Raw genomic sequence first — 57,054 nt, 5'->3', positions numbered from 1 at the left:
CCTGATTGGCGTCCATGAATCAAGTCTCCCAGCGGGCTATGACATTTATGGCCCTCCGCAGCCGCTCCACCGCTTCGGAGACCATCGGGGAGCCGCCGGGTCCGGGCGTAGGCCTCATCCCGTCAAGCCGCCGGTACTGTTTGCTGATCCCGGCAAGGTCCCCGGCCTGACGCAGGTCCCGGAGCGTGCGGGCGCGAACCGCGAGCAGGTCCCGGAGTTCGAAGTCACCCCGCCCTCCTACTGATGAAGCCGCCTCGGGCCCCTGCTTGCCGTCCATGAGTCCAGTCTCCCCGTAGGGTCTGACAGCAAAGGGAAAGTCAGAATCGGGAGATGCACCGGTGCGCCGCCGCGCGGTCCGGCGGGCCGGTCCGGGCCCCAAGTGGCATAGGGGCCCTACCCGGGGGTAGCGTCGAGGCATGACTCCTGGACGCCCCGTACCGCCGCCCCTTGCCAAGCCGATCCCCACATCCGTGACCACGGACAGCGCAGCCCGGGCTCCCCGCCTGGCCGCAGCCTACGGTGCAACGGCCCCTGACAGCGGGCTGGTTCCGCTGACGATTTCCCGACGCGCTCCGAAGGAAGACGACGTCGAGATCGCCGTCGAGTTCTGTGGACTGTGCCACTCGGACGTCCACGCGACACGCGGGGAATGGGGAACCCAGAACTACCCGCTCGTCCCCGGGCACGAAATCGTGGGCCGCGTCAGCAGCGTCGGCTCCGCCGTCGACGAGTTCAGTGTTGGTGAGCGCGTCGGCGTCGGCTGCATGGTGGATTCCTGCCGCGAGTGCGAGGCGTGCCTCGACGGGCTCGAGCAGTACTGCGAAAACGGCATGACCGGAACCTACGGTGCTAAGGACGCCCGGAACGGCAACTCGATCACCCAGGGAGGCTACGCCACGTCCATCGTGGTGGACCGGAACTACGTGCTGCGGATTCCCGAGAGCCTCGACCCGGCAGCCGCGGCGCCTTTGCTGTGCGCGGGCATCACGACGTACTCGCCCCTGAACCACTTCGAGGTTGAAGAAGGCGACGTCGTCGGCGTGGTCGGGCTCGGCGGACTGGGCCACATGGCTGTCAAGATCGCCAAGGCCATGGGCGCCGAGGTCAAGGTCTTCACCACCTCGGAGACAAAGTTCGCCGCGGCCCGCGAGCTCGGTGCGGACGACGTCATCCTGTCAACGGACCCGGATGCGATGGCAGCCGCGAACCGCAGCATCGATGTCATCATCGACACCGTCGCCGCACCGCACGACCTTAACCCCTACTTCCATACGCTGCGCCAGGACGGAGCCCTGTTCCAGCTGGGACTTCCCTCCGGGCCGATGCCCCCCGTCAACCCGGGCGCACTGATCCGGCGCCGGATCGCGTATGCAGGATCGCTGATCGGGAGCATCGCCGAGACCCAGGAGATGCTGGACTTCTGCGCCGAGCACGGCGTCGTATCCGACGTCGAGGTGGTCCGCGCGGACCAGCTCAACGAGTCCTATGACCGCATGGTGGCCGGCGACGTGAAGTACCGTTTTGTCCTGGACGCCAGCACCCTGGGGTCCCCTTCGGAAAAGGCGGACGCATGAGCACACTCTTCACCAAGATCATCAACGGCGAGATTCCCGGACGCTTCGTCTGGCGGGAGGACGACGTTGTTGCCTTCCTGACAATGGGCCCGCTTGCCGACGGGCACACGCTCGTCGTGCCCACGGAGGAAGTGGACAAGTGGACGGATGCCGCACCGGAACTGCTGGGCCGCGTCATGGAGGTAGCCCGCAGGATTGGCGCCGTCCAGGTCGACGTGTTTGACGCCGCCCGGGCAGGCCTGATCGTGGCAGGCTACGAGATCAACCACATGCATGTCCACGTGTGGCCCTCGAATTCCATGGCAGACTTCGACTTCGGCTCCGTGGACCAGCACCCGGATCCGGCCCGGCTCGACGCGAACGCAGAGAAGCTGCGCGCCGGACTCCGGAACGCCGGCCATGCGGAGCACGTGCCGGACGCCTGAGCACCCTAGACTGTTCGACTGCACGAAGCGCTGGCGCCTGCCGGTGTCCCCGCGGGGGCGCTACGCGGGCGCCAGCACTTTATTAAGCGCCGCGCGGATCCGTTTCTCCGAGACCGAATAGGCGGTCCCGAGTTCGACGGCGAACAAGCTGACCCGGAGCTCTTCGATCATCCAGCGGACGTGTGTTAACTCGGCCCCGGCGCGACGGCCGGGCAACAGTGCCGACACGGCGTCATCGTACTCGTCTTCCATGGCCTGGACCGCAGCCATGTGCTGGGCGTCGCGCTGGACGTTGCCGGGGAGCTTCTCCAGGCGCTTCTCGATGGCAGCGAGGTAGCGGGGCAGCTGGCTGAGCTGGGCGTAGCCCGTGCGTGCCACGAACCCCGGATAGACGAGTTGCTCCAGCTGGCTCTTGACGTCGTTGAGCGCGCTGATGAGGGCCAGGCTCGTGGTTCCCCGGAGCTGCTTTTCGATCCGGCGCGTGCTCGCCAGGATGCGTTCAACGACGGCGGTGACCGTGAAGACGGTGTCGATCAGCTCGGCCCGGACGGTCTCGTAGAGAGCTTTGAATGAGGCCTCATCCCACGGCAGTGCGGAGGGTGTCAGCTTGTCGATGGCGGCAAGCGCGCAGTCCGCGATCAGGGCCGAGACCGAGCCATGCGGGTTCTGGCTGAACGTCAGCTTCTCGGTGTTGTTCAGGTGCTCCAGGACGTAGCGGTCCGGCGGCGGCACTTTGAGGGCGAGTAGCCGGATGACGCCGCCGCGCATAGCCTGTTCCTGCTCGGACGCGGTCTGGAACAGGCGCAGGGCCACGGAGCCGCCCTCGTCGACGAGCGCGGGGTAGCCGGTGACGGTGTGGCCCTTGACGGTTCCCTGGACCTGGCGCTGCACTGTCCCGAAGTTCCACTCGGTGAGTCCGGACTTCTCCGTGAACCCGGTTGAGGCCGCCGCCGGCGAGGCTGCGGCGCGGGTGCGCGCCGCACCGCCGGAAGGCCCTCCGGCGGACGTGCCGTTGGCCCTGCCGTTGGCCGTCGGCGCCGTCGTCCCCGGCGTGGCGCCGAGGGACTCCGCGATGGCCCGGCGCGTCGCCGGCGCCAGGAGTTCCTGCAGCCGGCCCAGATCCTTGCCCTCGTCCAGGATCTTGCCGCGGGAATCCACCACGCGGAAGCTCACCCGCAGGTGCGGGGGCACGGCGTCCCAGTTCCACGAACCCGGGGGGATGACCTGGCCGCGGATCCGGCGCAGGACCAGTTCCAGCGAGGGCTCAAGGTCATCGGTGGCGGGGTCGAAGCCGGCCCCGAGGGCCGCCACGGCCTGGCGTGCCACATCCGGGGCGGGGACGAAGTTCTTGCGGATCTGTTTGGGCAGCGACTTGATCAGGGCGGTGACGAGTTCCACCCGCTGGCCCGGGATCAGCCAGCGGAATGCGGCGTCGTCGAGCTGGTTCAGGAACAGCACCGGGACCTCGGCGGTGACGCCGTCGGACGGGTTCGGCGGCGACCCCGGCGCCACCGGATGGAACTCGTAGCTCAGCGGCAGCTCGAACCCCTTGTGCAGCCAGGTCTTGGGGTAGGCCGAATCGTCCAGCGCGTCCGCGTCTTCGCTGATCAGCAGTGACTGGTCGAAGTCCAGGAGCGTGGGATCCTGCTGCCGGGCTTCCTTCCACCATTTGTCGAAGTGCCGTTCGGAGACGACCTCCTGGCCGATCCGCGCGTCGTAGAACTCGAAGAGGGTCTCGTCATCGACCAGGATGTCCCGGCGCCGCATGCGGGCCTCGAGCTCCTCGATCTCCTGGAGCAGGGCACGGTTGCGGTGGAAGAACTTGTGGTGGGTCTGCCAGTCGCCCTCCACCAGGGCGTGCCGGATGAACAGCTCGCGGCACAGCTCCGGATCGACCTTGCCGTAATTAATGCGACGGCTGGGGATGATGGGAACGCCGTAGAGGGTGACCTTTTCATGGGCCATCACCGAGCCCATCTTCTTGGACCAGTGCGGCTCGCTGTAGCTGCGCTTGACCAGGTCCGGGGCCACCTGCTCGGCCCAGAGGGGATCGAACTTCGCGGCCACGCGCGCCCAGAGGCGGCTGGTCTCTACGAGCTCCGCGGCCATCACGAAGGTCGGCGACTTCTTGAACAGGGCCGAGCCGGGGAAAATCGCGAAACGGCTGCCGCGGGCCCCGGCGTACTCGCGCTTGCGCTCGTCGAGGATGCCGATGTGGCTCAGCAGGCCCGAAAGCAGGCTGATGTGGATGCCGTCATGTTTGCCCACGGGATCGGCGAGCCGGACGTTGTCCAGGCTGATGCCCAGCGGCCGGGCGAGCTGGCGCAGCTGGGCGAAGAGGTCCTGCCACTCCCGGACGCGCAGGTAGTTGATGAACTCGTTGCGGCAGAGCCGGCGGAACGCGGTGGAGGAGAGCTCCTGCTGCTTTTCCTGGAGGTAGTTCCACAGGTTCAGGAAGCCCGTGAAGTCCGAGTTCTCGTCCCGGAACCGCGCGTGCTTCTCGGCGGCGAGCTGCTGCTTGCCGGAGCCGTCCCCCTGGGGACGCTCGCGCGGGTCCTGGATGGTCAGTGCGGCGGCAAGGATCATGACTTCGCGGACGCAGCCGCGCTTTCCGGACTCCACGATCATCCTGCCGAGCCTCGGGTCCACCGGCAGCTGGGCAAGCTGCTGCCCGACGGCGGTCAGCCCGCCGCCGTTCCTTCCGCCGGAACCGCCGGACGGCCGGCGGCCGGGGCGTCCGTCGCCGTCGTCCGTTGGTTCCTGCCGTGCCGGGCTGAGGGCGCCGAGCTCGCGGAGGAGGCTGACGCCGTCGTTGATGGCGCGTGAGTCCGGCGGTTCCACGAACGGGAAGTTTTCCACGTCCTTGGGGCCGCGGGCCACGCCCATGGCGGTCATCTGCAGGATGACGGCTGCAAGGTTGGTGCGCAGGATTTCGGGGTCGGTGAACGGCGGCCTGGACTCGAAATCCTCCTCCGAGTAGAGCCTGATGGCGATGCCGTCGGAGACACGGCCGCAGCGCCCGGAGCGCTGGTTGGCGGAGGCCTGCGAGACCCGTTCGATCGGCAGGCGCTGGACCTTGGTGCGGTGGGAATAGCGCGAGATGCGCGCTGTGCCGGTGTCGACGACGTACTTGATGCCCGGGACCGTGAGGGAGGTTTCGGCGACGTTCGTGGCAAGCACGATCCGCCGCTTGCTGCCCGGATGGAAGACCTTGTGCTGTTCCTCCAGGCTTAGCCGGGCAAACAGCGGCAGCACCTCGGTCCCGGCAAGCCTGCGGTTGGACTGGATCCTGGCGTTGAGGGCCTCCGCGGCGTCCCGGATCTCGCGCTCGCCGGAGAAGAAGATCAGGATGTCGCCGGGGGCCTCCAGCGCGAGTTCGTCGACGGCGTCGCACACGGCATCGAGCGGATCCCGGTCCTCCTCGAGCTCGTCGTCGGAGGAAGCAACGTCGCCCTCGTCGCCGGCGGCACCGCCGGCCGGCTGGGAAAGCGGCCGGTAGCGGATCTCGACCGGATAGGTCCGGCCCGAAACTTCGATGATGGGGGAGGGCTCGTCCTCGCTGCCGAAGTGCTTGGCGAAGCGCTCCGGGTCGATCGTGGCCGAGGTGATGATGATCTTCAGGTCCGGGCGCTGCGGCAGGATCCGTTTGAGGTAGCCGAGGATGAAGTCGATGTTCAGGCTGCGCTCGTGGGCTTCATCGATGATGATGGCGTTGTACTTGCGCAGCAGCTTGTCGCGCTGGATTTCCGCCAGCAGGATGCCGTCGGTCATGAGCTTGACCTTGGTGGAGCGGCTGACCTCGCCGGTGAAGCGGACCTGGAAGCCCACTTCCTGGCCGATCTCAACCTGAAGTTCCTCCGCGATGCGCTCGGCGACAGTGCGGGCGGCTAGCCGGCGTGGCTGCGTGTGGCCGATCAGGCCGTTCTCGCCCAGTCCGAGTTCGAGACACATCTTGGGGATCTGGGTGGTCTTTCCCGAGCCGGTCTCGCCGGCGATGATGGTCACCTGGTTGGCCGCGATGGCGGCCATCAGGTCTTCGCGGCGCTCGGAGACCGGCAGCTCGGCGGGGTAGGAAATGTGCAGTGTCATGGCTGGACACAGTCTACTGGGCCTGCTGCCGGCGGAGTTCCGGTGGCAGGCCCAGCGGGCGGATGGCGGGAGTGTGCGGGCCGCTTCAGGCTGTGCAGCTTAGAAGATCCGCAGGGTGTAGTTGACGCTGGGCAGATTCTGGGCGGTCCAGTACTCATGGGAGCGGACGGGCGGGTTGTGGCCTAGGCCATCTTTCCGCAGGCCACGCACGGTGGCTGCGATCGCGACGATGATCAGGACAATGAGTGCGATTCCGAGGAGTTCCATAACTCCATGGTTCTCCGGTGCGGGGAACAAAAGAAGTGGCAGAAATGCCCAAAAAGCTATAATTTCTGCCACAATGGATTCATGATCACATCAGTGGCAATGATCGTCGTTCCCAACTTCTCAATCTTCGAGTTCGGGACCGCATTTGAGGTGTTCGGCATCGACCGCTCGGCGCGCGGCGACGGCGTTCCCGCCTTCGATTTCCGCGTGTGCACTCCCGAACCGGGAGACGTGCCGATGAAGTCGGGGCTGTCCATGCATGTCGGCCTGGGCCTGGAAGCGGCCGCGGACGCGGATCTGGTCATCATGGCCCCGTACGGTGGGGATAAGGACGTGTCCGAGGCCGTCCTGGATGTTCTGCGGGCGGCGCATGCGCGCGGGGCCTGGGTGATGTCCATCTGCTCGGGTGCCTTCGCCCTCGCCCGGGCGGGCCTCCTCGATGGACGGCGCTGCACGACGCACTGGCACTACTCGCAGGAGCTGGCGGCCAGGTACCCCACGGCGCTCGTGGACGAGAACGTCCTCTACGTGGAAGACGGCCGGATCATCACGAGTGCGGGAACGGCTGCCGGAATCGATGCCTGCCTGCACCTGATCCGGACGGAGTTCGGCGCCAAAGTTGCCGCCGGCATTGCCCGGGACATGGTGGTTCCCCCGCACCGGGACGGCGGCCAGGCCCAGTACATCGACCGGCCGATTCCCCCGTGCGGCTCCGAACCCATGGAGCAGCTGCTGCAATGGATGGTCCGGCACCTGGACGAGGAGCACTCCGTCAACGAGCTTGCGGCCCGGGTCCACATGTCACCGCGGACGTTCGCGCGGCGCTTCCGGTCCGAGACGGGGGCAACCCCGGCGGCGTGGCTGAACTCCCAGCGGGTGCTGCGGGCGCAGGAGCTGCTGGAGACCACGGAACTGAATATTGACGAAGTCGCCCGGGAATCCGGCTTCGGGCACTCGGTGCTGCTGCGGCACCACTTCACGAGGGCCCTGGACACCAGCCCGCAGTCCTACCGGCGCACGTTCCGGGGCCACCTGGCCGCCGTTTAGGGACCTTCCGGGGACCCCATCGACTCGGCAGCGGCTTTGGCGAACTCGACCAGGTCCCGCCACGGCCCGGTCAGCGCGTGCTCGGGCAAGGTCGCATGGCGTTGGCCGGCCCGGATGTCGTAGATGAACCGGTCCGGCTGGCCTTCCGGGATGCGCCGGCCGGTTTCCGGGAGCGTGTCCCACGGGCATGCCTCAACAAGGGGCTGCCAGCGGTCTTGCTCGTCCGGCGACGCCGCCTGGACTGTCCAGATCCGCTTCATGCCGGTGATGCCGCCACTGCGTTCGATGATGATCTTCATGGCCTGGTTCCTGTATTCGGCCCGGGGTGCTCGGCCTGGGTGCCCGGCCTAGGTGCTCGGCCGGGCGGCCTGCCGGGGGGCTGGCCGTCCCGGCACGGTTACAGCTTGACCTTCACAGTCTCCCACGCGGTCCGCACGGCGTCATGCTCCGGGGACCCGGCCCCGAAGAGTTCCTTAGCGGACGCCGCGGTCGCCTTGGCAAAGGAACCGAAGGTGGCGTTCGGGGCCAGCGTGCCGCCGGTGAGGGTCTCGTACCAGATCCTCGCCGGGGCGTCCCAGGCGTTGCCGCCCAAGGCTGTGGCAACCAGGCAGAACGCACGGTTGGGGATGCCGGAGTTGATGTGCACGCCACCGTTGTCCGCGCTCGTGTGGACATAGGATTCCATCGAGTCCGGCTGCGGATCCTTGCCGAGGACGTCGTCGTCGTAGGCGGTCCCCGGCGCCTTCATGGACCGCAGGGCAGCGCCCTGGACCTGGTCTGTGAACAGGCCCTCTCCGATCAGCCAACTGGCCTCCGCGGTGGACTGCTGCTTCGCGTACTGCTCGACGAGGGCACCGAAGACATCGGAGAGGGACTCGTTGAGGGCACCTGCCTGGTTCCGGTAGGCGAGCCCCGCCGAGTACTGGGTGACGCCATGGGTGAGTTCGTGGCCGATCACGCTCAGGGATTTCGTGAACCGGTCGAAAACCTGGCCGTCGCCGTCGCCGAACACCATCTGGCGTCCGTCCCAGAATGCGTTGTCGTAGCGCCGGCCGTAATGGACCGTGGCGTCGAGGGGGAGGCCCTTCCCGTCGATGGAATTCCGGCCGAAGGCGTCCGCATAGAGCCGGTGGGTGTGCCCCAGCCCGTCGTAGGCCTCGTCCGCCGCCGGATCGCCGGTGGACGCTGCCCCTTCCTTCCGGACCAGGCTGCCCGGCAGCTTCTCCAACGACTTGGCGTCGTAGATAGTCCGCTCCGGGGGGCCGGGCTTGGCCTCGAGCATTCCCGGGGGAGTCGCCGGGGATGCCAGCGCCCGCGATGCCTGGAAGGTCTTGACGTGCAGCAGCGCTTGCCTGGCAGCCTGGGCCGCCTCGGAAAGCCGCGGTTCCTGCTGTGCTGCCAGGCGGCGGAGCAGGTACGGAGGAACGATGGAACAGAACATATGGGACCCCTTACGCTTCTGCGGGACCGGCCGGCGGCAGCTGACGCGTTTGCCGGCCGGTTGCCGGTACCGGCAACCCCGCTGCCGATGGGAACAGCCTACGAGCGGTCACCGACAATTGGCAGGGCCATGCGCACACTGCAGGAAACCGCGTGGACGTGCCGGTACGCAGAAAACCCCGCCGTTTCGCTGAAACGGCGGGGTTTTGCTTGTGCCCTCGATTGGAATCGAACCAACGACCTTCTGCTCCGGAGGCAGACGCTCTATCCCCTGAGCTACGAGGGCAGTCAGGGTTCCTGCCGTTTCCGGCGGGACGTCCTAGAGCTTAGCAGGAATGAAGCCTCCAACGGAAAAGCGGCGCGCCCGCGGGCCGTGTTCGATGGCTGGCCGGGAGCAGCCGGCGGAACCGCCGGCGTCCCCGAAGAGGGCCGCGGGCGCCGCCTCACGTCATGCCGGCCGCCAGATTCCGCCACATTGCAGGCCCACCGGTAGGCTGGAACTGTGACCCCAGAAGAACTCTCCCTTGCCATATCCGCCTGCCTGAAGGACGCCGTCGCGGCCGGTGAAATCGCACTGGCCGCAGCCGACGTCCCGGACCAGGTGCGCGTTGATCGCCCGAAGAACAGGGACCACGGTGACTGGGCCACCAACATCGCCCTCCAGCTGGCCAAGGCGGCGGGCACCAACCCGCGGGAGTTCGCCTCCGTCCTCAGCGCCCGGCTCAAGTCCATCGAGGGTGTGTCCGCCGTCGACATCGCCGGCCCGGGCTTCCTCAACATCACAGTCGACGCCGCGGCTGCGGGCACCCTGGCCAGGGCCATCGTCGAAGCGGGTCCGGACTACGGCACCAACTCAGCGCTCGCCGGACACGTGGTCAACATGGAATTTGTTTCGGCCAACCCCACCGGGCCGCTGCACATCGGCCACACCCGCTGGGCCGCGCTCGGTGACTCGATCGCCCGGGTGCTCCGGGCCTCCGGCGCCGACGTCACGGCCGAGTACTACATCAACGACGCCGGATCCCAGATGAACGTCTTCGCACACTCGGTGCTGTCCCGGCTGCACGGCCGCGGCGTTCCTGAAGGCGGCTACCCGGGCGAATACATTGCCGATCTCGGACACGAGGTGCTGACCCAGCATCCCGGCATCCGCGAACTCACCGACGTGGCAGCCCTGCCGGTCATCCGCGGGGCGGCCTACAAGGCGCAGATGCACGACATCAAGCAGACCCTGGCCGAGTTCGGCGTCGACTTCGACGTCTTCTTCTCCGAACAGGAACTCCACGACGCCGGCGCGATCGAAGACGCTGTCGCACGCCTCCGGGAGCAGGGGCACGTGTACGACGACGGCGGCGCCGTCTGGCTGCGCACGACGGATTTCGGCGACGACAAGGACCGCGTCATGATCCGGGCGAACGGCGAACCGACGTACTTCGCCGCCGACGCCGCGTACTACCTTTCCAAGAAGGACCGCGGCTACACGGAGAAGATCTATCTCCTCGGCGCGGACCACCACGGCTACATCAACCGGCTCAAAGCCATTGCGGCCGCGGCCGGGGACGACCCCGAAGCCAACATCGAGGTCCTGATCGGCCAGCTGGTCTCGGTCAACGGCGCCAAGCTGTCCAAGCGCGCCGGCAACATCATCGAGCTCAAGGACCTCATCTCCTGGCTGGGCAAGGACGCCGTCCGCTATTCCCTGGCGCGCTTCCCGGCCGATTCGCCCCTGACCCTGGACCCCGAGCTGCTCAAGAAGCACAGCAACGAGAACCCGGTCTTCTACGTCCAGTACGCCCACGCCCGCTCCCGCGGCACGGCACGGAACGCCGTGGCCGCCGGCGTGGAGCGCCGGGTGGACGGCAAAGACAGCTTCGATGCCTCCCTGCTGGAGCACGCGACGGAGAACGAACTCCTGTCCTACCTGGGCAGCTACCCCTCGATCGTGGCGAAGGCCGCCGAGCTGCGCGAGCCGCACCGCGTCGCGCGCCATCTGGAAGTCATCGCCGGCGCGTACCACCGCTGGTACGACGCCTGCCGCGTGGCACCCCTGGGCGAGGAGGCCATTACCGACCTCAACCGCACCCGCTTGTGGCTCAACGATGCCACAAGCCAGGTGCTCGCCAATGGACTGGAACTGCTGGGCGTCTCGGCGCCGGAACGGATGTGACCGCCATGACCGCAACCTCAGGACCGTCAGCCAGTGCGGGGAAGCCCGCGAGCGCGTCCTCCCCGCTCGCCCCGGACTGGCTTGAGGTCCCCGCGGACCTGAACGCCCTCCATGCGCCCCTGTGGGCGGCCGGTGTCGGGCGCAATGACGCCGGCGAACTCAGCATCGAGGGTCTGGCGGTCAGCGAGCTGCAGGCCCGGTACGGTACCCCGCTGTTCGTTCTGAGCGAGACCGATTTCCGGGCCCGTGCGCGGGCGTTCAGCGACGCGTTCAATAACGCCTTCGCTGATATCTGCGGGGGAGTGGACGTCTACTACGCGGGGAAATCCTTCCTGTGCACCTCCGTGGTCCGCTGGGTCGAAGAGGAGGGGCTGCGGCTGGACACTGCCTCCGGCGGGGAACTCGCCGTCGCGGCCAGGGCAGGCATCCCCGGCGCTGACGTCGCGCTGCACGGGAACAACAAGTCCGACGCCGAGATCCACCGCGCCCTGGACATGCAGTTGGGACGGATCGTAGTGGACAGCCTGGCCGAGCTCGACCGGGTCGCCGCCATCGCCGCCAACCGGGGCGAAACCGCAAGGGTCATGCTCCGGCTGACCCCCGGAGTGCACGCCCACACCCACGAATTCATCGCCACCGCGCACGAGGACCAGAAATTCGGCCTCTCCATGGCCGGGGACTCCACCGACCAGGCCGGGCTGTCCGCAGCCGAGGAAGCCGTGGCCGCGGCTTCGGGCTACCCCGGCATTGAACTGCTGGGACTGCACTGCCACATCGGGTCCCAGATCTTCGAACCGGACGGGTTCGCGCTCGCCGCGGAGAAGCTGCTGGACTTCCTGGCGGCCATGCAGGCCAAGTATTCCATCGTCCTGCCGGAACTCGACCTGGGCGGCGGCTACGGCATCGCCTACACGCCCGTGGACACTCCGCGCCCGGCCGCCGAAATCGCCCAGGCGATGGCCGCCGTCGTCCGGTCCAAATGTGCGGAACTGGGCATTTCCGCCCCCCGGATTTCGATCGAACCGGGCAGGGCGATCGTCGGCAGCTCCACGTTCACGCTGTACGAAGTGGGCACGCTCAAGACCGTCCGGGTCGACGCGCCCGCCGTGGACGCACAGGAAACAGCTGAAACGGCCGCGGAAAACGTTACGTACCCGCGCCGGTATGTGTCAGTGGACGGCGGCATGAGCGATAACCCCCGTCCGGTGCTGTACGACGCGGATTATTCGGCCATTCTGGCGTCACGGACCTCGGAGGCCGCTGCGCAGCTGTCCCGAGTGGTGGGCAAACATTGCGAGAGCGGCGACATAGTTGTTAGAGATGTATATCTGCCCGAGGACGTGGCAGCCGGTGATCTGCTCGCTGTACCGGGGACCGGCGCCTACTGCTGGGCCCTGTCAAGCAACTACAACTATCTGGCCCGGCCGGGCGTTGTCGCTGTGCGCGATGGATCTGCCCGGCTCATTGTCCGCGGGGAAACCGAAGAAGATCTGCTGAACCGCGACATGGGAGTCTGAATGACCGAATTGCGAACCCTGAAAGTAGCCCTGCTGGGCTGTGGCAACGTCGGAGCCCAGGTTGCGCGGATTCTCATTGACGACGCCGAAGCGCTTGCCTCCCGGACCGGTGCCCGCCTCGAATTGAGCGGCATCGCCGTGCGGAACATCGACGCTCCCCGCGATGTCGAGCTGCCGCACGGGCTGTTCACCACCGACGCCGAATCCCTGGTCAAGGACGCAGACCTCGTCATCGAACTGATGGGCGGGATCGAACCGGCCCGCACCCTGATCCTGATCGCCATGCGCAACGGGGCCTGCGTGGTCACCGGCAACAAGGCCCTGCTGGCCCAGGACGGCCCGACCCTCTACGAGGAAGCCGACAAGGCCGGCGTCCAGCTCTCCTACGAGGCTGCCGTGGCCGGCGCGATCCCCATCCTGCGGCCCATCCGGGACAGCCTGTCCGGCGACCGGATCACGCGGGTGCTCGGCATCGTTAACGGCACCACCAACTTCATCCTCGACCAGATGGACTCCACCGGCGCGCAGTTCGCCGACGCCCTGGCCGAGGCCCAGCGCCTGGGCTACGCGGAAGCCGATCCCACGGCCGACGTCGAGGGCCATGATGCCGCCGCCAAGGCCGCGATCCTCGCCTCTCTGTCCTTCCACACCAGGTTCGCGCTCGAAGACGTCTACTGCGAGGGCATCAGCTCCGTCAGCGCGGCGGACATCGCGGCCGCGAAGGACGCCGGATTCGTGATCAAACTGCTGGCGATCGCCGAAAAACTCCCCGCCGAAGGCACGGAAACAGACGGGGACACCGGCGTCTCCGTCCGCGTGCATCCCACACTGCTGCCGCGCGAACACCCCCTCGCCGCCGTCCGCGGCGCGTTCAACGCAGTCTTCATCGAAGCCGAGAACGCCGGCGAGCTGATGTTCTACGGCCAGGGCGCCGGCGGTACCCCGACGGCGTCGGCCGTCCTGGGCGACCTCGTGTCCGCCGCCCGCCGGATCGTCCTGGGCGGCCCGGGCCGGACGGAGACGACCACCGGTCATGTCCGCGCACTGCCCATCGACGCGGTCATGACGAGCTACTACATCGGCCTCGACGTGGCGGACCAGCCCGGCGTCCTGGCCAGGATCGCCCAGCTCTTCGCAGAGCACGGCGTCTCCATCGAAATCATGCGCCAGACCATCCACCGCGACGCCGACTCCAAGGTGGAGTCGGCGGAACTGCGGATCGTGACACACCGTGCACGCGAGGCCGCCCTGGCTGCAACCGTCGAGGCCGTCAAGGGCCTGGACGTCATCAATTCCGTCACATCCGTACTGCGGGTAGAAGGGGTCTAAATGGCTCACCAATGGCGCGGGGTCATCCGCGAATACGCTGAACGCCTGCCTGTCACGGAGTCCACGAAGGTCATCACCCTCGGGGAGGGCGGCACCCCGCTCGTGTATGCCCGGCACCTCTCCGAGCTGACCGGCAGCGACGTCTACCTCAAGGTCGAGGGCATGAACCCGACCGGGTCCTTCAAGGACCGCGGCATGACCATGGCCATGACGGCCGCTGTCGCCGCCGGCGCCAAGGCCGTGGTGTGCGCGTCCACCGGAAACACCTCGGCTTCGGCCGCGGCCTACGCGACGGCAGCCGGGCTCCAGTGCGCCGTCCTCGTGCCCGAAGGCAAGATCTCGATGGGCAAGCTGAGCCAGGCGATCGCACACGGCGCCACGCTGCTGCAGGTCGACGGCAACTTCGACGACTGCCTGGACATCGCCCGCAAGCTGGGGGAGTCCTACCCCGTCTTCCTGGTCAACTCGGTCAACCCTGCGCGGATCGAGGGCCAGAAGACCGGCGCTTTCGAAGTGGTCGACTCCCTCGGGGACGCCCCCGACTTCCACGTGCTCCCGGTGGGCAACGCGGGCAACATCAGCGCGTACTGGAAGGGCTATAAGGAGTACTCCGCGCCGTTTGAGTCCGCTACGGCCGGAACCTTGGCCGCCGTTGCCACGAAGACGCCGGTGATGTGGGGCTTCCAGGCCGCAGGCGCTGCGCCTTTCGTCGCCGGACATCCCATCACCGACCCGGACACCATCGCGACGGCCATCCGGATCGGCAACCCTGCTTCATGGGACACCGCTGTTGCCGCCCGGGACGAGTCCGGCGGCGTCATCGAAGCAGTGACCGACGAGGAAATCCTGTCCGCCCACCGCTGGCTCTCTGCCCGCGAAGGCGTGTTCGTGGAACCGGGCTCCGCCGCGGGCGTCGCCGGCCTGATCAAGAAGCACGCGGCAGGGGAGGTGCCCGCCGGGAAGACCATCGTCATCACGGTGACGGGCCACGGCCTGAAGGACCCGCAGTGGGCGCTGCGCACCGAGGACGGCAGCGACGTGGAACCCGTCAAGGTCTCCAACGACGTCGTCACCGTCGCCGCAGCACTGGGCCTGGAAGAAAAATAGCCGTGGAAACCACCCTTACCGTCCCGGCCGAGTCCGCCGCGGGTTCGCCCGCTGTCCCGGCCGGGATGCTGGTGACCGTCCGGGTCCCGGCGACCAGCGCCAACCTCGGGCCCGGCTACGACAGCCTGGGGCTGGCCCTCTCGCTCCATGACACGTTGACGGTGGAAACCCTGGCCGGCGGTGAGCTGGAGTTCGAACTCAGCGGCGAGGGTGCCGAATCGCTGCCGCGCGACGCGAGCCACCTGGTGGTCAGGGCCATCACCGAGGCGCTGCACCGCCTCGGCTTCCGGCATGACGGCCTGCGGATCACGGCGGACAACGTCAACCCGCACGGCCGCGGACTCGGGTCCTCCGCCTCCGCCGTGGTCGCGGCCGTCTCAGCCGCGAACGCCCTCGTTCCGGAAGCGGCGCGCCGCGGCAAGGACTGGATCCTGCAGCTCACGAGCGAAATGGAGGGCCACCCGGACAACGTCGCACCCGCGATTTTCGGCGGACTGGCGCTGTCATGGCAGGACAGTGACCGGTACAGCAGCACCTGCGCGACCGTCGCGGAATCGGTCATCCCGGTCGTCGCCGTCCCAGACTTCGAACTGTCCACGGAGGCCGCGCGAGCTCTCCTGCCCGCCTCGGTGGGGCACCATGCCGCGGCGATGAATACCGGCCGGGCCGCCCTGCTGATCCACGCATTGACGACAAAGCCCGAGTTCCTGTTCCCCGGCACCGAGGACTACCTGCACCAGAGCTACCGGGCCCAGGCCATGCGGCCCAGCGCGGAGCTCATCGCGGCACTGCGCCGCGAGGGCTACGCCGCCGTCGTCTCCGGTGCCGGGCCGACGGTCCTGGTCCTTGCCAACGGCGAAGCGGAAGCCGACGCCGTGGTCAGCTTCATTGGCGCGCACACCATCCGCAACACGCCGGAAGTGGGCTGGCGTGTGATGAAGCTGGCCGTGGACGTTGAAGGTGCTAAAGTGGAAGTGCACCGGCGGTAATCACGCAGGCGGTAAATCAGTAACCGTTATAAGACCGCGATGTTGGCCACGTAGCCTCTCTCATCTCCCACTGCGCAATATTTTCCGGTGCCACCTGCTTTCGGTCTGACGCAGGAACCCGCAGAGTTGCTCTGCACCCCTGTAGCGTCAGCCCGCCGTTCCTTCTGTTCGGAGCGTGCCAGGTGTAGCTGTATCCGGCCCTGCTGGCCAAAATCCATCCGGCAAGGCCGAAATCCCGGCTGCGGATCTGAACCGCAGCCCAGATCAAATCATCGCGTCCAGCTCCTAGTCTGGACGCCGTCGAGGGGGAAGGATCCTTCGTGACCGAAACCACTGAGCTGTCTCCAGCTGTGGAAACATCTTCTGCTGCCGGATCGTCAACGGCAGCACCCGCCAAGAGCAGCGGCCTTGCAGGCCTCAAGCTCGCCCAGCTGCAGGCTCTCGCCAGCCAGCTCGGTATTTCCGGCGGTTCCCGCATGCGCAAGGGAGATCTGGTCTCGGCCATTTCCGCACATCGTGCAGGCACCCCAGTGAGCAAGGCCCCGGCCCGCGCTGCTGAAAAGGCAACCGACAACGGCACCGTGGCGCACGCCGCGGCTCCGGCAGCAGCCGGCGACGCCGAGGCACCGGCCCAGGAGAACCCGCGGGCCCGTGGCCGTGGCCGCAGCCGCCGCGCAGGCAGCGACGGCATCATCACGGCGCCTGCTGCAGAGGCTCCCGCCGCTGCTCCGGCCGCGGAAACTGCGCCCGCCGCGGAAGCAGCCGCCGAGACCGGTCCGGCCGGTACCGAAGCCGGCGAACGCCGCCAGCCGCGCACCCGCAACCGCCGCCGCGGCGAAGCTGCCGCGCAGGGCGGATCGGCGGAAGCTGCCGAAGCCCCCGCCGAGCAGCGCCAGCCCGAAGAGCGCGCCGCCGAGCAGCGCCAGCCGGAGCAGCGCACGGAACAGCGCCAGACCGAGCAGCGCACAGAACAGCGTGCGGAACAGCGCACAGAACAGCGTGCCGAGCAGAGCAGCGAAGACGGCCAGCGCCGTGACCGCACCCGCGGAGGCCGCGACAACGCCGAAGCCCGTGAGAACACCCGTGAAACCCGCGACAATGACGACAACGACGGCGGCAGCCGCCGGAACCGCCGCAACCGTCGTGACCGCAACGACCGCGGTGACCGCCAGGGCCAGCAGGAGAGCCGCGACAACACCTCGCGGAACGACCGCTTCCGCGACCGTAACGACCGCCGTCGGGGCCGCGTCCAGGGACCGGACGTCGACGACGTCGAGGTCACCGAGGACGATGTCCTGCTGCCCGTCGCCGGTATTCTCGACGTGCTCGAGAACTACGCGTTCATCCGCACCTCCGGCTACCTGCCGGGTCCGAATGACGTGTACGTCTCCCTCGCCCAGGTCAAGAAGTACAACCTGCGCAAGGGCGACGCCGTCGTCGGTGCCATCCGTGCACCGCGTGAAGGCGAGGCCCAGCAGGGGGGTCAGCAGCAGTCTGCCCGCCAGAAGTTCAACGCCCTGGTCCGCGTCACGTCCGTCAACGGCAAGACGCCCGAGGAGCTCAAGGACCGCGTCGAGTTCGCGAAGCTCGTCCCGCTGTACCCCTCCGAGCGCCTGCGCCTGGAAACGGATCCCAAGAAGATCGGCCCCCGCGTCATCGACCTGGTGGCGCCGATCGGCAAGGGCCAGCGCGGACTGATCGTTTCGCCCCCGAAGGCCGGCAAGACCCTGATCCTGCAGTCCATCGCCAACGCCATCACCACCAACAATCCTGAGGTCCACCTCATGATGGTGCTCGTTGACGAACGTCCCGAAGAAGTCACGGACATGCAGCGCACCGTCAAGGGCGAGGTCATTGCCTCCACCTTCGACCGTCCCGCCGACGACCACACCACCGTGGCCGAACTTTCCATCGAGCGCGCCAAGCGCCTCGTGGAAATGGGCATGGACGTCGTGGTCCTCCTGGACTCCATGACCCGCCTGGGCCGTGCCTACAACCTGGCAGCACCGGCCTCCGGCCGCATCCTGTCCGGTGGTGTGGACTCTGCAGCGCTGTACCCGCCGAAGCGTTTCTTCGGTGCCGCCCGCAACATCGAAAACGGCGGCTCGCTGACCATCCTGGCGACCGCGCTTGTCGAGACCGGTTCCAAGATGGACGAGGTCATCTTCGAAGAGTTCAAGGGCACCGGCAACATGGAACTGCGCCTGTCCCGCCAGCTTGCGGACAAGCGCATCTTCCCGGCCGTTGACGTCAACGCGTCCGGTACGCGCCGTGAGGAAAACCTGCTTTCCCCCGAGGAAGTCAAGATCATGTGGAAGCTGCGCCGCGTCCTTTCCGGGCTCGAGACGCAGCAGAGCCTTGAGCTGCTGACCAACAAGATCCGGGAGACCCAGAGCAACGTCGAGTTCCTCATGCAGGTGCAGAAGACGACGCTTGGTGCGAAGTCCGATAACGACAAGTAGCTGTTCCAACCGCTAGATTCTGGCGGTCCCGCGCGCTAACGCCGCACGGATTTTCCGCCCCCGCCCCTCCGCCGGGTGGCTTACGATCTACGATCGCAAGCCACCCGGCGTCGGCAGGCCCGAAGCCACTCCCGGGGCGGAAAAATCCGTGCGGCTTCGTCGTTAAGTCACCAGCCGCGGCCCAGTTTTGTTGTCGTTACTAGACTTGTAAGAGTCGAAAGAGGTTTTGAAAATGTTTGAGTCCGTACAGGGCCTGCTGGATGAGCATGATGCCATCCAGGCGCAGCTTGGGGATCCTGCTGTCTATGCTGACCAGCGGCTGGCCCGGAAATTGGGGCGGCGTTCGGCCCAGCTCAACGGCATCGTGGAGGCCTACCACGCGTGGCACGGGATCCAGGACGACCTGGCCGCTGCCAAGGAGATGGCCGGCGAGGACCCCGAGTTTGCTGCCGAGGTTCCTGAGCTGGAGGCGGCGCTGGAGACCGCGGCCGCGAAGCTGCGCCGGCTGCTGATCCCGCGCGATCCGGACGATGCCCGCAACGTCATCCTCGAAGTCAAGGGCGGCGAAGGCGGGGACGAAGCGGCCCTGTTCGCCGCCGACCTGCTGCGCATGTACTCCCGGTACGCTGAATCCCGCGGCTGGAAGACCGAAATCATCTCGGCCAATGAGTCCGACCTTGGCGGTTACAAGGACGTCCAGATGGCCATCAAGGGCAGCTCCAACGACCCCGCCGAGGGCGTCTTTGCCCGTCTCAAGTTCGAAGGCGGCGTGCACCGCGTCCAGCGCGTTCCCGTGACGGAATCCCAGGGCCGCATCCACACCTCGGCCGCCGGCGTGCTGGTGCTCCCCGAAGTCGATGAGCCCGAAGAGCTCGAGATCAACCAGAACGATCTCAAGATCGACGTCTACCGCTCCTCCGGGCCGGGCGGGCAGTCCGTGAACACCACCGACTCGGCCGTCCGCATCACCCACCTTCCCACCGGCATCGTCGTGGCCATGCAGAACGAGAAGTCGCAGCTGCAGAACCGCGAAGCCGGCATGCGCGTGCTGCGGGCCCGCATCCTGGCCCACCAGCAGGAGCAGATCGACGCCGAGAACTCGGCCCAGCGTAAGTCGCAGATCCGCACCATGGACCGCTCCGAGCGCATCCGCACCTACAACTATCCGGAAAACCGCATCGCGGACCACCGCACGGGCTACAAGGCCTACAACCTGGACCAGGTCATGAACGGGGACCTGGAGCCGGTAATCCAGTCAGCCATCGAGTTGGACGAACAGGCCCGCCTCGACGCCATCGGCGACTAGGCGCGGGTCACCGGTGATGACAGCACGCAATGGATTGAGCCTCGCGGCAGCCGTCCGCGATGCCGCCACCGTCCTGGCCGCCGCCGGCGTGCCGAGCCCGAGGGTCGACGCCGAACTCCTGGCCGAGCACCTGCTCGGCGTGGGCCTCGGCCGGCTCCGGGCGATGATGCTGGGTGATTCGCCGGCACCGGAGGGCTACGCGGAACTCGTCGCCGAACGGGCGCAACGGATCCCGCTGCAGCACATCACCGGCGTCGCGCATTTCCGGCGCCTGGAATTGGCGGTCGGTCCCGGCGTGTTCATTCCCCGGCCGGAAACCGAGTCCGTGGTCCAGCTCGTGGTCGACCGCCTTCAGGGCATGGCGCACCCCAAAGTGGTGGACCTGGGCACGGGATCCGGCGCGATCGCCGGTTCGATCGCGCACGAGGTCCCCGGTGCCGAGGTCCACGCCGTCGAGTTCAGCGAGTTTGCGCACGCCTGGGCGGCGAAAAACCTCCTGCCCCTCGGCGTCGTCCTGATCCGGGGCGATCTCCGCGACGCCTTGCCGGAGCACAACGGAACGTTCGACGTCGTCGTGTCCAACCCGCCCTACATCCCTGCCGAGGCCATCCCGAACGAACCCGAAGTGGCACTCCACGATCCGCCGGAGGCGCTGTACGGCGGGGGAGCGGACGGCATGGAACTTCCGACGGCGGCTGCCTCCTCCGCGGCCCGGCTGCTGGTTCCCGGCGGCTACTTCGTCATGGAACACGCCGAGGTCCAGTCGGGCTGGATCGCGGCCATGCTGAACCGCAGCGGGCTGTGGACCGAGGTGGCCACGCACCGGGACCTCAACGGCAGGGACAGGGCCACCAGTGCCGTCCTGGCCGGCCCCGGCATAAAGTCAAGCGACAAGTGATGAAAGAATGGGCCAGTGACGACTAGCTACGATTGCACGGCAGCTGACCAGCGCGCCGCAGGACTTGAACACGCCCAGCGGGCCATCCGCGAGAACAAGTGCGTGGTTTTCCCGACGGATACCGTGTACGGGATCGCCGCGGACGCCTTTTCACCCCTGGCAGTGACCCTGCTGCTCGCGTCCAAGGGCCGCAGCCGGAAGATGCCGCCGCCCGTCCTCATTCCGCGGCTCAACGCCCTCGACGGCCTCGCCACCGACGTTCCGGCGGAGGCGCGGCGGCTCGCCGAGGCCTTCTGGCCCGGGGGACTCACGCTCATCCTGCACGCCCAGCCCTCCCTGGACTGGGATCTCGGCGAGACGAAGGGCACCGTGGCCCTGCGGATCCCGGCCGACGACGTCGCCCAGGACCTGCTGACCCTCACCGGGCCGCTGGCCGTTTCCTCCGCGAACCGCACGGGCCACGCCGCGGCCCAGACCGCCGCCGACGCTGAGGCGCAGCTGGCGGAATCGGTGGAGGTGTACCTCGAAGGCGGACACCGGCCCGTCGAAGGAGCCGATGCCCTGCCGTCCACGATCGTCGACGCCACCGCCCTTCCGCTGCGGGTGGTCCGCCAGGGCGCCATCAGCCTTGGGCGGCTGCGCGGGGTGGTCCCCGACCTGGTGGACGTGGATGGCAACGCACCCGCCGCGAGCGATCCCAGCCCCGCCGGCTCGGGCGCAGACTCGGGCGTGGAATGACCCTGGACCGGCAGCGCGTCCCCGTCCTTGACGTGGAAGCGACACCCCTGACTGTCTCCGAGCTGACGGACGTCCTCAACCGGTACATTGCCGAAGGCGGGACCCGGACCGTTCTGGGCCACAACCTGCACAGCGTCACGCTCCTGCATTCCGATCCCGGATTCCGGAACTTCTACGAGCGAAGCGACGTGGTCCTGATCGACGGCGCGCCGGTGCTGTGGCTATGGGCCAAGGCAGCGGAGAGCGAAGAGCGCAACGGCCCCGTCATGGACTACCGGCTCGGATCGACCGACTGGATCCCGGCCCTGGCCCGTGTCGCGGGGCTCAAGAGGATCGCGGTGATCGGGGCCGGAGCCGTGGCCAACGCAGGCGCGGTCGCGCGGCTCAAGGACATCGTCCCGGGTTCGCAGGTCGACGGAATGCCCGGCGAAGGCTGGAATGAGCAGGTTGAGGACGCCGCCGTCGCCTGGCTCGGGGAACTGCGCCCGCAGCTGGTGCTGATCGGACTCGGCATGCCCCTTCAGGAAGAGGTCCTGCAGCGCAGGCTGGCGGCGTTGCCCCCTGCCGTCTACTGTGCCGTCGGCGGGGCGATCGAACAGATTGCGGGCGTCCAGAAACTGGCACCCCGATGGATCGGCCGCCTCGGGCTGGAATGGGCATGGCGGCTCATGCTCCACCCGAAACGGGTGGCTTACCGGGTATTCGGCGAACCGTGGGTGCTGCTGGGACTGCTGGCGCGGCGGCGGCTGCGCCGGACGCAATAGGGACAGCGCCTAGAACTTCTGGTCCTTCAGCGGACCGAAACCTTTGCCGCGCAGCCCGGTGGAAAATGCCCGGAACCAGTCCGCCAGGCCCCGGACATCGCCACGGCGCAGGAAGTAGCCGAGGTAGCCGCCCACGTCCGCGACCAACGACTTCACCCGGAAGTGGCGGCGGATCATGTACCCGCGGTTCCGGTAGTAGAAGTGGCGTTTGAATGCCGAGTCCGGCACGATCACGTGCCATCTGGCGCCATAGACGTGCTTTGTCTCGGCAAAGGCATGCGGGTGGGTGATGGCGGCCGTAGTCACTGTGCCAAAGCGGATGCCGGCCTTCCGGAGCCGGAGCGTGAAGTCGACCTCGTCGCCGCGGATGAACATCCGCATGTCCGGCAGCCCGACCTTGAAGAAGACATCGGACCGGATGAGGGCGCCGTTGAAGAAGTGTCCGTCGTCCGGCAGGAACCCGACCTTCTCCACTGCGGTGCGATCGTGGGTGACCTTTCCGTCCAGGCGGAAGAAGAACGACAGCTGGTCAGGATGGCCCGGGGCCACCACCAGTGGAACGACGGCGTCGAGGCCGCGCGCCTCGGCCTCACGGAGCAATGTGGCCAGACAGTCCGGTTCGGCGGGCTCGGCGTCGTCGTCCATCATCCAGACCCAGTCCGCGCCGCTGGCCACCGCCTTGAGGATCGCCAGCGAAAAGCCGCCGGCACCGCCCAGGTTCGCCTCGGACCGGATGTAATCCACGTTGGAGTGCCGGCCGGCGACGTCCTTTGAGGCGACGGTGCCGCTGTCGACGAGGCAGATGGAGCGGACCGGCGCGGTCTGGTTGTTGATGGCGTCCAGCAGAACGGCCAGCTCTCGGGGACGGTCAAACGTCACGGCAGCAACTGCAACCGACAGGGTCATCGCGGGGTCCTTTCAGCACGGCCGTCAGTGGTTTTCCCGGCTGCAATGGGCCGTGTGACGCGAAGACAGGTGGCCGTTGGCATTAGTATCTTGACTAGAGTCCACTGTAATACAGCCCTGTCAGGCACTACGCACTGCCTGCCCTGAGCACGGCGACGGAGAAGTTTCATTTATCGAAAGACAGTTCCACGGCCATTGAATTCTGCCTGCTCTGAGGCCTCCGCCGGGCAGGTGGCCTTCCCATGATCATGTACCTGCTCATGATGCTGACCGCGGCGGTCGTGAGCTACGCGGCCACCTGGGGTGCCCGGCTAGTGGGCAACAAGCTGGAGCTCTTTTCCCCGATCCGCAGCCGCGACATGCACTCCACCCCGGTCTCCAGGCTTGGCGGGCTTGGCATCTTTGCCGGCGTCCTCGTGGCGCTGGTCGTGGCGAGTGAGTCGTTCTTCGTCAAGGACATCTTCCGGAACAACGCCGCGCCGTGGGGAATCCTGGCAGGTGCCGGCGTGATCGTGCTGGTGGGTGTGGCCGATGACCTGCTCGATCTGCGGTGGTGGGTCAAACTGATCGGCCAGAGCGCCGCTGCCCTCGTGGTCGCCCTCTGGGGAGTCCGGATAGCGGTCATTCCCTTCATACCGGAACCGATAGTCGTCCAGTCCCCGACGCTGAACATCATTCTGACCGCCGGACTGATTGTGACCACGATGAATGCGTTCAATTTCATTGACGGGCTGGACGGCCTCGCCGCGGGAGTGGCGATCATCGGGGGAGTGGCATTCTTCCTCACGGCATACTGGGTCCACCGGAACGCGCCGTTGACCGATTTCTCGGACCTCGCCACGCTGCTGACTGCCGTTCTCGTGGGCAGCTGCGTCGGGTTCCTGCCGCATAACTGGTTTCCGTCCAAGATCTTCATGGGCGATTCCGGCGCCATGCTCATCGGGCTCCTGATGGCATCGGCCGGCGTCGTGTCCACCGGGCAGATCACGTCCGGACTGTATGACAGGGCCAACGGTATTCCGACGATCATCCCGATCCTGTTGCCGTTCGCCGTATTGTTCCTGCCCCTGCTCGACCTGTGCCTGGCGGTGGTGCGGCGGACCGCGCTCGGCCGGTCGCCCTGGTCGGCAGACCGCGGGCACCTCCACCACAAACTCCTGGACATCGGCTACTCGCACCGCGGAGCGGTGGTGCTGATGTACCTGTGGACGTGCATTCTAGCGTTCGGCGGACTGGCCTTCGCCATCTTCCCGTGGCAGATTGTCCTTGCCGTCGATGTTGCCGCCACGGCCGTGATGACCGTGGTGACGGCGTGGCCGTACCTCCGCCAGCGCACTCCGTGACCGATGTCCGGAACGCGCGCGTGAACCGCATGTTTATCCACTTTTCCGAATAATTTCTATCTACTGTAGAATTCAGGTGCGCGGCCATCCGCCGCGCCTGTTGACCAGCACCCACCCCACGACGATTGGGATCTCATGACCTCCAACGCCGATCCCGGACCCGCGTCCGGCACCGGGCCCGTTGGTGTCTCCGGTCCCACGACATCGCTCTGGCTGCGTCTGCTGGCCATCAGTTCGGCGGCTGCCGCAATCGCCCTGGCGCTGACGGGAATTGCCGCGTACGCCTACAACGGCGCAACGGGGCTATGGTCCTGCCTCTTCGGGGGAGTCCTGGTCATGGCGTTCTTCGCCATCAGCCTGGCTGTCGGCCACTTCGTCGGCCGGAACAACCCGTCCGGAGCCATTGGCCTCTTTGTCGCCACGTATTTCGTCAAGGTCGTGGGTTTCGCTGTCGTGCTGTTCGCCATCGGCGCGCCCGGCTGGCTGCATGGCCGCTGGTTCCTGATCGGAGCCGTCGTGGCAGTCGTGTTCTGGCAGGCGGCCGAGATCTATGGCTTCAGCAAGGCGCGGCTCCAGATTTACGACGACCCCAAACCCCGCGAAGGCGGCACCGATGTTTAGCCGCAAAGCCGGACGCAAAACGGCACCTGAAACCCCCAAAAGCACCGCCGGCGCCCCCGGTGTCTCCGAGGATGGCGGGGACGGCGGATACAACGCCGGAATCGCCGTATTCAGCTACATTGTTGGCGGAATCATCGTCTGGAGTTTGATAGGGTGGGGTCTGGATAATCTGTGGGGAACCCGCTGGATTGTGCTCGCAGGCGCCCTGCTTGGAGCTGCGGGAGGGTTCTATCTTTCTCATATGCACGGCCTCACCAGCTCCAGAACACCAGCTGGCGGGGATACTACTGCACGTGGCCCGTCCAAGGACGAGGAACAGTAATGCCAAATAATTTCACAGGGGGAGAAGCTGACAGGAATGTCGCCAATCCCCGACCAACGCCCAATGATGGACACTGCAGAGAGGAAACGCGTTGATCGCGCTTGCGCTCCCGGCCCAAGATTCAGGACAGTTCACCCCGCCTGGAATTGAAGAATTGCACCTGCCGGCAATCCTGCCCTGGGGTGCGGCAGAAGGATTCTCCAAGCAGATGCTGCTGGTAATCCTGTCGGTCGTTATTATCGCTACATTCTTTCTGCTAGCTGCGCGGAAGCAGCAGCTTGTTCCCGGCAAACTGCAGTTCGCAGGCGAGATGGCCTATGGCTTCGTCCGCAACGGCATCGCCAAGGACATCATCGGCGGCAAAGACTTCATGAAGTATGTCCCGCTGTTGTTCAGCCTGTTCTTCTTCATTCTCGTGAACAACATCTACGGCGCAATCCCCGTGATCCAGCTCCCGAGCTTCTCGCACGTCGGCGGGGCCTATGTGCTCGCCGCGATCGTGTACATCACCTGGATCGCCATCGGCGTCAAGAAGAACGGCCTGAAGTACTTCAAGCTGGCCACCGTTCCTTCCGGTGTCCCGTTCTACATCCTGCCGATCGTGATCCCGATCGAGATCATCTCCAACTTCCTGGTCCGTCCTGTCACGCACAGCCTCCGTCTGTTCGCCACCATGCTGGCCGGCCACCTCATCGTCATGATCGCGGGATCCGGAATCGAATTCCTCGTCATGCAGGAGAACGTCCTCCTGAAGGGCGCCTCGGTCCTCGTCCTGGCCGGCTCCGTGGCCATGTACATGCTGGAAGCGCTGATCATGGCCCTGCAGGCCTACGTCTTCACGCTGCTGACCGCCATCTACATCGAAGGCGCCCTGCACGCGGACAGCCACTAGGCACCCACAGTCTTCCCCTCGCGGGGATGAAGTACACCAAACAACCTGCCACATAGATGGCATCTTGAAAGGAAAAAAATGGAAGGCTCCATCAACGGCTCCCTCAACCTCATCGGCTACGGCCTCTCCGCCATCGGCGGTGGTATCGGTGTTGGTCTCGTGTTCGCTGCCTACATCAACGGTGTGGCACGCCAGCCGGAAGCGCAGCGCGTCCTGCAGCCGATCGCATTCCTCGGCCTTGCGCTGACTGAAGCCCTCGCCATCCTTGGCCTGGTCTTCGCATTCGTTCTCAAGTAAACCTTCAGAACTAAGCGAACATCCAGAACCGAGTAGATAAGGACGGGTGAATTATGCATCAGATGATCATCTCAGCCGCCACTGAACCGGCGGCTAACCCGCTCGTTCCCAACCCTTGGGAAATGGGCGTAGTCCTCGTCGGCTTTGCTGTCCTCTTTTACATCGTGGTCAAGTTTGTTGTCCCGATGTTCGAGAAGACCTTTGCGGAGCGCGCCGAGGCCATCGAGGGCGGCATTGCCAAGGCCGAAAAGGCCCAGGCAGAGGCTTCCGCCGCACTCGAAGAATACAAGCAGCAGCTCACTGATGCCCGTGCCGAAGCCAATCGCATCCGCGAGGAAGCCCGGGCCGAAGGCGCTCAGATCCTCGCGGATCTGAAGGAGAAGGCAGCTGCAGAGTCTGCCCGCATCACGGCCCAGGCCCACGCGGCGATCGAATCCGAGCGTCAGGCGGCCGTTGTGTCGCTCCGCTCGGAGGTCGGCACGCTGGCCACGACGCTGGCGAGCCGCATCGTTGGCGAGTCGCTGAGCGATGATGCACGGTCGGCCCGCGTGGTGGACCGCTTCCTGGCAGATCTGGAGAACCAGAACGCAGGTGTAGCTAAGTAATGGCAGGTGTATCGAGCGAATCGCTGGCCGCGGCGTTGATGGCGCTGGAAGCCAAGCTTCCGAACGCCTCGCTGCAGTTGGCTAAGGAACTCTTCGGGATCCTGGGAACGGTGGACAGCTCGGCTGGCTTGCGCCGCGCCTTGACTGACCCGTCCCGCAGCGGTGACGAAAAGTCGGCGCTGGTCAAGCAGCTCTTCGGCGGCAAGGTCTCCGCTGATGCTGTGGAGATCGCGGGCGGACTGGCCAGCTCACGCTGGGCATCGGCCCGGGATATCGGCGATGCACTCGAGACTCTTGCCGCTTCGGTGGTAATTGCCGTTGCCGAGAACAAGTCGGCCGTCTCTGCCTCCGGACTCAGCGGACTGGAACTGCTGGAGAACGATTTGTTCTCCTTCAACCACGCCGTGGAGTCCAGCCATGAGGTCCAGCGTGCTTTGTCCGAGCCGCAGGCGAGCTCCGCGGCTAAGACTGCACTGGCCGAAAAGCTCGTACCCAGTGCCAGCGAGGAAGCGAAAGTCCTCGTCGGACAGGCTGTTACCGCTCCCCGCGGGCTCAAGGCAACCAAGCTCGTCGGCCGTTTCGCCGAGCTTGCAGCCAAGCGCCAGCAGCGCTGGATTGCGACGGTCAGCGTCACCCGTCCGCTGACGGAGACACAGAACAGCCGCCTGCAGGCAGGGCTGAACGCCCTGTACGGGCGCGAGCTCAAGATCAACATGAACGTTGACCCGGCACTGATCGGTGGCATCCGGATCCAGGTTGGCGACGAAGTGGTTGACGCTTCCGTCCTGGCCCGCCTGGGCCAGCTTCACCGCCAGCTTGCTTAGCCAAGCCGGACAAGCACAACTTAACTGATAGCAACCCCGGTCATCGTGAGCAACGATGATCACGAAAACAGGAGAGCAGGGACTGCAGATGGCCGAATTGACCATCAACGCCGACGACGTCCGTATTGCGTTGAACGAGTTCGCGGCGTCCTACGAACCCGGAAACGCAGAGCGCGTAGAGGTCGGCCGTGTAACAACCGCAGGTGACGGCATCGCCCGTGTTGAGGGCCTTCCCTCGGTCATGGCGAACGAGCTGCTTCGCTTCGAAGACGGCACGCTGGGCCTGGCCCAGAACCTCGACGTCCGCGAGATCGGCGTCATCATCCTCGGTGACTTCACCGGAATCGAAGAGGGCCAGGAAGTCCACCGCACTGGACAGGTTCTGTCCGTCCCGGTCGGCGACGCCTTCCTGGGCCGCGTGGTTGACCCGCTGGGCATGCCCATCGATGACCTCGGCGAGATCAAGGCCGAGACCACCCGTGCACTGGAACTCCAGGCGCCCGGCGTGACCCAGCGCAAGTCGGTCCACGAACCGATGCAGACCGGGCTCAAGGCTATCGACGCCATGATCCCGATCGGCCGCGGCCAGCGTCAGCTGATCATCGGTGACCGACAGACCGGCAAGTCGGCTATCGCGATCGACACGATCATCAACCAGAAGGCCAACTGGGCTTCCGGCGATGTCAAGAAGCAGGTGCGCTGCATCTATGTAGCCATCGGCCAGAAGGCCTCCACGATCGCGGCTGTCCGTCAGACCCTTGAGGACAACGGCGCACTGGAGTACACGACCATCGTGGCTTCCCCCGCGTCCGACCCCGCAGGCTTCAAGTACTTGGCACCTTACGCCGGTTCGGCTATCGGGCAGCACTGGATGTATGGCGGCAAGCACGTCCTCATCGTGTTCGATGACCTCTCCAAGCAGGCTGAGGCTTACCGTGCAGTGTCGCTGCTGCTCCGCCGCCCGCCGGGACGCGAAGCCTACCCGGGCGACGTCTTCTACTTGCACTCCCGTCTGCTTGAGCGTTGTGCCAAGCTCTCCGACGAGCTCGGTGCAGGTTCGATGACCGGCCTGCCGCTCATCGAGACCAAGGCAAACGACGTTTCCGCCTACATCCCGACCAACGTGATCTCCATTACCGATGGCCAGATCTTCCTGCAGTCGGACCTCTTCAACGCCAACCAGCGTCCCGCCGTTGACGTGGGTGTGTCTGTCTCCCGCGTTGGTGGCGCCGCCCAGGTCAAGTCCATGAAGAAGGTCTCCGGTACCTTGAAGCTGGAACTGGCCCAGTACCGCGACATGCAGGCTTTCGCAATGTTCGCGTCGGACCTCGACGCCGCATCGCGCCAGCAGCTGACCCGCGGCGCACGCCTGATGGAACTGCTGAAGCAGGGCCAGTACTCGCCGTTCCCGATCGAGAACCAGGTTGTCTCCATCTGGGCCGGCACCAACGGCTACCTCGACGACGTTCCGGTTGAGGACATCAACCGCTTCGAGACCGAGTTCCTGGAGCACCTCAAGCACAAGTCCTCCATCCTGACGACGCTGGCGCAGACCAACGTCATGGACGATGACACCGCAGAAGCACTGAAGACCGCGATCGTGGACTTCAAGAAGGGCTTCTTCGGCGAGGGCGACAGCTACCTGGTTGGTGCCGGGCATGAGGAATACGCCCCCATCGACGAGGACAAAGTCGACCAGGAAAAAATCGTCAAGCAGAAGCGCTAGTTTCGCTGGCAGGCACTGCCGGGACCCGCACAGGTTCCGGCAGTCCCTGCCATCGGGATCTTAGGAAAGGATAAGTATGGGAGCCCAGATTCGGGTCTACCGCCAGAAGATCAGCTCGACGACGTCGATGCGCAAGATCTTCAAGGCGATGGAACTGATCGCTACCTCGCGCATCGGCAAGGCCCGAGCACGCGTAGCAGCTTCACTGCCTTACGCAAACGCAATCACGCGTGCCGTTTCTGCTGTCGCAAGCCAGAGCGAAATCGACCACCCGCTCGTCACCGAGCCGGCTCAGATCCGCCGTGCCGCCGTCCTGGTCATCACTTCGGACCGTGGCCTGGCAGGCTCGTACTCGGCAAGCGTGCTCAAGCAGGCTGAAGGTCTCATGGAGCTACTCCATGAGGAAGGCAAGGAAGTCAAGACGTTCCTGGTTGGCCGCAAGGCTCAGGCGTACTTCGATTTCCGGAACCGTCCTTATGGACGCGTCTGGACCGGCAACACGGACGCACCGGTTTTTGCGACTGCGCAGGAGGTCAGCGAGGCATTGCTGACTGACTTCGCAACGGCCTATGAAGAGGGCGGTGTCGACGAGATCCATGTCGTCTACACCCGCTTCAAGTCCATGGTGACCCAGGAGCCGACGGTTGTCCGCCTGCTCCCGCTTGAGGTTGTTGAAGAGCAGGCCGCGTCCGAGTCGGACCTCCTGCCGCTCTACGAATTCGAGCCGGAAGCGGAGCAGGTTCTCGATGCCCTGCTGCCGCGATACATCGAATCCCGCATTTTCGCAGCCATGTTGCAGGCGGCAGCTTCCGAGCTCGCAGCCCGTCAGCGGGCAATGAAGTCCGCCGGCGACAACGCCACGGAACTCATCAAGAAGTTCACGCGTCTGCGCAACACTGCCCGCCAGGCTGAAATTACGCAGGAGCTTTCCGAAATCGTGGCCGGTGCCGACGCGTTGAACGCGTCCTAGCCATCCCCGGGCCTGGATCCTGCTGTACCTGCACCAAAGTAAACTTACCCCCAACGCCATCTACTGAGTGAAGTGAGAGAGATGACTGCCACTGCTACCGAACACGTAGCCGCGACGACCGGTGCTACCGGCCGTATTGCACGTGTTATTGGCCCGGTTGTCGACGTCGAATTCCCGGCTGACGCAATCCCCTCGATTTACAACGCACTCACCACCGAGATTACTCTCAACGGTGAGACCAAGACCATCACGTTCGAGGTCGCCTTGCACCTCGGCGATAACGTCATTCGCGCCATCTCCCTGCAGGCCACCGACGGACTCGTCCGCGGTACCGCTGTGGTGGACACCGGCGCCCCCATCTCCGTGCCCGTCGGCGACGTCGTCAAGGGACACATCTTCAACGTCCTGGGACAGCCGCTTGACGTGACTGAGGCCGAACTCGAAATCACCGAGCGCTGGCCCATCCACCGCAAGGCCCCGGCCTTCGCGACGCTTGAGGGTTCCACCGAGATGATGGAAACCGGCATCAAGGTCATCGACCTTCTCACCCCGTACATCAAGGGCGGCAAGATCGGCCTGTTCGGTGGTGCCGGCGTCGGCAAGACCGTGCTGATCCAGGAAATGATCACCCGTGTTGCCCGCAACTTCGGCGGCACCTCGGTGTTCGCCGGTGTCGGCGAGCGTACCCGTGAAGGCAACGACCTCTGGGTCGAAATGGAAGAGGCCGGCGTCCTCAAGGACACCGCCCTTGTCTTCGGCCAGATGGATGAACCGCCGGGAACGCGTCTGCGCGTGGCCCTGTCGGCACTGACCATGGCGGAGTACTTCCGCGATGTGCAGAACCAGGACGTGCTGCTCTTTATCGACAACATCTTCCGCTTCACCCAGGCAGGTTCCGAGGTCTCCACCCTCCTCGGCCGCATGCCGTCGGCCGTGGGCTACCAGCCCAACCTGGCAGACGAGATGGGTCTCCTCCAGGAGCGCATCACGTCCACCAAGGGGCACTCCATCACCTCGATGCAGGCCATCTACGTTCCTGCAGATGACTACACCGACCCGGCTCCGGCCACGACCTTTGCACACCTGGACGCGACCACGGAACTTTCCCGTGAAATCGCTTCCCGTGGTCTGTACCCGGCCGTTGACCCGCTGACGTCGACCTCGCGCATCCTGGATCCGCAGTACATCGGCCATGACCACTACAGCACGGCCGTCCGCGTCAAGCAGATCCTGCAGAAGAACAAGGAACTTCAGGACATCATCGCCATCCTCGGCGTTGACGAGCTCTCTGAGGAAGACAAGATCGTTGTCTCGCGGGCACGCCGCATCCAGCAGTTCCTCTCGCAGAACACCTACACTGCCAAGCAGTTCACCGGCGTCGAAGGCTCCACCGTGACCATCAAGGACACGGTTGAAGGCTTCACCGCCATCTGCGACGGCGACCTCGACCACATTGCTGAGCAGGCGTTCTTCAACGTCGGCGGCCTGGATGACGTCGAGCGCCAGTGGGCCAAGATCCAGGAACAGACCAAGTAATATGGCTGAGCTTGAGGTTGAGATTGTCGCAGCGGATCACTTCGTGTGGTCCGGAGCGGCCAAGATGGTCAAGGCCCGCACCAGCGATGGTGAAATCGGAATCCTGCCCGGCCACTCGCCCCTGCTGGCGATTCTGGCCGAAGGCGAACTGGCGATTGAGCCGGTGTCCGGTGACCGCATTGCTGTGACCGTTGACGGCGGATTCTTCTCCGTCGACAACAACAGGGTGGTCATTGTTGCCGACAACGCCCAAATGGGCGATGCGGCTGTCGCGGGGATCCGCTAGCCCGACCTTGATGAACGATATTGGTTCGCCGTTCATCGTCCTGGCAACGCTCTTTGCGCTGCTGGTTTTTGCACTGTGCCTCTCGGGGGTGCGCCGCGTCAATCTGCGGCGCGCCCTCGGCACGGTGGACGCCTCCATTTGCATGGCTGGAAACAGCTGGCAGATGGGGGTTTGCCGTTATCAGGACAACGACCTGGAATGGTTCCGCCTCGTTTCGCTCAGCATGCGCCCCAAGCACACCTTCCGGCGCAGTTCCCTGGAGCTGACCGGGCGGCGCAAGCCCACCGAGTCCGAACTCGTCAAAGTCCAGCCTGACGCCGTGATCGTGGAGCTCCGCTATGAAGGCCAGGACGTCCTTCTGGCGATGAGGTTCGATGCCTACACGGGCCTGTCCTCCTGGCTTGAGGCCGGGCCGGTCGTCGGCGTCGGCACCTGGCGCTAGTGCCGGTGGACTTCATTGAAGACATCCGCTTGGTGGACGGCCCGGTGGTCTGGATTGCCTGGGCGGCCGGCGCGGCGGGACTGGCCTACCTCCTGTGGCGCAGCAGCCGGAGGCATGCGGTCGGGACGACCACCGTGGTGCTCTCTTGCGTGAGCTTGCTCGCCGCGGCCGTGGTCGCGGGTGTGCACCTGCTGCTGATCTACGTCCTCTCGGTCTTCCCCGAGGAGCTCCCGTGGGAGACCCTGCTCTGGTCAGTCCCGGGCGTCGCGGCCATGCTGCTGTGGCTGCTGCGCCTGCACAGCATCTGGGGACGGAAGCCCTTTCTCTCACGCATACCGGAGGCAAGCCAGCGGGTCCTGCACCGTTGGCGCGACACTGCAATCGGCACCGGTGCGCTGCTGGGCGTCCTCATGCTCTCCGCGGCCCAGATCAACGTCTACTTCGGCCTGAACCATACCGTCAGTGACCTGACGGGAACCGCCGTGGCGCGGATCCAGCCGCTCGGCCAAGGGCTGCAGCGCCAGGCAGGGGATTCGCCCGCCACGAGCCTCACCGGATGGACCCAGTCTGGAGATCTTCCCGACGGCGTCATCCGCAAGGCCGCGATCCCCGGCACCCGCTCCGGCTTCCACGGCCGCGACGCGTACATCTATCTTCCGCCGGCCTACCAGTCCGTCCGGAGACCCGCGCTGCCGGTACTGGTGCTCTTCTCCGGCCAGCCGGGCAGCCCGGCCGACTGGCTGGTCGGCGGCGCCCTCCGGAGCCATCTTGACCGGTTCGCCTCGCAGCATGCCGGCGTGGCACCGGTAGTGGTGGTGGTTGACCCGAACGGCTCGGCCGGCGGCAACACCCTGTGCATGGACAGCCGCATTGCGCAGGCGGACACCTTTCTCTCCAGGGACGTGCCGGACTGGATCAAACGAACGCTTGACGTCGACCCGGATCCGCGGCAATGGGCCGCGGGCGGCTTCTCCTTCGGAGCCACCTGTGCGATGCAGATGGTGACGCGGCACCCGGACGTCTACAGCGCCGCGCTGGCGTTCTCGAGCGAGAAGGAACCGGCCCTCGCCAAGGAGCGGGACAAGACCATCCAGGCCTCGTTCGGCGGTGACACGGCCGCGTTCGAGCGGCTGACACCGCTGCAGCTCCTGAAAGAGCATCGTTTCGACGGGCACGGGATCTACTTCGGCGCCGGCGAGCGCGACCCCGAGTTCATCGGGTACATGGACCTGCTGTCGGACGCGGCGCGGAAGTCCGGATTCACCGTCGAAGCCCGCCGGATCGCCAATGCCGGCCATTCGTGGGAGACCGCGTCCAATGGATTGCCCGGGGGTCTGGACTTCCTTGCCAAACGTTGGGGCATCAGGCCATGAGGGCTGCCATGGCGTCCCGGCGCCGGCCCGCTATCCAGGGCGCCTCCCTCCTGGGCGTCTGGCGGCAGGCCGTACGCCGGGCCCTGCGCCACTTCCGCGCCGTGCCCTTCACGCTGGCGGTCCTTGGTGTCTTCCTCGCCACCGGCGCCGCCACGGGCAGTTTCCTCGCCGGGCCGCCGGACTCCCTGCTGGACGTCGTCTCCGTCAGTGCCCCCGGCCTGAAGGCAGGCCACTGGTGGTCCCTGTTCACCTCGCTGTTCTTCGCGACCAATCCGTTCGCCTACCTGGCGGCCGCGCTCATGATCCTGCTGCTGCTCGGCCTCGCCGAGCGGCACCTGGGCACGCTGCGCACTGCCGTGTTCTATTTCGCTGGACAGTTCGCCGCCGTGACGGTGTTCCTGTTGCTGACCCAGGTGGCCCGCTACGCGGGCGACGGCTGGCTTGGCCTGATGGTGGACGCCAGGCTGATCGGTCCCTATGCAGCCGTCGTCGCCGTGACCCTGGCCGCCAGCGGACTCCTGCCTACCCTGTGGCAGCGTCGGCTCCGCACCGCCGGGGTGTCCGTGTCCCTGCTGCTGGTGCTGTACGTGGGCCACCCGGAGACTGTCGTCGGGCTGACCGGGGCCCTGGCCGGACTGGCGGCGGGCTGGTGGATCCAGGGGGACCGGGGGACGCTTCACCGTCACCGCTCGACAGGGCGCGAAACCCGCAATCTGCTGGCCCTGACGGTGGCGATCTTCGCCGTCGGGCCTATCCTCACCGCCGCGGTCAGGAGCCCCACGGGGCCGCTTGCCCTGCTGCGGGACGTCGTGCTGAATCCGCTGCCGACCCTGAGCCAGCTGGAGCAGAACTGCGGGGGCACCGTGGATGTCAGCTGCCTAGAAGCGGGCAGGGCGGGTTTCGCCGGGCCGCTGGGACTCGCGCTCGCGATCGTCCCCGTGGTGCTCCTGCTGATTTGCGCAGACGGCATGCGCCATGGCCGGCGCCTGGCACTGCGGATCGCCATCATCGTCCAGCTGGCCGTGACGGCCTTGGCGGCCGTCTACCTGGCTCTGTTCGCCCGGATTCCGCACTACCCCGCCAGGCCCCAGACCGCCGTGATGGGGTCCGGCTTTGTCCATATCCTCCCGCTCGTGGCGGTGCCGCTGCTGCTCGTGGTGCTGCTCTGGGCAAACCGGCGGCAGTTCCGGGTGGAAACGGCCCCGCGGTCCCGGCGGAACCTGGGGCTCGTCGTCGGCGGGACCTGGCTGGTGCTGGCCGGCAGCTATGCCGCGGTCTGGCTTGCTGACGGCGGGATGGAGCGCGACGGCGGCCCGCTCGGACTCGTCGCGGAACTGGCAAGGCAGTACCTGCCGTTGCCGATTCCCGGCGTCTACAGCCGTATTTTCCAGTACCGCGACGCCGTCGAAGCGTTCCTGTTCGCCTACGCGGGGATCATCTTCTGGGTTATTGCCCTCGCCGCCGTGTGGCTGGTGCTGCTGCGCCGGCTGCACCGCACGGAGGTCGGCTCGGGGGACCGGGAGGTGGCGCGCGCGCTGATCCGTCAAGGCGGCGACTCGCTGTCCTGGATGGCACTGTGGGAGCCGAACAAGTTCTGGTTCACGGCCGACGGTCGGGGCGGGGTGGCCTACCAGCAGCACGGAAATGTGGCGCTGACCCTGGCCGGCCCGTTCGGTTCCGCCGCATTCCATGAGGACACTGCGGAAGGGTTCATGCGGTACTGCGCCGAGCACGCCCTCATCCCGTGCTTCTACTCCTGCACCGACGAGCTGTGGCCGATGCTCCAGGCCCGCGGCTTCCGGCGGGTTGCGGTGGCCCAGGAGACCAGGCTCGCCGTCCGGGAACTCGAATTCAAGGGCAAGGAGTGGCAGAACGTCCGCACCGCCCTGAACCGTGCGGCGAAGACCGGTGTGCGGGCCGTGTGGGGACGCTACAGCGGGCTTCCCGCGCCGTTGCGGGCCCAGCTAAGTGAGGTCTCCGAGGAATGGGCGGCCCAGAAACCCGTGCCGGAAATGGGGTTCACGCTGGGGAGTATTGACGAGCTCGACGACGACGAAGTGCTCTGCTGCCTGGCGGTGGACGCCGAGGGGCGCGTGCAGGGCGTCACGAGCTGGCTCCCGGTCTTCGACGGCGGCCGGCTGGTGAGCTGGACGCTGGACTTCATGCGCAGGCGCGCGGACGCCTTCCCCGGCGTCATGGAATTCCTGATTGCGTCCGCGGTGCGGGAACTCAAGCAGACGGTGGAGGTCATCTCCCTGTCCGGCTCGCCGCTCGCCAAGGGCCGGGCCGAGGACTCCGCCGGCGAAGCGGGCGGATCGGCCTCCGGCGCCGGCGACGCAGGGGACCTGGCCGGGGACAACCCGCGGGCCACCGCCGGAGACAACGCGGACACCGCGGGGGGCGGCCGTGCCGCCGGCAACGGCGATGCCGACGATGATCACGACGGGCCGCCCGACGCCGGGCCGGAGGGGCTGGCGGGAATCCTGGACGTGGTGGGCAGGGCGCTGGAACCCGTCTACGGGTTCCAGTCACTGGCCACCTTCAAGTCCCGTTTCAAGCCCGACTACCGGACGCTCTACCTGTATTACCAGGACCCGTTGCAGCTGCCCGCCATGGGACGGGCCCTGAGCAGGGCGTACCTTCCCGGACTGTCGGTGCGGCAGAGTGCGCGGCTCCTGCGGACCCTCGTGGGCTGACGCGCTGTCCGGTTCTTCCCGTCAGGTTCTTTCCATAAGGCACGTGTCGGCCGTGGCGGGACGGCGACCGGACCGGCGGCGGGAACACAAAAAAATGATCCCCGGCACTAGTGCCGGGGATCATTTCCGTGCTCGTACTCATTGTGCCGGAACTGCCTCAGGCGGTTCCCACGCGGGAGACTAGACCAGCGTCACGCCGGTGGCCTGGGGGCCCTTGGCGCCCTGGCCGATCTCGAACTGAACGCGGGCGTTTTCGTCGAGGGTCTTGAAGCCACCGGTCTGGATCTCGGAGTAGTGAACGAAGACATCGCCATCGGAGTCATCCGGGGTGATGAAGCCGAAGCCCTTTTCTGCGTTGAACCACTTGACGGTTCCCTGTGCCATTTGTTTCTCCTCATTGTGGATCTTGATAAAGCTCGGCACACTGCGTGCCGGGCTTGGTCACTCTGCGAGAAGAACCTCGGCTGTGGGCCCGGATTGACGGGCTTGGGCGGCAGGAGCTTCACGCTCGCAACATGTCTTGCGAGCATGAAAAAACACCTACACAAAGACTCGTATAAGAATTTCATGACACTTGCGTCAGGTCAACGGCCGCACGGCAGAATTACATAAATTTTGTGCAAAGAACTCTAAAGCGTCCGCGGCCGCGCATTGTGGTGAAAAGCGGAGCCCGCGTTTGCAGAACCCGGAATGCCAAATTGTCAGAAGAGCCGGGATTCGCTGTCATCCACGCCACGCATGGCATCGTAATCGAGGGTGACGCAGTCGATCCCGCGGTCGTTGGCAAGGACCTTGGCCTGCGGCTTGATCTGCTGTGCTGCGAAGATTCCGCGCACCGGCGCCAGCAGCGGGTCACGGTTGAGCAGTTCAAGGTACCGCGTGAGCTGTTCGACGCCGTCGATGTCGCCCCGGCGTTTGAGCTCGATGGCCACGGTGGCGCCGTTGGCGTCCCGGGCCAGGATGTCCACGGGGCCGATCGCCGTGAAGTATTCGCGGCGGATCAACGAAAAGCCGCTGCCCAGGAGCTCGATCTGTTCGGCGAGGAGGCGCTGCAGATCCGCCTCCACCCCGTCCTTGATGAGGCCGGGATCCTGGCCCAGCTCATGGGAGGTGTCGTGCAGCTGCTCATGGATGTTGATGATGAGCCGGTCATCGGTCTTTGCGGACTGGACTGTCCACTGTTCGATCACGCCGACTTCGACCTCGATCTCATCCGGGGTCGAGACGCGCAGGGAGGCCGGCGGGCTCATCCAGTTCAACGGCTTGTAGGAACCGCCGTCCGAATGGACCAGCACGGAGCCGTCGGCTTTCACGAGCAGGAGCCGGGTGGCCAGCGGGAGATGGGCTTTGAGCCGGCCGACATAATCAACGGAGCAACGGGCTATGACTAAACGCACCCGGTCAACTGTACCGTCTGGGAGAGCGGGCGGCAGCCGGACTGGGGCAGAATGGAGGCATGCCCCGCTCCAACCGACCCCGCCGCCCCGTGTCCGGAAAAGCAGGGTCCGGAAGAGCAGGGTCAGGAAAAGCCGGGTCAGGAAAAGCCGGGACCGGAAAGGCAGCAAAGCCCGGAGCCAGGCGCGGCCCGGTGCCGGAGCCGGACCTCGAGCGGGCCCGCACCGGCATTGCGCGCAGGGAAAGCGCCCCGGACGGCGACTGGATTGTCCGCTCCATCACGGCCAGCAGGGCGGAGAAAACCTACATCTGCCCCGGGTGCTCGACGGCGGTGATGCCCGGGGTGGCCCACCTGGTGGTGTGGTCCGAAGACCATCTCTTCGGCGCCGCCGCCGGCCTGGCGGAGCGCCGGCACTGGCATTCCAACTGCTGGACCTCGCGAAGGTACCGGTATCGCTAAGCTTGAGGGCATGACTTCTGACCGCAGGACTTTCGACCCGGCGTCGTACGTTTTTACCCAGCCCGGCGTGCCCTCCGCGATCCGCGCATCCACTGTGCTTCCCGCCCACCGCGAGAACGTGGAACTTCGCACGAGTGACGGGCACCGGCTCGTCGGCGAGCTCGCACTTCCGGAGTCCGGCGAGATCACGGCGACCCTCATCACCTTGCATCCGCTGCCCACGCACGGCGGCTTCATGGACTCGCACGTCTACCGCAAGGCGTCATACCGTCTGCCGGCCCTCGCCGGAATCGCCGTCCTCCGCTTCAACACCCGGGGCACGTCCTCCCCGCGCGGAACCAGCAGCGGCGCGTTCGAGGAGGGCGTCGGCGAACGGCTCGACGTGGAGGCGGCCGTGCAGTTTGCCGTGGACCGCGGCCTACCGAACCGCTGGCTCGTCGGCTGGTCCTTCGGCACCGAGCTTGCGCTGATGTACGGCGCATCCGAGCCTGTGGCGTCCGAGGTTGAAGGGGCCATCCTGCTTTCGCCGCCGCTGCACCGCGCCACGGACGTGCACCTCAAAGAGTGGGCCGCGGCCGGCAAACCGCTGAAGGTGCTCGTCCCCGAGCACGACGACTACCTGCAGCCGGCCGCCGCCGCGGAGAGGTTCAGCCTCGTGCCGCAAGCGGTCGTGGTGGGGGTCGACGGCGCCAAGCACCTCTGGGTGGGGGAGAAGTACGCTGCCCGGGTGCTCAACGAGATCGTGGACGAGGTCATCCCCGGCCGGACCGAAGGTTCGGCGCTTGCCCAGGAGTGGGACGGGCCCGTCGCCACGGCGCACGCCTAACCGGAACGGCCGCGGCGGATCCGGAGATCCGCTACGAAAAAAGACAGCCGCTGCGGGGATCCACGCAGCGGCTGTCCGAAAACGGGGCGTTAACCCTCACGGGGCACCGGGTCAGTGGTTGTCCTGGCGCACGATGAAGATTTCCTTGATGAGCAGCAGGATCGCAGCCGCGGTGGGGATGGCGATCAGCGCGCCAAGCACCCCGAGCAGGCTGCCGCCGGCGATGACCGAGATGACAGCGACGGCGCCCGGCACTGCGACAGCTTTCTGCATGATGCGCGGCGAGATGAAGTAGGCCTCGAACTGGAGGTAGGCGAAATAGCAGATGGCGTAGACGACGGCCGTCTGCCAGCCGGCCGTCAGTGCAATGAGTGTCACGACGACGCCGGCAATCATGCCGCCGACGAGCGGGATGAACGCGAGCAGGGCCACCACGAAGGCGAGCAGCACGGCAAAGGGAACGCCGACAATGGACATCACGATGAAGGCGAACGTCGCGTTCAGCAAGGCCACGACGGCCTGGCCGATGACGTAGTTGCCGACCGAGCCGGTGATTTCCTCGGCCAGGGCCTCGACCCGGGCACGGCGGGACCGGGGGGCGAGCCTGTAACCCCATTTCTTCATGGCGGGCAGGGCGGCCAGGAAGTACAGGCTCAGCACGAGCACGATCAACGCGCCGAAGAGCCCGTTCGCCACCGTCGAGCCGAAGCCGACGACGCCGCCGAAGATGCCGCCCATGGCCTCCGGGTTGTTAACGAACTTCCCGAGCTCCTGGGTGATGCGGTCCCGCACGCCGAACTGGCTGTCAACGGTGCGGAAGAAGTCCGAGTCAATGAAGTCCTGGATCCAGCGGGGCGCCTGCTGGACGATTTGGGTCACCTGCTGCACGATCGTCGGGATGAGCGTGGCGAAGAACCCGGCCACGGCGAGCGTCAGGGTGGCGACGGCGAGGACGATTCCGGCCGCGCGGGGGACATTCTTGCCTTCCAGCCACCGCACCACCGGATCCAGCCCCAGGGCGATGAAGAGGGCTGCCACGATCCACAGGAGCAACTGGGTCGTGTTCGAGCCGATCCAGTAGACGAGCAGGGCCACCCCTACGCCAACGGTCCCCATGAAGCCGACGTAGAGCGGGTGCTGGGCCGACATCCGGGGTCCGGGGTCTCCAAAGCGTGCGGAGGTTCCGTCCGCTTCGGTGGCAGCGGCTGCCTCGTGCTCGGGTGGCATCTCGAAGCGGAGCCGCGGCTGGGCGCCGGGAAGGGGCTGCCGCAGGCGGCGTGCCATGGCGATCAGGACCCCCGCGGCGGCTGCCCGACGGTTCGAGATTCCTGCCGGGGCACCGCGTTCCTGGCTGGCGGATTCCTGGGCTTCTTCCCGTCCTGAGGGGGACGAATCCGTTCGTTCAGTCACTGCGTTGAAAGCCCTTTATTCTGTGCGGCGCCACACGGGCGGCCCGGGTGTGATGATCACCGCAAACACTATCAGCAGGCTTGCCAGCTGGGGCTTTGGCCGCCCGCGGGGTTCCCGGGCGGGGGGTTGACAAAGCGCCCGATCTGACTCGCGGGTAACAAAATGGTTACTATTGAAGCTAAGTGTCCGCTGATGATAGGTAATATTTTGCGTTTCAAGACTGCAGTTGCATTAGTGCTGCTCGGCCTCCTGACACTGCTGGCCGGAATCGGCCAGAAGACATTCTGGGCTCCGCCGGAAAGCGTCACGGCAACGGCCCCCGCTGGCGCCACGGCCGCCCCGCTGACAGTTTTCGACGAGAAGCTGCGCACGATGCACAGCGGCACCGTCAAGATCAATGTCAAGGGTGACGGCGCTTTCATGCTGGCCGCCGGACGTCCGGACGACGTCGACGCGTGGGTCGGCAAGACCGCCCACAACACCGTTGCCGGCGTGTCCGAGGACCACAAGGCGCTGCAGTTGACGCATACCGACGGCGAGGCCACTGCGCCCTCGCCCGCCGGTTCCGACCTTTGGGTCACCACCGAGAACGCCAGCGGCGAAATGAACTACACCTGGAACCCGCCCGCCGACGGCGACTGGTCGCTCCTGCTCGCGGCGGACGGCACCAAGCCCGCCCCGGCGTCAATTACGATGACGTTCCCGAACGACACGTCCACGCCGTGGGCGATACCGTTCATGGTTGTTGGCGCGCTCCTGATCCTGGCCGGCGGCGCGCTGCTGGTCCTCAACCGGCGGTCGGGCGGCAACGGCAAGGGCGGAGCCGGCGGCACGGGCCGCCCGCTCGGCAGCATGTTTGCCCGCCGTGCGCAGGCCAAGGCGGCAGCACGCACCCAGGCCAAGGTATCCGGAGGCACCACGCCCCAGCCGAACACCGTGTCCCGGCAGGTCCGGCGGACAAGCGCCCTCGTTGCGGCGTTGACGGCTACCGCCGTCGCCGGCACCGGGGTCGCCGCGCAGGCCAGCCAGACTCCGGCCCCCTCACCAAGCGCCTCGTCGTCGGCCTCGTCGTCGGCCTCGTCGTCGGCCTCGCCGTCGGCCTCCGCGGCGGCCGCCTCAGACAAAGCGCCCGACGCCCCCGTCCTGATCGACGCCCAGTTCCGCCGCATCCTGGAACAGGTTGCCGGCGCGGTTGACGCCGGGGACGCCGCCAAGGATGCCAGCAAGCTCCAGCCCCGGGTGGCGCAGTCCGAGCTCGACGTGCGCACGCAAAACTACAAGATCCGCTCGCAGGTCGGCTCCTACGAGGCCCGGATGCCTGTCCGTGCCACGAAGCTCCTGACCACTGTGGTCACCAACAAGCGCAGCTGGCCGCGGTCGGTCATGGCCGTGACCCAGGGCGAGGGTAACGTCGTCCCGCAGCTGCTCACCCTGAGGCAGGACTCCCCGCGGGAGAACTACAAGCTCGTGGGCAGCACGCCCCTGCAGCCGGGGGCGACGTTCCCGGGCATCGGCCGGGGCGGCACGGAGACCCTTGCGCCCTCGGACAAATCCGGCCTGCTCTACAGCGGCGAGGAAGCGCTGGCCGGACTGGCCGACCGCCTGACCACGGCTGACTCCGCGTTCAAGGACAAGCTTGTGGAGGGTCAGTCCTCCCCCTACATTGCGGACACCCTGGCGTACCAGGCTGATGCCGTCAGCTCCGGCGTGAACGGCACGTTCGCCTTCACCCACAAAGTGGCGCCCGAGAACACCGTCGTCTTCCGTACGGCCGACGGAGGGGCGCTGGTCCTGGGCCGCCTGAACTTCGCCTTTGACGGCACGCCCAAGGCCGCCGGCGACAAGCTGACGATCGGCGACGACGCTGCTGCCCTGGCGGGCGGCAAGGAGACCAGCACCGGCATGGTGCTGACCTTCGCCGAGTCGATGGCCGTGTACGTCCCACCGGCGGGGTCCAAGGACCCGATGAAGCTGGTGGCCGCCACCCGCGGCCTGGTAGGGGCCAGTTTCAAGTAGCACACGCGCCACAGCAGGACACATCGAAGGAGGACCGGGCCGAATCGGCCCGGTCCTCCTTCGTCCGGGGAGCGGGGCCCGCACCGGGGCAACGCCCAGGCCCCGCACCGGGGCGCCACCCCGGCCCCAGCCAGGCGCAGCGGACCGGGGGTAGCACCGGCGCAGCGGACCGGGGTAGCACCGGCGCAGCGGACCGGGGTAGCACCGGCGCAGCGGACCGGGGTAGCACCGGCGCAGCGGACCGGGGTAGCACCGGCCGGGGCAGGAGTGGCTAGAGTGGAGCTATGACTTCGCCAGCTTCCCGCCCGGTCCCGCCAGCTGCCGCCAACCCGCTCAACCTGCGGGGCGCCGTCGACCTCTCCTCCCTCAAGCAGCGCCCCGCGCCGCCGTCGGCACCGCAGGCGTCGCCGCCCGCGGGAGCCCCGGCTTTCCCCGCGCCGGACGCCGCTCCCGGAGCTGCCGAACACCCCGGCCGTCCCCTGCGCGTGGAGGTGACCGAGGCGAACTTCCAGGAACTCGTAGAACTCTCCGCCCAGGTGCCGGTGGTGATCGGACTCTGGGCCGCCTATTCGCCGGGCTCGAGCCAGCTGATGGACGTCCTCGAGCGGGTCGTGGAAAGCTACGATGGCCAGCTGGTCCTCGGCGCAGCCGACATTGAAGCCTTCCCGCAGCTCGCGCAGGCCTTCCAGGTGCAGGCCGTGCCGACCGCCGTCGCCGTCGTGAAGGGCCAGCCCGTTCCGCTTTTCCAGGGCGGCGCCGAAGAACCGCAGGTACGGAGCCTGTTCGATGAACTGCTGAAGGTGGCAGCCGCCAACGGCGTCACCGGGCGGATCGGCGCAGGCGGCCCCGGCAGCGCCGAGTCAGAGCCCCCGCCGCTGCCGCCCCTGCACCAGAAGGCCTATGAGGCCATCGAAGCGGGGAACTACGCCGCGGCTGCCGCCGCATACCGGCAGGCCCTGCTGGAGATGCCGGCAGACGCCGAGGCCAAGGCCGGACTCGCCCAGGTGGAGCTGATGGACCGGCTCCAGTCGGTCTCCGGCACCGAAGGCGACGCCTTGCGCCGCCTCGCAGCCGACGAGCCGGACAACCTGGACGCCCAGCTCGGTGTCGCAGACCTCGACATCGCCGGCGGCCACATCGAGGATGCCCTGGGCAGGGTCGTCACGTTCATCGGCCGGAACTTCGGCCCGGAACGGGAGACGGCCCGCGTCCGGCTGCTGGAACTGTTCGACGTCGTGGGCACCGGCGACGAGCGCGTCGCCAAGGCCCGCCAGGGACTCGCCCGGGTGCTCTTCTAATGGGGTCCGCTCTTTTCGCGCCGCTGGAGCTGCGGTCGCTGCGGCTGCAGCACCGCGGCTGGGTCTCGCCGATGTGCCAGTACAGCTGCGAGCCGGAGACCGCGGAGGGCGTCCCCAACGACTGGCACCTCATGCACTTGGGTTCCTTCGCGACCGGAGGAGCGGCGCTTATCCTCACCGAGGCCGCCGCAGTGAACGCCGCCGGCCGGATCAGTCCCCGGGACGCCGGCCTCTACAATGACGACCAGGCCGCTGCCTGGGAACGCATCACCTCGTTCGTGCACCGCCACGGCACCGCCGAGACCAAGATCGGTACCCAGTTGGCGCACGCGGGCCGCAAGTCGTCCTCGTACTGGCCGTTCTCCGGCAAGCAGGGCTCCGTCCCGGAGTCCGACGGCGGATGGGCCACTGTGGGTCCCGGCACGGGCGCCTTCGACGGCTACGTCCCGCCGGCGGCCATGACGGAAGCCCAGATCGACGGCGTGATCGCCGACTTTGCCGCCGCCGCGGTCCGCGCCGTCGACGCCGGATTCGACACCATTGAGATCCACGGCGCCCACGGCTACCTGCTGCACCAGTTCCAGAGCCCCCTCGTCAACGACCGCACCGACGCCTGGGGCGGGGACGAAACCGGCCGGAACCGGCTGACCCTCGCCGTCGTGGACGCCGTCCGGAATGTCATCCCCGATTCCATGCCGCTGCTGCTGCGGATCTCCGCGTCGGACTGGGCCGAGGGCGGCATCGACGCCGAGGCTTCCGTCCGGATGGCGCGGGCCGCCGCGGAACACGGGGTGGATCTTGTGGACGTCTCCAGCGGCGGTGCCGTGGCCCATCAGCAGATTCCCGTGGGGCCCGGGTACCAGACCGGCTTCGCCGCCCGGATCCGGCGCGAAACCGGGATCCGGACCGGCACCGTGGGCCTCCTGACATCGGCCGGCCAGGCTGAGCACGCAGTGGCCACGGGCCAGGCCGACGGCGTGTTCATCGCCCGCGCGGCGCTGCGGGACCCGCACTGGTGGCTAAGGGCCGCCTTTGAACTGGGCCATGACCTCGCCTGGCCGCCGCAGTACGAACGGGCGATGCCGCGCCATTCGTTCTAGGCCCGGTACGCTCCTGAGGCGCGCCAGGCCGTCAACCCCTGGCCGGGTCCGACGGCACGGTCCGCAACGGCGCCGGCTGGGATACCCTGCCAGTAGCGCACAGCACGAACCGCCCACGTCACGGCAGATCAGCAGAGGCAGGGACCATGGAAGTCGTCATCCTTCCGGGCAGCAGGCCGATCGCCGGCCTGGCCTCGGACGCGGTCGAGGCCCTGCTCCGGCGCAAGCCCGACGCCGTCCTGGGGCTGGCGACAGGTTCGTCGCCGTTGCCCATCTACAGCGAGCTGGCGCTGCGGCACGAGCGCGACGGCCTGGACTTCAGCCTGACGAGAGCCTTCGCCGTGGACGAGTACGTCGGGCTTCCGGCCGGGCATCCGCAGTCCTACCGCGAGGTTATCGCCCGGGAATTCACGGAGAGGGTGAACATAGGCCCGGCCAATGTCCACGTGCCCGACGGCACCGCCGGGGACATTCCCGCAGCCTGCCGGGCCTATGAAGACGCCATCCGCGACGCCGGAGGAGTGGACCTGCAGATCCTCGGCATCGGCACGGACGGCCACATCGGCTTCAACGAGCCTGGATCCTCCCTCGTCTCCCGGACGAGGATCAAGACCCTGGTAGAGCAGACCCGCCGGGAGAATGCGCGGTTCTTTGGAAGCCTGGCCGAGGTGCCCCACCACGTCCTCACCCAGGGCCTGGGCACCATCCTGGACGCCCGCCATGTGATCCTCGTTGCCACCGGTGCGCAGAAGGCGCAGGCGGTACGGGACCTGGTCGAGGGGCCCGTCGCCGCGATCTGCCCGGCGTCCGTGCTCCAGCTGCATCCGCATGCCACGGTCCTGCTGGACGAGGCCGCGGCGTCGTCGCTGCGGCTGGCCGACTACTACCGCCACAGCTACGACAACAAACCCACATGGCAGGGCCTCTAGCACGCCCGGCCGGAAGCCGCCGTCGCTATTGGGTCCGCTCCAACGGCTAAGATAGGTCTCATGACTAGCATGACCGATCCCCTCGAAAACGACCCGATGCGTGAGCTCTCCGGAGCCGGGACGTCAACGGCCACGATCGAGCGCGAGGAACTGCGGCAGGAAGTGGAGCCCGGTGACCGGGAGCGCTTCTCGCACTACGTGCGCAAGGAAAAGATCATGGAATCCGCGCTGACCGGCGAGCCCGTCATTGCGCTGTGCGGCAAAGTGTGGACCCCCGGCCGCGATCCCCAGAAGTTCCCGGTCTGTCCCGAATGCAAGGAAGTCTACGAAGGCCTCCGCCCCGGCGGCGACGGCGGCGGCAAGGGTTCCGGCGACAAGTAGCAGCCCGGGCGGCGGGTCACGCCGTTCGCCCGCCGCGCTTGCCCCCGCCGCGCTGGCGGGTGCGCGCGCACCCCAAGGGGTGCGCTGCAGTTCCTGGCCGTGCGGCGCGGTGCACGCCCTCCGGTCCATCCGAAAAAAGATTGGTGTTTTTGTGCTTATTAGGGTTTCTCCTTCAGCCGCAGCAGTGTGCGGAATGGAAGGTACCTAAATGACAGAGACACTCTTCGGCGGCCCCACGCTGCCGCCCGCCTATCCGGAACGTGCCGCCTGGGGTACCGCGCCCAAGCTCCGCGCCTGGCAGCAGGAAGCGCTGGACAGCTACTTCAGTGTCCATCCCAAGGATTTCCTGGCCGTTGCTACCCCCGGCGCCGGGAAGACCACCTTCGCACTGCGGGTGGCCTCCATGCTCATTGATTCCGGAGTGGTCAACCGCGTCACCATCGTGGCTCCCACGGACCACTTGAAGCGCCAATGGGCCGACGCCGCCGCCAAGGTCGGCATCGCCATCGACCCGAACTTCAAGAACGCCGACGGACAGCACGGCCGCGGCTTCATCGGCGTCGCGGTCACCTACGCGCAGGTGGCCAGCAAGCCCATGCTGCACCGGGCCAAGACTGAAGCGGCCCGCACGCTCGTGATCCTGGATGAAATCCACCACGGCGGCGAGGCCCTCTCCTGGGGCGACGGTCTCCGCGAGGCCTTTGAGCCCGCTGCCCGCCGGCTCTCGCTGACCGGTACGCCGTTCCGCTCCGACACTTCCCCCATCCCGTTCGTGGAGTACGCCGAGGACCGTGACGGTATCCGGCGCTCCAAGGCCGACTACACCTACGGCTACGGCAAAGCGCTGCGTGACCACGTGGTCCGCCCGGTCATGTTCATGGCCTACTCCGGGCAGATGCGCTGGCGCACGAGCGCCGGGGACGAGATGGCCGCGTCGCTGGGTGAATCGGCGGTCACGAAAGACATCACCTCCCAGGCCTGGCGCACCGCGCTGAACCCCGCCGGGGAGTGGATCCCGGCCGTGCTGGCTGGGGCGGACAAGAGGCTCAGCGAGGTCCGGCGCAGCGTCCCCGACGCCGGAGGCCTGGTGATCGCCACGGACCACGAGGACGCACGGGCCTATGCAGGCCAGCTGAAGCGCATCACGGGGGAGTCGCCCACCGTTATCCTCTCCGACGATGCCAAGGCCTCCAGCAAGATCGAGGAATTCACCGCCAGCGAGAAGCGGTGGATGGTGGCCGTCCGCATGGTCTCCGAAGGCGTGGACGTACCGCGGCTCTCCGTCGGCGTGTATGCGACGTCCACCTCCACGCCGCTGTTCTTCGCCCAGGCGGTGGGCCGCTTCGTCCGTGCACGGAAAAGGGGCGAGACGGCGTCCGTGTTCCTGCCCTCCGTACCGCAGCTGATGGCCCTGGCTAACTCCATGGAGGCCGAACGGGACCACGCCCTCGACCGCCCGGAGAAGGAGGACGGCGACGGACTCTTCAACCCCGAAGACTCGCTCATGGACGAGGCGAACCGTGAGGAGAAGGCCTCCGACAGCCTTACCAAGGGCAAGTTCGAGGCCCTCGATTCGCAGGCGTCCTTTGACCGCGTACTGTTCGACGGCGGCGAGTTCGGCACCGGCGGCGAAGTCGGGTCCGAGGACGAGCTCGATTTCCTCGGGATCCCCGGCCTGCTCGACGCCGAACAGGTCGGCACCCTCCTGCGCCAGCGCCAGCACGAGCAGCTGAACCGCAAGAACAAGCGGGCGCCCCAGGCCGCCGCGCCTGCGCCGGCCGTCCCCGACCACCGGATGCTCATGGACCTGCGCACCGAGCTGGCCAAGAACGTGGCCGCCTGGTCCGCGCGGACCGGCACCCCGCACGGGGTCATCCACACCAAGCTCAGGACGGTCTGCGGCGGCCCCGCCGTGGCGCAGGCCAACGAGGAGCAGCTGCAGACCCGCCTGCGGAAACTCCAGGACTGGTTCATCGGCCGGAAATAACAGTCACCGGCACAAGCGGCGCACAACAGGCGTGTCAGTTTCCAAAGTCGTCTGCACTGGCTCATAGGGGATGAACGCTCCGGTGCAGCCGGCTGTTGATATTGGCTTGTCCGAAGTCCTCTTGATGATGACTTGTGGCGTGTTGCCACTTCTCGAGTCAACGGTCATGGGTGTTCAAACGTCTTAGGGTTCCATGGGGGTCCGATCGCCTGTGGTGGGCTGTGGCAGAAGCTTGATCGCTGGCGTGGTGGACGACGGGTTCTCTCCGTGTGTCGGTCAGGTGTTCGTCGTTCTGGCGGCCATGATTGGCATTGTTAGTGGCGTCATTTCTAGCCCGCAAGATCACGCGCGGTACGAAGCCGCCTTCGAATTGCGCGTACGACCGGTTCGCCTCGTTGCTGAGGAGTGGGAAATTGAGAGCCGGCTCCGTCGCCGTTACACGCCGGAGCAATGTTCAAGTCTCGAGTGGCATCTCGACCGCTACCGCGACCTCAACTCAAGATTGGCCCAGGCGGATTTGGACGAGGCCATCATCGAAACATCAGGATGCGGACCCCGCCATGTGGCGACAAACGTGCTGAAGCATTTGTCTCTAAGGCCCTGATCAGACACTGTCTGGTGTCCCACTTCCTTGGTTCTATGGGGGGTCCGATCGCCTGTGGTGGGCTGTGGCAGAAGCTGTCACTAGAACCACACCTGTGGCCCATGTCAGAGGGGCGCGCCCGACGGCGCCTGACCTGCACAAACGAGGTCTGTTCCTTGCCGGAGTCCCGTCGGACCCCGAGAGAACTTAGGAACTGAGGCGGTAGGCAGCTGCGTCAATCTCCGAAGTAGTCTGCACGGAAAGGTGCTGCCCCGCCGTTTCCGCTGCTGCGGAGAGGGGCGGACGGCGGGGCAGGCCTTGCCCGTTGCTACAGTGCGGTGAATTTGAGCAGAAGTGCGTGTTCGGGGTTGAGGGCGGGCATGGGCAGCCCCACCTCGGCAAGGAAACGCCCCCCGCAACGGCGCCGTCCGCTAGCCAGACCGGAGGGCGGACCTGTGTGAACGTGTGCGAATAGTCGAAGTCACCCGGAGCCGGGAAGACGGCCTCCACACGGTACTCCCGGTCCGGCTCCAGACCGGGGATGGAGATCCGTCCCGGTTGTTCAGCGACCGCGGTGCGTGTGCTAACCAGGGCGAACAGCGCCGCCGTCGTGCCCTGCGCGACACCGCTGGGGGCCACTACGCCGTGCAGCATGAGGGAATCGTCGGGCACGTCCGCGCGGACCGTGCGCCCTGAATGGATCAGGTTCCGGTGTTCTTTGTAGAGTCCGATGAAGCGTTTGAGTTCCTTTCTTTCGGCGCCCTGAACGCTGCGGACATCCCATTCCATGCCGAAGTGGCCGAACAGGGCGGTGATGGCGCGGAAGGACAGGTCGTGCGTGCGGGCGGTGGTGTGTGAGGTGGTGGGCCCAATGTGTCCGCCCACCAGCTCCGGCGGAACCACCACGCCGGTCCAGCGTTGGATGGTCTGGCGTTCCAGCGCATCGTTGCAGTCCGAGCCCCAGATGCGGTCGGTGCGTTCCAGGATGCCAAGGTCCACACGGGCGCCGCCTGAGGAGCAGCTCTCAATTTCGACGCCGGGATGGGCCTTGCGGAGTTCGTCGAACAGGCGGTAGGCGGCGAGGGTCTGCTCGTGGACGGAGGAGCGGCCGGCGTGGCCGTGTTCGAGCAGGTCGCGGTTTTGGTCCCATTTGAGGTAGCTGACGTTGTTTTCACTCAGAAGGGCGTCAATGCGATCGTAGATGTACTGCCACGCCGCCGGGTTTACGAGGTCAATGACGTGCTGCTGCCGCCATTCAAGTGGCAGGCGGCCGCCATCCTTGTAGCTCTGGACGGACGGGCCAACAATCCATTCGGGGTGCGCACGGACGATGTCGGAGTCGAGGTTGACCATTTCCGGTTCCACCCAGAGGCCGAACTCCATGCCACGGGAAGTCACAGCGTTGATCAGTGGCGTGAGGCCGTCGGGCCAGAGTGATTCGTCGACGTACCAGTCGCCCAGTCCGGCGCGGTCGTCGCGGCGTCCGCGGAACCAGCCGTCGTCGAGCACAAAACGCTCAACACCAAGTTCCGCGGCGGACTCGGCCAGTTCCATCAGGGTGGCCAGGTTGTGGTCGAAGTAGACCGCTTCCCAGACATTCAGCACGACCGGACGAGGCTTGCCGGCGGGCAGGCCGGTGGTTGCTGCCGGCAGCACGTGGTGGGGGCGGGACCGGAACCAGCTGTAGAACGCCTCGCTGATGCCGTCCAGGCCGCGGTCCGAGTAGGCGGCGAACAAGGTGGGGGTAGTGTAGCTGCCTCCCGGCTCAAGGACGACCTCGGCGGGGCCCAGGAGCTCCGAACCGCCGATCATGGTGCGGCCGTCCCCGATGCTGTCCGCGAACTGCTCGTGGTTGCCACTCCAGGCCAAATGAGTGGCCCAGACCTGCCCGTGCCGGTTGCCGAAACCGGCGGTTCCGGCGGCGAAGAGTAGGGAGGAGTCGTGCCCGGTGCGGCCGTGCCGGCCCGTGCGGACCCAGGTGCCCTGCTGGATGGGGCGGCGCTGCGGGTGGCGTTCCCGGCACCAGCGCCCGGTCAGGTCAAGGATTTCGACGGCGTCCGGCGCCACAGGGAGGACGGTGGCCAGTTCGTCGAGCTGATAAGGCGTGGTGCCATCGTTGGTGAGGGTGTGGCGCAACTCCAGCAGGCCGCCGTCGTGCAGTGTCAGGGCGGAGGAGACGGTGAGGCCGGCGTCGGGATCGGACTGGACGATCACCGCGGAGGTCCCCTCGGCATCGGCGCTCACTACGCGGAGGCGGGCTGAGAAGTCCAAGCCGGAGACGCCGTCGGCGATGCGGTGGCCGCGCAGGGCGGGACGGCCCCGCCAGCCGGCTGAAGCCTGCGGCAGGAGGCCAATCGGTACAGTGGCGTCGACGGACGACGGCGGGATGGCCGCCGTGAGGATGGCGAGGTCCGGCAGCGTGCTGCCAAGGTCCGCGCCCCAGTGGATGACCTCAGCTTCCCCGCTGTCGAAGCTGATCACTAGGGTGGTTCCGGCGGAACGGAGGTGGAGGGGATTCATGAATGCTGTCCTTCTGTGTGGGAGTAGGGGGGTGGGGGCCGAGTACTGCGGGGAATTCGACGCCCGCGGCACGCAAGCAATAGAGCTGGTGGCCTAGTTGAAGAGGGCGTTGACCTTCTCGTTGGCCTCGCTCAAGGTGCTGGGGCTTCGTTCTTGCCCGATATCACAGCGTCCATGGCCGGGCCCATGAGTCCATAGACCTTTGCCGGGTTATCGGTATTGGGGAAGAGGAATGTCGTGCTGTCCTTGACGTGGGTGGGTGAAGGCGCTGACGTCTGCCCTTGGCTTTGAAGGCCGCGGCGGCCTTCTCAGAGGAGCTTTTGTTGGCGGGGAAAACTACGCCCTTGGAGGCTGCGACGTCCTGGCAGCCAGCCGAGGCGAGGTACTCGACCCACTTGACGGAAGCAGCCGGGTTCTTCGTCCGGGCCCAGATCGAGTTGGCAAGTCCGTTGAACGCTTGCCCCCGGGGCCTTCCGGGGCAGGGGCGACGCCGGCCGGCACTGATGATGGTGAGGCGGGTGCCAAGGCCACGGGTCAGGTCCCAGCCGGACACTTTAGCTCCACCTGCCGACAGCGGAACTTTTCTCCGCCCGGGGGTTGATCTCGGATTCGACGGCGAATTTGTCGATGGCCGTCAGCTCGTCCTGTGTGAACGCCAGGTTGTTGATGGCGGACAGCGTGTCCTCGAGCTGCTGGACGCTGGAGGCACCCACCAGGGCGGAGGTCACCGAGGAGCCCTTGACCTGTTCGCGGAGGATCCAGGCGATGGCCATCTGCGCCAGTGATTGCCCGCGGCCGGCGGCGATCCTGTTGAGCCCGCGGACACGGTCCATTTTGTCCTCGGTCAGTGCAGATTTGGAGAGGAACCGATCCTTGGCCGCGCGCGAATCGGCGGGGATGCCGACCAGGTAGCGGTCCGTCAGCATGCCCTGTGCCAGCGGGGAGAACGCGATGGAACCGGCTCCCACCTGTTCCAGCGCCTCGTAAAGGTTCGGCGTTCCGTTCTCGGTCCAGCGGTTCAGCATGGAGTAGCTGGGCTGGTGGATCAGCAGCGGCGTGCCGAGGTCCTTCAGGATCCTGGCCGCCTCGAGGGTCTGCTCCGGGGTGTAGGAGGAGATGCCGGCGTAGAGCGCCTTGCCGGAACGCACTGCATGGTCCAGTGCCCCCATGGTCTCCTCCAGGGGCGTTTCCGGATCCGGGCGGTGGCTGTAGAAGATGTCCACGTAGTCCAGGCCCATGCGCTGCAGGGACTGGTCCAGGCTGGAGATCAGGTATTTGCGGGAGCCCCACTCACCGTACGGGCCGTCCCACATGTAGTAGCCGGCCTTGGTGGAGATGACCAGCTCGTCGCGGTAGGGCTTGAAGTCGTCCTTGAAGTGACGGCCGAAGTTGGTCTCTGCCGAGCCGTCCGGCGGTCCGTAGTTGTTGGCCAGGTCAAAGTGGTTGACGCCGAGGTCGAAGGCGCGCCGGAGGATGGCGCGCTGTTCATCGAAGCGCTTGTCGTCGCCGAAGTTGTGCCACAGACCAAGGGAGATGGCGGGAAGTTTGAGACCGCTGAGTCCGACACGGCGGTAGGGCATGGACTCGTAGCGGTTTCCCGCAGCGGGGTAAGTCATAGGTTCATCCTGTCGGGACCGCTCACGTGCAGGTCCGGGGTCACGGGGTTCTCTGTTGGTTGAGGTGGTTTCCGGCTGCTATTCATCGTGGGATGAGTGGTTCCTGGTCACGGTTTCCAGGGGAAACTTTTCCCATCGCGGGTTACCATTCCTGCTTTTCCTGGATGGATCCGTACGGGATATCCGGGTGGAGCTGGACGGTGAAGTCCCGGGGGGAGTGCCGGGCAACGAGGCTCCCTTTGCCGCCGCAGAGCGGGGCCCGCTCGGCGAGGATGTTCACGGCTTTGTCCAGTTGGTCCTGTAGTTGGCTGCGTTTCTGGACGCGAATGTGGAGGAGGTCTTCATTTGATGCATCGGTGTACATGATGGTCCTGTGGATCGTCGTCGCGCGGGCGGAGGGGCGGAACCGAAAGGGCCCGCCCCTCCGTGGCGTCGAATGGTTACTTGAAGAGGGCGTTGACCTTTTCGTTGGCCTGGGTGAGGGAACTGGCCGGGGCCTTGCCGGAGACCACTGCATCCATGGCGGGATTCATGATGCCGTCAACTTTGGCAGCCTTGTCCGCGATCGGGTAGAGGAACGTGGTTTCATCCTCCACCTGTTGGGTGAAGGCGGTGACGTCGACGCCCTTGGCTTTGAAAGTCGCGGCAGCCTTGGCGGTGGAGGACTTGATGGCGGGAAAGACGACTCCCTTGGACGCGACGACGTCCTGGCAGGCTGAGGAGGCGAGGTATTCGACCCACTTGGTGGCTCCTGCGGGGTTCTTGGTGCCGGCCCAGATGGAGTCGGCCAGGCCGTTGAACATGGACGCGCGCTTGCCGTCCGGTCCCGTCGGGGTGGGTGCGATGCCGGTCTGGATGCCCTTGTAGCCGGTGTACTGGCCGGTCGTCCAGTCGCCCGAGGTGTTGATGGCGGCCTTGCCGGCGCCAAAGTTGTCCTGCATGCTGGCGCCTACCGTTGTTTCAAGTTTGGGCATGTAGCCCTTGTCCGCCAGCCCGGCCCACCAGGCGATGGTGTCCTGGAACTTAGGGTCGTCGTAGTTGAACTTGGTGCCCCAGGGATTCTTGTCCGTGTGGGTCCAGCCGGTGGTGGCCGTCAGGAAACTCCACTGGGTCTGGCCCTGGCCCGAGCCCGAGGACTCCAAACCCAGGCCGTAGACGGCCACATTGTTCTTATCGAAGCCGGCTTCGTCTCCGCGTTTACCGTTCTTGTCAACGGTCAGGTGGGCGATGGCCTTCTCGTAGCTGCCACCATCCTTGGGGTTCCAATCCAGGTTCGCCATCTGCTCGGCCGTGAGGCCGGCGGAGTCCGTCATCGCCTTGTTGTAGAACAGGCCTACGGTGTCCCAGTCCTTGGGAAGGCCGTAGCGCTTGCCGTCCTGGCCCACCCAGAGATCGGCCAGGCCCTTGTTGTAGATCGAGAGATCGACGTGGTCCTTGGCCACGGCGTCGTCGAGGGCCAGCAGCTGCTTCTGGGCGGCGAATTCTGGGTACTTGGACAGGTGGTCGGCGAAGACGTCCGGGGCGTTTCCGGCGACGAATCCGTTGGTCAGGGTGGTCCAGTAGTCACCCCAGCCGCGCTGGGTGATCTTGACTTTGATGTCCGGGTTGGCCTTGGTGAAATCCGCCGCGCACTGCTGGTAAGCGGGCAGCTGATTGGCATCCCACAGCCAGTAGTTGATTTCGCCCTTGGCCTCGGTGGTGGTGGATCCGCCGCTGCAGGCGGAGAGGGAGATGGCGATGGCTGCGGCGGCAGCGACGGCAGCTATGGCGCCGGGGGATTGTTTCATGATGAACCTTTCGAATAGGGCATGAGGTTGCCCGGAGTGGAGTTTGGTGGGGGTGAGCGGTTGGGATTAGCGGTCTATTTGATACCGGAGAATCCGATGGAGTTGACCACTTTTTTGCCGAAGGCGAGGAACAGGATGAGGATGGGCACTGCTGCAACGATGGTGGCGGCCATGAGTCCGGACCAGTCCGGTGCGCCCTGGGGGGACTGGGACTTGAAGACGCTGAGGCCCACGGTGAGGACGCGGATGCTCTCGTCGTTGCCGACCAGCAGTGGCCAGAAGTATTCGTTCCATTGGCCGATGAACGTCAGCAGCGCGAGGGTGGCCATGGGGGCGGCGGCGTTGGGCAGAACGATCTGGAAGAAGATACGCAGGCTCTTGGCCCCGTCGAGCATGGCTGCCTCCTCCACTTCGCGGGACATGCTGAGGAAGAACTGCCGCAGGAAGAAGATGGCGAACGCGGACATGAAAAGGAAGGGCAGTGTCAGGCCGGCGAACGTGTTCAGCAGGCCCAGGTTCTTGATCATGAGGAAGTTGGGCAGCGCGGTGAAGATCCCCGGAATCATCATGGTGGCCAGGAACACGGAGAAGACCTTGTCACGCCCGGGCCAGCGGAGCCGGGCGAAGGCGTAGGCGGCAAGTGCGCTGAAAAAGACCTGGGCTGCGGTAGTGACGGTGGAAAAGAGTATCGAGTTGCGCAGGTACAGCCAGAAGTCGATGACCGCCCCGGAACCTCCTTCGGCGATGGCCTCCTCTGTGGTCTGCATTCCAAAGACACGCTTGAACGCGCCCCAGGAGAAGTCCGCCGGCAAAAGGTTCCCGGAGTTGGAGGCCAGCGAGTGGTTGCTGGAGAGGGCCGTGCGGAGCATCCAGAGGAACGGGAAGATAGTGACGGCCAGGGCGAGGGCGATGACGGCCCACGCCCCGATGCGGTGCCAGTTGATTGGCTTCGTGCGGGAGAGTGTTGATGTTGTCATGGCGGGGTTCCTTAATCCAGATCTGATTCGTTGCCCTTGAGGAACTTCATTTGCACGAAAGCCACCAGGGCAAGAATGAGGAAGAGAATGACGGACAGGGCGGAGGCGTAGCCGAAGTCCGATTCGCCGAAGGCTTTTTGGTAGATGTACATCTGGATGACGCGGGTGGCGTTGACGGGGCCGCCGCCGGTGGTTACAGCGACGGTGTCGAAGACCTGGAACGATCCGATGACGGTGACCACCAGGACCAGTGCCAGGACCGGACGCAGGAGCGGCATGGTGATGCTCCAGAACGTCCGGGTGGGGGACGCCCCGTCGAGGGACGCGACCTCGTAGACGTGGTGGGGGATGGCCTGGAGGCCGGCGAAGATGAGCAGGGCGGTGTAGCCCATGTGGCGCCAGACGTTGACTAAGGCGATGGTGGGGATGGCCCATTGCTCGCTGCCGAAGAAGGCGATGCGGGGAAGGCCCATCCAGCTGATGATTTCGTTGACGATGCCGATCTGGTAGTCGAGCATCCAGAACCACAGCAGGGCCACGATCACGTTGGCCACCAGGAAGGGAAGCAGCAACGCGCCGCGGACCAACGTGGATTTGGCCACGCGGTGCATCAGCAGCGCCAGGCCGAGGGCGATGACAATCTGGAAGACGATGTTGATAGCGACGTACTGGATGGTCACAGCCATCGCGTTCCAGAAGAGCTCATCCTTGAAGATCGCCGTGTAGTTGTCGAGGCCGACCCATTTGGGCTCTCCGAGGATGCTGTACTCGGTGAAGCTCAAGTAGATGCCGCGGATGGTCGGGACTAGAG

51 protein-coding genes, 1 tRNA gene and 1 pseudogene (2 of these 53 running past the window's edge) are annotated in these 57,054 nt (G+C 66.3%); 36 read left to right on the top strand and 17 right to left on the bottom strand.

All coding sequences use genetic code 11. From position 1 onward, the window contains the following. Both AC1DES_RS09615 and AC1DES_RS09610 read right to left on the bottom strand, forming a co-directional pair. Positions 1-16 carry part of the coding region annotated (locus tag AC1DES_RS09615) for a 13E12 repeat family protein (protein WP_476895463.1) on the bottom strand (this coding region is incomplete at its 3' end). The annotated region extends 779 nt beyond the left edge of the window, so 16 of the 795 annotated nt are shown. Between the two features lie 3 nt (positions 17-19). Then, positions 20-277 carry a hypothetical protein gene (locus AC1DES_RS09610; protein WP_476895462.1) on the bottom strand — a complete coding sequence of 86 codons (258 nt, stop codon included), beginning with the start codon at positions 275-277 and terminating at the stop codon, positions 20-22. 139 nt (positions 278-416) lie between these two features. Here AC1DES_RS09610 and AC1DES_RS09605 point away from each other — a divergent pair, with 139 nt between their 5' ends. Then, a complete protein-coding gene (locus tag AC1DES_RS09605; RefSeq protein WP_476895461.1) occupies positions 417-1,574 on the top strand; it encodes an NAD(P)-dependent alcohol dehydrogenase in 1,158 nt (385 codons plus the stop codon). After that, positions 1,571-1,999, top strand: a complete 429-nt coding sequence (locus tag AC1DES_RS09600; protein WP_476895460.1) for an HIT family protein — start codon at positions 1,571-1,573, stop codon at positions 1,997-1,999. Before AC1DES_RS09605 ends, AC1DES_RS09600 begins: the two co-directional genes overlap by 4 nt. A 60-nt stretch (positions 2,000-2,059) precedes the next feature. Here AC1DES_RS09600 and hrpA read toward each other — a convergent pair whose 3' ends face one another. Both hrpA and AC1DES_RS09590 read right to left on the bottom strand, forming a co-directional pair. Then, on the bottom strand, positions 2,060-6,088 hold the full coding sequence (gene hrpA / locus AC1DES_RS09595; RefSeq protein WP_476895459.1) for an ATP-dependent RNA helicase HrpA: 4,029 nt from the start codon (positions 6,086-6,088) through the stop codon (positions 2,060-2,062). Positions 6,089-6,187: 99 nt separating this feature from the next. Next, entirely contained in the window at positions 6,188-6,355 is a 168-nt protein-coding gene (locus tag AC1DES_RS09590; RefSeq protein ID WP_476895458.1) for a hypothetical protein, read from the bottom strand. 81 nt (positions 6,356-6,436) lie between these two features. Between AC1DES_RS09590 and AC1DES_RS09585 the strand changes: the two genes are divergently transcribed. After that, positions 6,437-7,402, top strand: coding sequence for a GlxA family transcriptional regulator (locus tag AC1DES_RS09585; RefSeq protein ID WP_476895457.1), 966 nt, complete (start codon positions 6,437-6,439; stop codon positions 7,400-7,402). Here AC1DES_RS09585 and AC1DES_RS09580 read toward each other — a convergent pair. The 3 genes from AC1DES_RS09580 to AC1DES_RS09570 form a co-directional block, all read right to left on the bottom strand. Further along, on the bottom strand, positions 7,399-7,701 hold the full coding sequence (locus tag AC1DES_RS09580) for a protealysin inhibitor emfourin (RefSeq protein WP_476895456.1): 303 nt from the start codon (positions 7,699-7,701) through the stop codon (positions 7,399-7,401). The genes AC1DES_RS09585 and AC1DES_RS09580 overlap by 4 nt on opposite strands. A 98-nt stretch (positions 7,702-7,799) precedes the next feature. Next, complete coding sequence (locus AC1DES_RS09575; protein ID WP_476895455.1) at positions 7,800-8,843, bottom strand: M4 family metallopeptidase; 1,044 nt, start codon at positions 8,841-8,843, stop codon at positions 7,800-7,802. 212 nt (positions 8,844-9,055) lie between these two features. Beyond that, positions 9,056-9,128 (bottom strand) — tRNA-Arg (locus AC1DES_RS09570). Positions 9,129-9,344: 216 nt separating this feature from the next. Between AC1DES_RS09570 and argS the strand changes: the two genes are divergently transcribed. The 10 genes from argS (at position 9,345) to AC1DES_RS09520 (ending at position 22,119) form a co-directional block, all read left to right on the top strand. After that, positions 9,345-11,009: an arginine--tRNA ligase gene (argS, locus tag AC1DES_RS09565; RefSeq protein ID WP_476895454.1), complete on the top strand. Its 1,665-nt coding sequence runs from the start codon at positions 9,345-9,347 to the stop codon at positions 11,007-11,009. Positions 11,010-11,014: 5 nt separating this feature from the next. Beyond that, a complete protein-coding gene (lysA, locus tag AC1DES_RS09560) occupies positions 11,015-12,526 on the top strand; it encodes a diaminopimelate decarboxylase (RefSeq protein WP_476895453.1) in 1,512 nt (503 codons plus the stop codon). Further along, entirely contained in the window at positions 12,527-13,855 is a 1,329-nt protein-coding gene (locus AC1DES_RS09555; protein ID WP_476895452.1) for a homoserine dehydrogenase, read from the top strand. It begins immediately after the preceding gene. Beyond that, the gene (gene thrC, locus AC1DES_RS09550) at positions 13,856-14,962 is read left to right on the top strand and encodes a threonine synthase (RefSeq protein ID WP_476895451.1); all 1,107 of its coding nucleotides are present in this window, start codon (positions 13,856-13,858) and stop codon (positions 14,960-14,962) included. A gap of 65 nt (positions 14,963-15,027) precedes the next feature. After that, positions 15,028-15,951 (top strand): homoserine kinase, encoded by a 924-nt coding sequence (thrB, locus tag AC1DES_RS09545; protein WP_476895475.1) that lies wholly within the window; start codon positions 15,028-15,030, stop codon positions 15,949-15,951. Positions 15,952-16,271: 320 nt separating this feature from the next. Then, positions 16,272-18,413 carry a transcription termination factor Rho gene (rho, locus tag AC1DES_RS09540; RefSeq protein WP_476895450.1) on the top strand — a complete coding sequence of 714 codons (2,142 nt, stop codon included), beginning with the start codon at positions 16,272-16,274 and terminating at the stop codon, positions 18,411-18,413. A 232-nt stretch (positions 18,414-18,645) separates the two neighbouring features. Beyond that, positions 18,646-19,719 carry a peptide chain release factor 1 gene (gene prfA, locus AC1DES_RS09535; protein WP_476895449.1) on the top strand — a complete coding sequence of 358 codons (1,074 nt, stop codon included), beginning with the start codon at positions 18,646-18,648 and terminating at the stop codon, positions 19,717-19,719. A 16-nt stretch (positions 19,720-19,735) separates the two neighbouring features. After that, on the top strand, positions 19,736-20,617 hold the full coding sequence (gene prmC, locus AC1DES_RS09530) for a peptide chain release factor N(5)-glutamine methyltransferase (RefSeq protein WP_476895448.1): 882 nt from the start codon (positions 19,736-19,738) through the stop codon (positions 20,615-20,617). 15 nt (positions 20,618-20,632) lie between these two features. After that, positions 20,633-21,355: an L-threonylcarbamoyladenylate synthase gene (locus AC1DES_RS09525; protein ID WP_476895447.1), complete on the top strand. Its 723-nt coding sequence runs from the start codon at positions 20,633-20,635 to the stop codon at positions 21,353-21,355. Further along, positions 21,352-22,119, top strand: a complete 768-nt coding sequence (locus AC1DES_RS09520) for a WecB/TagA/CpsF family glycosyltransferase (RefSeq protein ID WP_476895446.1) — start codon at positions 21,352-21,354, stop codon at positions 22,117-22,119. The genes AC1DES_RS09525 and AC1DES_RS09520 overlap by 4 nt, the downstream gene beginning before the upstream one ends. 9 nt (positions 22,120-22,128) lie before the next feature. On the opposite strand, the gene AC1DES_RS09515 is transcribed toward AC1DES_RS09520, so the two are convergent. Next, positions 22,129-23,025, bottom strand: coding sequence for a glycosyltransferase (locus AC1DES_RS09515; protein ID WP_476895445.1), 897 nt, complete (start codon positions 23,023-23,025; stop codon positions 22,129-22,131). A gap of 242 nt (positions 23,026-23,267) precedes the next feature. Between AC1DES_RS09515 and AC1DES_RS09510 the strand changes: the two genes are divergently transcribed. The 14 genes from AC1DES_RS09510 to AC1DES_RS09445 all read left to right on the top strand — a co-directional run bounded on the left by AC1DES_RS09510 (position 23,268) and on the right by AC1DES_RS09445 (position 36,958). Further along, positions 23,268-24,368 carry an MraY family glycosyltransferase gene (locus AC1DES_RS09510; RefSeq protein ID WP_476895444.1) on the top strand — a complete coding sequence of 367 codons (1,101 nt, stop codon included), beginning with the start codon at positions 23,268-23,270 and terminating at the stop codon, positions 24,366-24,368. A 135-nt stretch (positions 24,369-24,503) separates the two neighbouring features. Then, positions 24,504-24,989: a hypothetical protein gene (locus AC1DES_RS09505; protein ID WP_476895443.1), complete on the top strand. Its 486-nt coding sequence runs from the start codon at positions 24,504-24,506 to the stop codon at positions 24,987-24,989. Continuing rightward, positions 24,982-25,311, top strand: a complete 330-nt coding sequence (locus tag AC1DES_RS09500) for a hypothetical protein (protein ID WP_476895442.1) — start codon at positions 24,982-24,984, stop codon at positions 25,309-25,311. The genes AC1DES_RS09505 and AC1DES_RS09500 overlap by 8 nt, the downstream gene beginning before the upstream one ends. Positions 25,312-25,402: 91 nt before the next feature. Then, a complete protein-coding gene (gene atpB / locus AC1DES_RS09495) occupies positions 25,403-26,203 on the top strand; it encodes a F0F1 ATP synthase subunit A (protein WP_476895441.1) in 801 nt (266 codons plus the stop codon). A 78-nt stretch (positions 26,204-26,281) separates the two neighbouring features. After that, complete coding sequence (gene atpE / locus AC1DES_RS09490; protein ID WP_003804776.1) at positions 26,282-26,500, top strand: ATP synthase F0 subunit C; 219 nt, start codon at positions 26,282-26,284, stop codon at positions 26,498-26,500. 53 nt (positions 26,501-26,553) lie between these two features. After that, a complete protein-coding gene (locus tag AC1DES_RS09485; RefSeq protein ID WP_476895440.1) occupies positions 26,554-27,105 on the top strand; it encodes a F0F1 ATP synthase subunit B in 552 nt (183 codons plus the stop codon). Continuing rightward, a complete protein-coding gene (locus AC1DES_RS09480; protein WP_476895439.1) occupies positions 27,105-27,929 on the top strand; it encodes a F0F1 ATP synthase subunit delta in 825 nt (274 codons plus the stop codon). The genes AC1DES_RS09485 and AC1DES_RS09480 overlap by 1 nt, the downstream gene beginning before the upstream one ends. Positions 27,930-28,017: 88 nt before the next feature. Next, positions 28,018-29,655 (top strand): F0F1 ATP synthase subunit alpha, encoded by a 1,638-nt coding sequence (gene atpA, locus AC1DES_RS09475; RefSeq protein ID WP_476895474.1) that lies wholly within the window; start codon positions 28,018-28,020, stop codon positions 29,653-29,655. A 76-nt stretch (positions 29,656-29,731) separates the two neighbouring features. Further along, complete coding sequence (locus AC1DES_RS09470) at positions 29,732-30,625, top strand: F0F1 ATP synthase subunit gamma (protein ID WP_476895438.1); 894 nt, start codon at positions 29,732-29,734, stop codon at positions 30,623-30,625. 81 nt (positions 30,626-30,706) lie between these two features. Then, positions 30,707-32,161, top strand: coding sequence for a F0F1 ATP synthase subunit beta (gene atpD / locus AC1DES_RS09465; protein WP_476895437.1), 1,455 nt, complete (start codon positions 30,707-30,709; stop codon positions 32,159-32,161). Position 32,162: 1 nt separating this feature from the next. Beyond that, complete coding sequence (locus tag AC1DES_RS09460) at positions 32,163-32,447, top strand: F0F1 ATP synthase subunit epsilon (protein WP_476895436.1); 285 nt, start codon at positions 32,163-32,165, stop codon at positions 32,445-32,447. Positions 32,448-32,457: 10 nt separating this feature from the next. Continuing rightward, positions 32,458-32,889 (top strand): DUF2550 domain-containing protein, encoded by a 432-nt coding sequence (locus tag AC1DES_RS09455; RefSeq protein ID WP_476895435.1) that lies wholly within the window; start codon positions 32,458-32,460, stop codon positions 32,887-32,889. Positions 32,890-32,894: 5 nt separating this feature from the next. Continuing rightward, positions 32,895-34,262 (top strand): alpha/beta hydrolase, encoded by a 1,368-nt coding sequence (locus AC1DES_RS09450; protein ID WP_476895434.1) that lies wholly within the window; start codon positions 32,895-32,897, stop codon positions 34,260-34,262. After that, positions 34,259-36,958, top strand: a complete 2,700-nt coding sequence (locus tag AC1DES_RS09445; RefSeq protein WP_476895433.1) for a bifunctional lysylphosphatidylglycerol flippase/synthetase MprF — start codon at positions 34,259-34,261, stop codon at positions 36,956-36,958. Before AC1DES_RS09450 ends, AC1DES_RS09445 begins: the two co-directional genes overlap by 4 nt. A gap of 180 nt (positions 36,959-37,138) precedes the next feature. Here AC1DES_RS09445 and AC1DES_RS09440 read toward each other — a convergent pair whose 3' ends face one another. Both AC1DES_RS09440 and nucS read right to left on the bottom strand, forming a co-directional pair. Further along, positions 37,139-37,342, bottom strand: a complete 204-nt coding sequence (locus AC1DES_RS09440; RefSeq protein ID WP_024365900.1) for a cold-shock protein — start codon at positions 37,340-37,342, stop codon at positions 37,139-37,141. A 317-nt stretch (positions 37,343-37,659) separates the two neighbouring features. Next, on the bottom strand, positions 37,660-38,355 hold the full coding sequence (nucS, locus tag AC1DES_RS09435; protein ID WP_476895432.1) for an endonuclease NucS: 696 nt from the start codon (positions 38,353-38,355) through the stop codon (positions 37,660-37,662). A 59-nt stretch (positions 38,356-38,414) separates the two neighbouring features. On the opposite strand from nucS, the gene AC1DES_RS09430 reads away from it, so the two are divergent. Beyond that, the gene (locus AC1DES_RS09430; RefSeq protein ID WP_476895431.1) at positions 38,415-38,813 is read left to right on the top strand and encodes an ATP/GTP-binding protein; all 399 of its coding nucleotides are present in this window, start codon (positions 38,415-38,417) and stop codon (positions 38,811-38,813) included. A 10-nt stretch (positions 38,814-38,823) separates the two neighbouring features. Further along, on the top strand, positions 38,824-39,639 hold the full coding sequence (locus AC1DES_RS09425; RefSeq protein WP_476895430.1) for an alpha/beta hydrolase: 816 nt from the start codon (positions 38,824-38,826) through the stop codon (positions 39,637-39,639). A gap of 111 nt (positions 39,640-39,750) precedes the next feature. On the opposite strand, the gene AC1DES_RS09420 is transcribed toward AC1DES_RS09425, so the two are convergent. Continuing rightward, positions 39,751-40,923 (bottom strand): AI-2E family transporter, encoded by a 1,173-nt coding sequence (locus AC1DES_RS09420; protein ID WP_476895473.1) that lies wholly within the window; start codon positions 40,921-40,923, stop codon positions 39,751-39,753. Positions 40,924-41,241: 318 nt separating this feature from the next. Here AC1DES_RS09420 and AC1DES_RS09415 point away from each other — a divergent pair, with 318 nt between their 5' ends. From AC1DES_RS09415 to AC1DES_RS09385, 7 genes are all read left to right on the top strand, one after another. Beyond that, positions 41,242-43,065 carry a hypothetical protein gene (locus AC1DES_RS09415; protein WP_476895429.1) on the top strand — a complete coding sequence of 608 codons (1,824 nt, stop codon included), beginning with the start codon at positions 41,242-41,244 and terminating at the stop codon, positions 43,063-43,065. A 284-nt stretch (positions 43,066-43,349) separates the two neighbouring features. Next, a complete protein-coding gene (locus AC1DES_RS09410) occupies positions 43,350-44,363 on the top strand; it encodes a co-chaperone YbbN (RefSeq protein ID WP_476895428.1) in 1,014 nt (337 codons plus the stop codon). Further along, on the top strand, positions 44,363-45,463 hold the full coding sequence (locus tag AC1DES_RS09405) for an NADH:flavin oxidoreductase/NADH oxidase (protein WP_476895427.1): 1,101 nt from the start codon (positions 44,363-44,365) through the stop codon (positions 45,461-45,463). Before AC1DES_RS09410 ends, AC1DES_RS09405 begins: the two co-directional genes overlap by 1 nt. Positions 45,464-45,609: 146 nt before the next feature. Next, positions 45,610-46,392 carry a glucosamine-6-phosphate deaminase gene (nagB, locus tag AC1DES_RS09400; RefSeq protein ID WP_476895426.1) on the top strand — a complete coding sequence of 261 codons (783 nt, stop codon included), beginning with the start codon at positions 45,610-45,612 and terminating at the stop codon, positions 46,390-46,392. A gap of 60 nt (positions 46,393-46,452) precedes the next feature. After that, entirely contained in the window at positions 46,453-46,773 is a 321-nt protein-coding gene (locus AC1DES_RS09395) for a DUF3039 domain-containing protein (protein ID WP_476895425.1), read from the top strand. 208 nt (positions 46,774-46,981) lie between these two features. After that, positions 46,982-48,760, top strand: coding sequence for a DEAD/DEAH box helicase (locus tag AC1DES_RS09390; RefSeq protein ID WP_476895424.1), 1,779 nt, complete (start codon positions 46,982-46,984; stop codon positions 48,758-48,760). Positions 48,761-48,992: 232 nt separating this feature from the next. Then, on the top strand, positions 48,993-49,364 hold the full coding sequence (locus AC1DES_RS09385; RefSeq protein ID WP_476895423.1) for a hypothetical protein: 372 nt from the start codon (positions 48,993-48,995) through the stop codon (positions 49,362-49,364). A gap of 307 nt (positions 49,365-49,671) precedes the next feature. Here AC1DES_RS09385 and AC1DES_RS09380 read toward each other — a convergent pair. The 6 genes and pseudogenes from AC1DES_RS09380 to AC1DES_RS09355 form a co-directional block, all read right to left on the bottom strand. Then, positions 49,672-51,863, bottom strand: a pseudogene (locus tag AC1DES_RS09380) (alpha-galactosidase). Positions 51,864-52,417: 554 nt separating this feature from the next. Beyond that, entirely contained in the window at positions 52,418-53,479 is a 1,062-nt protein-coding gene (gene mgrA / locus AC1DES_RS09375) for an L-glyceraldehyde 3-phosphate reductase (protein WP_476895422.1), read from the bottom strand. 142 nt (positions 53,480-53,621) lie between these two features. Further along, complete coding sequence (locus AC1DES_RS09370; RefSeq protein WP_476895421.1) at positions 53,622-53,843, bottom strand: hypothetical protein; 222 nt, start codon at positions 53,841-53,843, stop codon at positions 53,622-53,624. Between the two features lie 76 nt (positions 53,844-53,919). Beyond that, positions 53,920-55,266, bottom strand: a complete 1,347-nt coding sequence (locus AC1DES_RS09365; protein WP_476895420.1) for an ABC transporter substrate-binding protein — start codon at positions 55,264-55,266, stop codon at positions 53,920-53,922. A 74-nt stretch (positions 55,267-55,340) separates the two neighbouring features. Further along, positions 55,341-56,243: a carbohydrate ABC transporter permease gene (locus tag AC1DES_RS09360; RefSeq protein WP_476895419.1), complete on the bottom strand. Its 903-nt coding sequence runs from the start codon at positions 56,241-56,243 to the stop codon at positions 55,341-55,343. Between the two features lie 11 nt (positions 56,244-56,254). Further along, positions 56,255-57,054: the 3' portion of a carbohydrate ABC transporter permease gene (locus AC1DES_RS09355; protein WP_476895472.1), read on the bottom strand. It continues 103 nt past the right edge of the window; only the last 800 of its 903 coding nucleotides appear in the window; its start codon lies off the right edge, out of view; its stop codon occupies positions 56,255-56,257.

It is taken from the genome of Arthrobacter sp. 05T442 (assembly GCF_056395945.1).
This window is presented reverse-complemented; position numbering and strand designations above follow the sequence as displayed.

What these genes read in the sequence shown, in the direction of transcription:
- AC1DES_RS09610 (WP_476895462.1), bottom strand. Translation starts at nt 277, where the DNA reads ATGGACGGCAAGCAGGGGCCCGAGGCGGCTTCATCAGTAGGAGGGCGG.
- AC1DES_RS09605 (WP_476895461.1), top strand. Translation starts at nt 417, where the DNA reads ATGACTCCTGGACGCCCCGTACCGCCGCCCCTTGCCAAGCCGATCCCC.
- AC1DES_RS09600 (WP_476895460.1), top strand. Translation starts at nt 1,571, where the DNA reads ATGAGCACACTCTTCACCAAGATCATCAACGGCGAGATTCCCGGACGC.
- hrpA (WP_476895459.1), bottom strand. Translation starts at nt 6,088, where the DNA reads ATGACACTGCACATTTCCTACCCCGCCGAGCTGCCGGTCTCCGAGCGC.
- AC1DES_RS09590 (WP_476895458.1), bottom strand. Translation starts at nt 6,355, where the DNA reads ATGGAACTCCTCGGAATCGCACTCATTGTCCTGATCATCGTCGCGATC.
- AC1DES_RS09585 (WP_476895457.1), top strand. Translation starts at nt 6,437, where the DNA reads ATGATCACATCAGTGGCAATGATCGTCGTTCCCAACTTCTCAATCTTC.
- AC1DES_RS09580 (WP_476895456.1), bottom strand. Translation starts at nt 7,701, where the DNA reads ATGAAGATCATCATCGAACGCAGTGGCGGCATCACCGGCATGAAGCGG.
- AC1DES_RS09575 (WP_476895455.1), bottom strand. Translation starts at nt 8,843, where the DNA reads ATGTTCTGTTCCATCGTTCCTCCGTACCTGCTCCGCCGCCTGGCAGCA.
- lysA (WP_476895453.1), top strand. Translation starts at nt 11,015, where the DNA reads ATGACCGCAACCTCAGGACCGTCAGCCAGTGCGGGGAAGCCCGCGAGC.
- AC1DES_RS09555 (WP_476895452.1), top strand. Translation starts at nt 12,527, where the DNA reads ATGACCGAATTGCGAACCCTGAAAGTAGCCCTGCTGGGCTGTGGCAAC.
- thrC (WP_476895451.1), top strand. Translation starts at nt 13,856, where the DNA reads ATGGCTCACCAATGGCGCGGGGTCATCCGCGAATACGCTGAACGCCTG.
- thrB (WP_476895475.1), top strand. Translation starts at nt 15,028, where the DNA reads ATGCTGGTGACCGTCCGGGTCCCGGCGACCAGCGCCAACCTCGGGCCC.
- prfA (WP_476895449.1), top strand. Translation starts at nt 18,646, where the DNA reads ATGTTTGAGTCCGTACAGGGCCTGCTGGATGAGCATGATGCCATCCAG.
- prmC (WP_476895448.1), top strand. Translation starts at nt 19,736, where the DNA reads ATGACAGCACGCAATGGATTGAGCCTCGCGGCAGCCGTCCGCGATGCC.
- AC1DES_RS09520 (WP_476895446.1), top strand. Translation starts at nt 21,352, where the DNA reads ATGACCCTGGACCGGCAGCGCGTCCCCGTCCTTGACGTGGAAGCGACA.
- AC1DES_RS09515 (WP_476895445.1), bottom strand. Translation starts at nt 23,025, where the DNA reads ATGACCCTGTCGGTTGCAGTTGCTGCCGTGACGTTTGACCGTCCCCGA.
- AC1DES_RS09510 (WP_476895444.1), top strand. Translation starts at nt 23,268, where the DNA reads ATGATCATGTACCTGCTCATGATGCTGACCGCGGCGGTCGTGAGCTAC.
- AC1DES_RS09505 (WP_476895443.1), top strand. Translation starts at nt 24,504, where the DNA reads ATGACCTCCAACGCCGATCCCGGACCCGCGTCCGGCACCGGGCCCGTT.
- AC1DES_RS09500 (WP_476895442.1), top strand. Translation starts at nt 24,982, where the DNA reads ATGTTTAGCCGCAAAGCCGGACGCAAAACGGCACCTGAAACCCCCAAA.
- atpE (WP_003804776.1), top strand. Translation starts at nt 26,282, where the DNA reads ATGGAAGGCTCCATCAACGGCTCCCTCAACCTCATCGGCTACGGCCTC.
- AC1DES_RS09485 (WP_476895440.1), top strand. Translation starts at nt 26,554, where the DNA reads ATGCATCAGATGATCATCTCAGCCGCCACTGAACCGGCGGCTAACCCG.
- AC1DES_RS09480 (WP_476895439.1), top strand. Translation starts at nt 27,105, where the DNA reads ATGGCAGGTGTATCGAGCGAATCGCTGGCCGCGGCGTTGATGGCGCTG.
- atpA (WP_476895474.1), top strand. Translation starts at nt 28,018, where the DNA reads ATGGCCGAATTGACCATCAACGCCGACGACGTCCGTATTGCGTTGAAC.
- AC1DES_RS09470 (WP_476895438.1), top strand. Translation starts at nt 29,732, where the DNA reads ATGGGAGCCCAGATTCGGGTCTACCGCCAGAAGATCAGCTCGACGACG.
- atpD (WP_476895437.1), top strand. Translation starts at nt 30,707, where the DNA reads ATGACTGCCACTGCTACCGAACACGTAGCCGCGACGACCGGTGCTACC.
- AC1DES_RS09460 (WP_476895436.1), top strand. Translation starts at nt 32,163, where the DNA reads ATGGCTGAGCTTGAGGTTGAGATTGTCGCAGCGGATCACTTCGTGTGG.
- AC1DES_RS09455 (WP_476895435.1), top strand. Translation starts at nt 32,458, where the DNA reads ATGAACGATATTGGTTCGCCGTTCATCGTCCTGGCAACGCTCTTTGCG.
- AC1DES_RS09445 (WP_476895433.1), top strand. Translation starts at nt 34,259, where the DNA reads ATGAGGGCTGCCATGGCGTCCCGGCGCCGGCCCGCTATCCAGGGCGCC.
- AC1DES_RS09440 (WP_024365900.1), bottom strand. Translation starts at nt 37,342, where the DNA reads ATGGCACAGGGAACCGTCAAGTGGTTCAACGCAGAAAAGGGCTTCGGC.
- AC1DES_RS09430 (WP_476895431.1), top strand. Translation starts at nt 38,415, where the DNA reads ATGCCCCGCTCCAACCGACCCCGCCGCCCCGTGTCCGGAAAAGCAGGG.
- AC1DES_RS09425 (WP_476895430.1), top strand. Translation starts at nt 38,824, where the DNA reads ATGACTTCTGACCGCAGGACTTTCGACCCGGCGTCGTACGTTTTTACC.
- AC1DES_RS09420 (WP_476895473.1), bottom strand. Translation starts at nt 40,923, where the DNA reads ATGGCACGCCGCCTGCGGCAGCCCCTTCCCGGCGCCCAGCCGCGGCTC.
- AC1DES_RS09415 (WP_476895429.1), top strand. Translation starts at nt 41,242, where the DNA reads ATGATAGGTAATATTTTGCGTTTCAAGACTGCAGTTGCATTAGTGCTG.
- AC1DES_RS09410 (WP_476895428.1), top strand. Translation starts at nt 43,350, where the DNA reads ATGACTTCGCCAGCTTCCCGCCCGGTCCCGCCAGCTGCCGCCAACCCG.
- AC1DES_RS09405 (WP_476895427.1), top strand. Translation starts at nt 44,363, where the DNA reads ATGGGGTCCGCTCTTTTCGCGCCGCTGGAGCTGCGGTCGCTGCGGCTG.
- nagB (WP_476895426.1), top strand. Translation starts at nt 45,610, where the DNA reads ATGGAAGTCGTCATCCTTCCGGGCAGCAGGCCGATCGCCGGCCTGGCC.
- AC1DES_RS09395 (WP_476895425.1), top strand. Translation starts at nt 46,453, where the DNA reads ATGACTAGCATGACCGATCCCCTCGAAAACGACCCGATGCGTGAGCTC.
- AC1DES_RS09390 (WP_476895424.1), top strand. Translation starts at nt 46,982, where the DNA reads ATGACAGAGACACTCTTCGGCGGCCCCACGCTGCCGCCCGCCTATCCG.
- mgrA (WP_476895422.1), bottom strand. Translation starts at nt 53,479, where the DNA reads ATGACTTACCCCGCTGCGGGAAACCGCTACGAGTCCATGCCCTACCGC.
- AC1DES_RS09370 (WP_476895421.1), bottom strand. Translation starts at nt 53,843, where the DNA reads ATGTACACCGATGCATCAAATGAAGACCTCCTCCACATTCGCGTCCAG.
- AC1DES_RS09365 (WP_476895420.1), bottom strand. Translation starts at nt 55,266, where the DNA reads ATGAAACAATCCCCCGGCGCCATAGCTGCCGTCGCTGCCGCCGCAGCC.
- AC1DES_RS09360 (WP_476895419.1), bottom strand. Translation starts at nt 56,243, where the DNA reads ATGACAACATCAACACTCTCCCGCACGAAGCCAATCAACTGGCACCGC.